The 57,392-nt window shown below is 54.1% G+C and carries 57 protein-coding genes (1 of these 57 only partly in view); 31 read left to right on the plus strand and 26 right to left on the minus strand.

Translation table 11 applies throughout. The features are described 5' to 3' along the window. The first annotated feature begins 99 nt into the window (after window positions 1-99). On the plus strand, window positions 100-720 hold the full coding sequence (locus tag VI01_RS17285) for a LysE family translocator (protein WP_045816044.1): 621 nt from the start codon (window positions 100-102) through the stop codon (window positions 718-720). A gap of 3 nt (window positions 721-723) precedes the next feature. Here the strand turns inward: VI01_RS17285 and cmoB are convergent, their stop codons facing one another. From cmoB to VI01_RS17300, 3 genes are all read right to left on the minus strand, one after another. Beyond that, window positions 724-1,692, minus strand: a complete 969-nt coding sequence (cmoB, locus tag VI01_RS17290) for a tRNA 5-methoxyuridine(34)/uridine 5-oxyacetic acid(34) synthase CmoB (protein WP_045816045.1) — start codon at window positions 1,690-1,692, stop codon at window positions 724-726. After that, window positions 1,689-2,417 (minus strand): carboxy-S-adenosyl-L-methionine synthase CmoA, encoded by a 729-nt coding sequence (gene cmoA, locus VI01_RS17295; protein ID WP_038646496.1) that lies wholly within the window; start codon window positions 2,415-2,417, stop codon window positions 1,689-1,691. Before cmoA ends, cmoB begins: the two co-directional genes overlap by 4 nt. Window positions 2,418-2,494: 77 nt before the next feature. Then, window positions 2,495-3,316, minus strand: a complete 822-nt coding sequence (locus VI01_RS17300) for a DUF72 domain-containing protein (protein WP_045816046.1) — start codon at window positions 3,314-3,316, stop codon at window positions 2,495-2,497. Window positions 3,317-3,549: 233 nt separating this feature from the next. Here VI01_RS17300 and aspS point away from each other — a divergent pair, with 233 nt between their 5' ends. From aspS to ruvB, 6 genes are all read left to right on the plus strand, one after another. Then, the gene (gene aspS / locus VI01_RS17305) at window positions 3,550-5,331 is read left to right on the plus strand and encodes an aspartate--tRNA ligase (RefSeq protein ID WP_045816047.1); all 1,782 of its coding nucleotides are present in this window, start codon (window positions 3,550-3,552) and stop codon (window positions 5,329-5,331) included. Continuing rightward, window positions 5,331-5,762: a dihydroneopterin triphosphate diphosphatase gene (gene nudB, locus VI01_RS17310; protein ID WP_045816048.1), complete on the plus strand. Its 432-nt coding sequence runs from the start codon at window positions 5,331-5,333 to the stop codon at window positions 5,760-5,762. The genes aspS and nudB overlap by 1 nt, the downstream gene beginning before the upstream one ends. A gap of 325 nt (window positions 5,763-6,087) precedes the next feature. Then, the gene (locus tag VI01_RS17315; RefSeq protein WP_038646507.1) at window positions 6,088-6,831 is read left to right on the plus strand and encodes a YebC/PmpR family DNA-binding transcriptional regulator; all 744 of its coding nucleotides are present in this window, start codon (window positions 6,088-6,090) and stop codon (window positions 6,829-6,831) included. 37 nt (window positions 6,832-6,868) lie between these two features. Beyond that, on the plus strand, window positions 6,869-7,396 hold the full coding sequence (ruvC, locus tag VI01_RS17320; RefSeq protein WP_038646509.1) for a crossover junction endodeoxyribonuclease RuvC: 528 nt from the start codon (window positions 6,869-6,871) through the stop codon (window positions 7,394-7,396). A 207-nt stretch (window positions 7,397-7,603) separates the two neighbouring features. Then, on the plus strand, window positions 7,604-8,218 hold the full coding sequence (gene ruvA / locus VI01_RS17325) for a Holliday junction branch migration protein RuvA (RefSeq protein WP_034828652.1): 615 nt from the start codon (window positions 7,604-7,606) through the stop codon (window positions 8,216-8,218). Window positions 8,219-8,226: 8 nt separating this feature from the next. Next, the gene (ruvB, locus tag VI01_RS17330; protein WP_045816049.1) at window positions 8,227-9,231 is read left to right on the plus strand and encodes a Holliday junction branch migration DNA helicase RuvB; all 1,005 of its coding nucleotides are present in this window, start codon (window positions 8,227-8,229) and stop codon (window positions 9,229-9,231) included. A 70-nt stretch (window positions 9,232-9,301) separates the two neighbouring features. Here the strand turns inward: ruvB and znuB are convergent, their stop codons facing one another. Further along, the gene (znuB, locus tag VI01_RS17335) at window positions 9,302-10,087 is read right to left on the minus strand and encodes a zinc ABC transporter permease subunit ZnuB (RefSeq protein WP_038646513.1); all 786 of its coding nucleotides are present in this window, start codon (window positions 10,085-10,087) and stop codon (window positions 9,302-9,304) included. Next, the gene (znuC, locus tag VI01_RS17340) at window positions 10,084-10,839 is read right to left on the minus strand and encodes a zinc ABC transporter ATP-binding protein ZnuC (RefSeq protein ID WP_038650045.1); all 756 of its coding nucleotides are present in this window, start codon (window positions 10,837-10,839) and stop codon (window positions 10,084-10,086) included. Before znuC ends, znuB begins: the two co-directional genes overlap by 4 nt. 77 nt (window positions 10,840-10,916) lie before the next feature. On the opposite strand from znuC, the gene znuA reads away from it, so the two are divergent. The 3 genes from znuA (at window position 10,917) to lpxM (ending at window position 14,336) form a co-directional block, all read left to right on the plus strand. Beyond that, window positions 10,917-11,888 carry a zinc ABC transporter substrate-binding protein ZnuA gene (gene znuA, locus VI01_RS17345; RefSeq protein ID WP_045816050.1) on the plus strand — a complete coding sequence of 324 codons (972 nt, stop codon included), beginning with the start codon at window positions 10,917-10,919 and terminating at the stop codon, window positions 11,886-11,888. A 14-nt stretch (window positions 11,889-11,902) separates the two neighbouring features. Then, entirely contained in the window at window positions 11,903-13,231 is a 1,329-nt protein-coding gene (mepM, locus tag VI01_RS17350) for a murein DD-endopeptidase MepM (RefSeq protein WP_045816051.1), read from the plus strand. 127 nt (window positions 13,232-13,358) lie between these two features. After that, window positions 13,359-14,336 carry a lauroyl-Kdo(2)-lipid IV(A) myristoyltransferase gene (gene lpxM, locus VI01_RS17355; RefSeq protein ID WP_038646521.1) on the plus strand — a complete coding sequence of 326 codons (978 nt, stop codon included), beginning with the start codon at window positions 13,359-13,361 and terminating at the stop codon, window positions 14,334-14,336. 25 nt (window positions 14,337-14,361) lie between these two features. Here the strand turns inward: lpxM and VI01_RS17360 are convergent, their stop codons facing one another. From VI01_RS17360 to VI01_RS17370, 3 genes are all read right to left on the minus strand, one after another. After that, window positions 14,362-15,597 (minus strand): MFS transporter, encoded by a 1,236-nt coding sequence (locus tag VI01_RS17360; RefSeq protein ID WP_045816052.1) that lies wholly within the window; start codon window positions 15,595-15,597, stop codon window positions 14,362-14,364. A gap of 92 nt (window positions 15,598-15,689) precedes the next feature. After that, complete coding sequence (pyk, locus tag VI01_RS17365; protein ID WP_038646525.1) at window positions 15,690-17,132, minus strand: pyruvate kinase; 1,443 nt, start codon at window positions 17,130-17,132, stop codon at window positions 15,690-15,692. 117 nt (window positions 17,133-17,249) lie between these two features. Continuing rightward, window positions 17,250-18,095 (minus strand): MurR/RpiR family transcriptional regulator, encoded by an 846-nt coding sequence (locus VI01_RS17370; protein ID WP_045816103.1) that lies wholly within the window; start codon window positions 18,093-18,095, stop codon window positions 17,250-17,252. A 373-nt stretch (window positions 18,096-18,468) separates the two neighbouring features. Between VI01_RS17370 and zwf the strand changes: the two genes are divergently transcribed. Next, a complete protein-coding gene (gene zwf, locus VI01_RS17375; protein ID WP_034828667.1) occupies window positions 18,469-19,944 on the plus strand; it encodes a glucose-6-phosphate dehydrogenase in 1,476 nt (491 codons plus the stop codon). Between the two features lie 185 nt (window positions 19,945-20,129). Next, on the plus strand, window positions 20,130-20,768 hold the full coding sequence (locus VI01_RS17380) for a bifunctional 4-hydroxy-2-oxoglutarate aldolase/2-dehydro-3-deoxy-phosphogluconate aldolase (protein WP_034828669.1): 639 nt from the start codon (window positions 20,130-20,132) through the stop codon (window positions 20,766-20,768). 102 nt (window positions 20,769-20,870) lie between these two features. Here the strand turns inward: VI01_RS17380 and purT are convergent, their stop codons facing one another. Then, on the minus strand, window positions 20,871-22,049 hold the full coding sequence (purT, locus tag VI01_RS17385) for a formate-dependent phosphoribosylglycinamide formyltransferase (RefSeq protein ID WP_038646529.1): 1,179 nt from the start codon (window positions 22,047-22,049) through the stop codon (window positions 20,871-20,873). Between the two features lie 161 nt (window positions 22,050-22,210). On the opposite strand from purT, the gene VI01_RS17390 reads away from it, so the two are divergent. Both VI01_RS17390 and VI01_RS17395 read left to right on the plus strand, forming a co-directional pair. Beyond that, window positions 22,211-22,852, plus strand: coding sequence for a tellurite resistance TerB family protein (locus VI01_RS17390; protein WP_034828672.1), 642 nt, complete (start codon window positions 22,211-22,213; stop codon window positions 22,850-22,852). Window positions 22,853-22,970: 118 nt separating this feature from the next. Further along, entirely contained in the window at window positions 22,971-25,034 is a 2,064-nt protein-coding gene (locus VI01_RS17395; RefSeq protein ID WP_038646531.1) for a prolyl oligopeptidase family serine peptidase, read from the plus strand. On the opposite strand, the gene exoX is transcribed toward VI01_RS17395, so the two are convergent. Continuing rightward, the gene (gene exoX, locus VI01_RS17400; protein WP_038646533.1) at window positions 25,028-25,696 is read right to left on the minus strand and encodes an exodeoxyribonuclease X; all 669 of its coding nucleotides are present in this window, start codon (window positions 25,694-25,696) and stop codon (window positions 25,028-25,030) included. The genes VI01_RS17395 and exoX overlap by 7 nt on opposite strands. Before the next feature lie 7 nt (window positions 25,697-25,703). Beyond that, the gene (locus tag VI01_RS17405; protein ID WP_034828680.1) at window positions 25,704-25,934 is read right to left on the minus strand and encodes a DNA polymerase III subunit theta; all 231 of its coding nucleotides are present in this window, start codon (window positions 25,932-25,934) and stop codon (window positions 25,704-25,706) included. Window positions 25,935-26,087: 153 nt separating this feature from the next. On the opposite strand from VI01_RS17405, the gene copC reads away from it, so the two are divergent. The 5 genes from copC to VI01_RS25620 all read left to right on the plus strand — a co-directional run bounded on the left by copC (window position 26,088) and on the right by VI01_RS25620 (window position 28,797). Further along, complete coding sequence (copC, locus tag VI01_RS17410) at window positions 26,088-26,465, plus strand: copper homeostasis periplasmic binding protein CopC (protein WP_038646537.1); 378 nt, start codon at window positions 26,088-26,090, stop codon at window positions 26,463-26,465. Between the two features lie 3 nt (window positions 26,466-26,468). Then, on the plus strand, window positions 26,469-27,350 hold the full coding sequence (copD, locus tag VI01_RS17415; protein ID WP_045816053.1) for a copper homeostasis membrane protein CopD: 882 nt from the start codon (window positions 26,469-26,471) through the stop codon (window positions 27,348-27,350). A gap of 28 nt (window positions 27,351-27,378) precedes the next feature. After that, the gene (locus tag VI01_RS17420) at window positions 27,379-27,726 is read left to right on the plus strand and encodes a YebY family protein (protein WP_034828876.1); all 348 of its coding nucleotides are present in this window, start codon (window positions 27,379-27,381) and stop codon (window positions 27,724-27,726) included. Between the two features lie 468 nt (window positions 27,727-28,194). Then, window positions 28,195-28,521, plus strand: coding sequence for a hypothetical protein (locus VI01_RS17425; RefSeq protein WP_045816054.1), 327 nt, complete (start codon window positions 28,195-28,197; stop codon window positions 28,519-28,521). 108 nt (window positions 28,522-28,629) lie between these two features. Then, entirely contained in the window at window positions 28,630-28,797 is a 168-nt protein-coding gene (locus VI01_RS25620) for a hypothetical protein (protein WP_167540447.1), read from the plus strand. 42 nt (window positions 28,798-28,839) lie between these two features. Here the strand turns inward: VI01_RS25620 and VI01_RS17430 are convergent, their stop codons facing one another. Further along, window positions 28,840-29,118, minus strand: a complete 279-nt coding sequence (locus VI01_RS17430; protein WP_045816055.1) for a hypothetical protein — start codon at window positions 29,116-29,118, stop codon at window positions 28,840-28,842. Window positions 29,119-29,180: 62 nt separating this feature from the next. After that, window positions 29,181-29,441 (minus strand): DUF3761 domain-containing protein, encoded by a 261-nt coding sequence (locus VI01_RS17435; RefSeq protein ID WP_052697013.1) that lies wholly within the window; start codon window positions 29,439-29,441, stop codon window positions 29,181-29,183. A gap of 466 nt (window positions 29,442-29,907) precedes the next feature. On the opposite strand from VI01_RS17435, the gene VI01_RS17440 reads away from it, so the two are divergent. After that, complete coding sequence (locus VI01_RS17440) at window positions 29,908-30,555, plus strand: metallophosphoesterase (RefSeq protein WP_034828689.1); 648 nt, start codon at window positions 29,908-29,910, stop codon at window positions 30,553-30,555. 2 nt (window positions 30,556-30,557) lie between these two features. On the opposite strand, the gene rsmF is transcribed toward VI01_RS17440, so the two are convergent. The 3 genes from rsmF to yebS form a co-directional block, all read right to left on the minus strand. After that, window positions 30,558-31,982 carry a 16S rRNA (cytosine(1407)-C(5))-methyltransferase RsmF gene (gene rsmF / locus VI01_RS17445; RefSeq protein ID WP_045816056.1) on the minus strand — a complete coding sequence of 475 codons (1,425 nt, stop codon included), beginning with the start codon at window positions 31,980-31,982 and terminating at the stop codon, window positions 30,558-30,560. 75 nt (window positions 31,983-32,057) lie between these two features. After that, a complete protein-coding gene (locus tag VI01_RS17450; protein ID WP_045816057.1) occupies window positions 32,058-34,691 on the minus strand; it encodes a PqiB family protein in 2,634 nt (877 codons plus the stop codon). Further along, entirely contained in the window at window positions 34,660-35,904 is a 1,245-nt protein-coding gene (gene yebS / locus VI01_RS17455; protein ID WP_045816058.1) for a membrane integrity lipid transport subunit YebS, read from the minus strand. Before yebS ends, VI01_RS17450 begins: the two co-directional genes overlap by 32 nt. A 217-nt stretch (window positions 35,905-36,121) precedes the next feature. On the opposite strand from yebS, the gene VI01_RS17460 reads away from it, so the two are divergent. From VI01_RS17460 to htpX, 4 genes are all read left to right on the plus strand, one after another. Beyond that, a complete protein-coding gene (locus tag VI01_RS17460; protein ID WP_038646557.1) occupies window positions 36,122-36,622 on the plus strand; it encodes a GAF domain-containing protein in 501 nt (166 codons plus the stop codon). A gap of 96 nt (window positions 36,623-36,718) precedes the next feature. Continuing rightward, on the plus strand, window positions 36,719-37,399 hold the full coding sequence (gene proQ, locus VI01_RS17465) for an RNA chaperone ProQ (protein ID WP_038646559.1): 681 nt from the start codon (window positions 36,719-36,721) through the stop codon (window positions 37,397-37,399). Between the two features lie 19 nt (window positions 37,400-37,418). Further along, window positions 37,419-39,458 carry a carboxy terminal-processing peptidase gene (gene prc, locus VI01_RS17470; protein ID WP_045816059.1) on the plus strand — a complete coding sequence of 680 codons (2,040 nt, stop codon included), beginning with the start codon at window positions 37,419-37,421 and terminating at the stop codon, window positions 39,456-39,458. 218 nt (window positions 39,459-39,676) lie between these two features. Further along, window positions 39,677-40,558, plus strand: a complete 882-nt coding sequence (htpX, locus tag VI01_RS17475) for a protease HtpX (RefSeq protein ID WP_038646563.1) — start codon at window positions 39,677-39,679, stop codon at window positions 40,556-40,558. A gap of 52 nt (window positions 40,559-40,610) precedes the next feature. Here the strand turns inward: htpX and VI01_RS17480 are convergent, their stop codons facing one another. After that, window positions 40,611-41,993, minus strand: coding sequence for an MFS transporter (locus VI01_RS17480; RefSeq protein WP_045816060.1), 1,383 nt, complete (start codon window positions 41,991-41,993; stop codon window positions 40,611-40,613). 193 nt (window positions 41,994-42,186) lie between these two features. Between VI01_RS17480 and kdgR the strand changes: the two genes are divergently transcribed. Continuing rightward, window positions 42,187-42,978 (plus strand): DNA-binding transcriptional regulator KdgR, encoded by a 792-nt coding sequence (kdgR, locus tag VI01_RS17485; RefSeq protein WP_045816061.1) that lies wholly within the window; start codon window positions 42,187-42,189, stop codon window positions 42,976-42,978. Window positions 42,979-43,014: 36 nt separating this feature from the next. On the opposite strand, the gene VI01_RS17490 is transcribed toward kdgR, so the two are convergent. Beyond that, window positions 43,015-43,251 carry a YobH family protein gene (locus VI01_RS17490; RefSeq protein WP_045816062.1) on the minus strand — a complete coding sequence of 79 codons (237 nt, stop codon included), beginning with the start codon at window positions 43,249-43,251 and terminating at the stop codon, window positions 43,015-43,017. 218 nt (window positions 43,252-43,469) lie between these two features. Between VI01_RS17490 and VI01_RS17495 the strand changes: the two genes are divergently transcribed. From VI01_RS17495 to rlmA, 5 genes are all read left to right on the plus strand, one after another. Further along, window positions 43,470-43,745 (plus strand): YebO family protein, encoded by a 276-nt coding sequence (locus tag VI01_RS17495; RefSeq protein WP_034828707.1) that lies wholly within the window; start codon window positions 43,470-43,472, stop codon window positions 43,743-43,745. Between the two features lie 18 nt (window positions 43,746-43,763). Further along, on the plus strand, window positions 43,764-44,774 hold the full coding sequence (locus tag VI01_RS17500; protein ID WP_045816063.1) for an MBL fold metallo-hydrolase: 1,011 nt from the start codon (window positions 43,764-43,766) through the stop codon (window positions 44,772-44,774). 527 nt (window positions 44,775-45,301) lie between these two features. Next, window positions 45,302-45,376: a DUF2627 domain-containing protein gene (locus tag VI01_RS25420; RefSeq protein ID WP_128599124.1), complete on the plus strand. Its 75-nt coding sequence runs from the start codon at window positions 45,302-45,304 to the stop codon at window positions 45,374-45,376. Window positions 45,377-45,459: 83 nt separating this feature from the next. Continuing rightward, window positions 45,460-45,669 (plus strand): transcription antiterminator/RNA stability regulator CspE, encoded by a 210-nt coding sequence (gene cspE / locus VI01_RS17505; RefSeq protein ID WP_034828712.1) that lies wholly within the window; start codon window positions 45,460-45,462, stop codon window positions 45,667-45,669. 139 nt (window positions 45,670-45,808) lie between these two features. Then, window positions 45,809-46,615, plus strand: coding sequence for a 23S rRNA (guanine(745)-N(1))-methyltransferase (gene rlmA / locus VI01_RS17510; protein ID WP_045816064.1), 807 nt, complete (start codon window positions 45,809-45,811; stop codon window positions 46,613-46,615). On the opposite strand, the gene VI01_RS17515 is transcribed toward rlmA, so the two are convergent. The 4 genes from VI01_RS17515 to manX all read right to left on the minus strand — a co-directional run bounded on the left by VI01_RS17515 (window position 46,612) and on the right by manX (window position 49,846). Then, entirely contained in the window at window positions 46,612-47,070 is a 459-nt protein-coding gene (locus VI01_RS17515; RefSeq protein ID WP_045816065.1) for a DUF986 family protein, read from the minus strand. The genes rlmA and VI01_RS17515 overlap by 4 nt on opposite strands. A gap of 92 nt (window positions 47,071-47,162) precedes the next feature. Then, on the minus strand, window positions 47,163-48,008 hold the full coding sequence (locus tag VI01_RS17520; RefSeq protein WP_038646579.1) for a PTS mannose transporter subunit IID: 846 nt from the start codon (window positions 48,006-48,008) through the stop codon (window positions 47,163-47,165). A 14-nt stretch (window positions 48,009-48,022) separates the two neighbouring features. Then, window positions 48,023-48,823 carry a PTS mannose/fructose/sorbose transporter subunit IIC gene (locus VI01_RS17525; RefSeq protein ID WP_034828717.1) on the minus strand — a complete coding sequence of 267 codons (801 nt, stop codon included), beginning with the start codon at window positions 48,821-48,823 and terminating at the stop codon, window positions 48,023-48,025. Window positions 48,824-48,880: 57 nt separating this feature from the next. Beyond that, a complete protein-coding gene (manX, locus tag VI01_RS17530) occupies window positions 48,881-49,846 on the minus strand; it encodes a PTS mannose transporter subunit IIAB (RefSeq protein WP_038646581.1) in 966 nt (321 codons plus the stop codon). A gap of 511 nt (window positions 49,847-50,357) precedes the next feature. On the opposite strand from manX, the gene VI01_RS17535 reads away from it, so the two are divergent. Beyond that, complete coding sequence (locus VI01_RS17535) at window positions 50,358-51,923, plus strand: TerC family protein (RefSeq protein WP_045816066.1); 1,566 nt, start codon at window positions 50,358-50,360, stop codon at window positions 51,921-51,923. Between the two features lie 389 nt (window positions 51,924-52,312). Here VI01_RS17535 and VI01_RS17540 read toward each other — a convergent pair whose 3' ends face one another. The 4 genes from VI01_RS17540 to pabB form a co-directional block, all read right to left on the minus strand. Next, window positions 52,313-53,875, minus strand: coding sequence for an EAL domain-containing protein (locus VI01_RS17540; protein WP_045816067.1), 1,563 nt, complete (start codon window positions 53,873-53,875; stop codon window positions 52,313-52,315). A gap of 219 nt (window positions 53,876-54,094) precedes the next feature. Continuing rightward, on the minus strand, window positions 54,095-55,459 hold the full coding sequence (locus tag VI01_RS17545; protein WP_045816068.1) for an L-serine ammonia-lyase: 1,365 nt from the start codon (window positions 55,457-55,459) through the stop codon (window positions 54,095-54,097). Window positions 55,460-55,650: 191 nt separating this feature from the next. Beyond that, window positions 55,651-56,220, minus strand: a complete 570-nt coding sequence (locus VI01_RS17550; RefSeq protein ID WP_045816069.1) for a CoA pyrophosphatase — start codon at window positions 56,218-56,220, stop codon at window positions 55,651-55,653. Beyond that, a protein-coding gene (pabB, locus tag VI01_RS17555) for an aminodeoxychorismate synthase component 1 (protein WP_045816105.1) crosses the window boundary here: on the minus strand, window positions 56,221-57,392 show its 3' portion. The gene runs 187 nt beyond the window's last position; only the last 1,172 of its 1,359 coding nucleotides appear in the window; the start codon falls outside the window, past its right edge; its stop codon occupies window positions 56,221-56,223.

The following is a 57,392-nucleotide window of genomic DNA, read 5'->3' on the forward strand; positions in this document are numbered from 1 at the left end:
TGGCAAGTTGAGAATTATTATCAATTGCTGACGGAAGGTAACTATCGTCAAGATGTTGCGGCAAGGTTAAGATAGCGGCCAACTGACAGGGAGCTCGCCATGACACTGATATTCTCATTTCTTTTTGCCATTACTATTCTGACGTTAACGCCAGGCTTTGATACCGCGCTGGTGCTGCGTTCCGCCGCCGCACAAGGCTGGAAACGGGCATCAGCCACCGCTTTGGGCGTCACCATGGGCTGTCTGGTGTGGGGCGTAGCGGTGGGGCTGGGTCTCGGCGCGCTGCTGCTGGCTTCCGAAATGGCGTATAACCTGCTGAAGTGGGTCGGCGCCGCCTATCTGCTCTATCTCGGCGTTAAACTGCTGCTGAATCCCCGCATCCAGGCGGAAGAGAGCCATAGTGTGCAGGGCAAAGAGCAAAGCTATTTCGCCTGCTTCTCGCGAGGATTATTCGGCAATCTGTTAAATCCGAAAGTCGGTGTGTTTTATGTCACATTCCTGCCACAGTTTATTCCGGCCGGTGCGTCAGTGGCGCTGTGGTGCACCCTGATGGCGTTAACGCATATGATGATTGGCCTGGTATGGAATGCGGTATTGATTGGCGGCAGTCAGTATTTTGCTGCGCATCTGCGCCGTCCAACCGTGCTGAAAGTGATGGATCGTTTGACGGGCTGTGTGTTTATCGGTTTCGCCGCGAAGCTGGCGCTGTCGCGGCGTTAAGCATTACGGCTTGCGTGCCACCAGTACCGCGCGTAGCGGTGCTGGATAACCTTCAATGGTTTTGCTGCTGTCGTTAGGATCAAAGAACTCGGCCAGTGATTCGCTGGTCATCCAGCTGGTGCGACGTTGCTCTTCCGTTGATGTCACCGCGTAATCCGCGATGCGCACATCGACAAATCCGCACTTCTCCAGCCAGCCTTTTAACGCGGCGGCAGACGGAATAAAGTAGACGTTACGCATTTGCGCATAACGTTCACCCGGCACCAGTACGGTGTTCTCATCGCCTTCCACCACCAGCGTTTCCAGCACCAATTCGCCATCACTCACCAACTGGTTTTTCAACTGCAGCAGATGATCAAGCGGCGAGCGGCGGTGATACAGCACGCCCATGGAAAACACGGTGTCGAAAGCCTGCAAGGCGGGCAGTTGTTCGATGCCAAGTGGCAGCAGATGGGCGCGACGATCGTCACCCAGCAGCTTGCGCACGGCTTCGAACTGACACAGGAACAGCTGCATCGGATCGATGCCGACCACCAGCTTCGCGCCTGCGCCAATCATGCGCCACATGTGATAGCCGCTGCCGCAGCCGACATCCAGCACCGTGCGATGCGTCAACGGCGAGATATGCGGCAGCACGCGATCCCATTTCCAGTCCGAGCGCCATTCGGTATCAATCTCGGTGCCGTAAAGGGAATAAGGACCTTTGCGCCAGGGCATCAGGTTGCGCAACAGGTTTTCAATACCGAGACGTTGGCGATCGGTGAGATCGTCAGCCGTGGCCGTGACGCTGTTGATCAGATCCAGCGTTTGCGGGTTCAGCAGCGGCAGGTAATCCACTGACTTTTCCCAGTCGCGGAATTTACCGTGCAGATTTTCACGCTGCCAGGCCGCTACTTGCGCGGGTAAGACTTCCAGCCAGCTCGCCAATGGGCCGGTGGCGATTTGCTGATAAAAACGGCCAAAATCAATCATTTCAACGCTACCAATGAACCAAAGTTAAAGCACTGGAACCACAATTCCGCGTGGGCAAAACCGGCGGTTTTCAGACGCGCTTTGTGCGCTTCTACACTGTCGGTGAGCATGACGTTTTCCAGCATGCTGCGTTTCTGGCTGATCTCGAGTTCGCTATAGCCGTTAGCACGTTTAAAATCGTGGTGCATGTTGAACAGCAGATCGCCCACTTCGCTATCTTCAAAGCTGAACTTCTCAGACAGCACCAGCGCGCCGCCAGGGTTCAAGCCGTTGGCGATTTTTTTCAGCAGTTCCAGACGTGCAGGAGGCTCAAGGAATTGCAGGGTAAAGTTCAGCACCACCATTGAAGCATTCTCAATATGGATATCCTGAATATCCGCTTCAATCACCTGCACCGGCGTGTCCGCGCGGAAGGCATCAATGTGACGGCGGCAACGTTCCACCATCGCGGGTGAGTTGTCCACTGCAATAATCTGGCAGCCCGGCACGTGAATGTTGCGGCGGACAGAGAGCGTGGCGGCACCCAGCGAGCAGCCGAGATCGTAAACCTGGCTATCAGGCTTCACGAAGCGTTCTGCCAGCATGCCAATCATCGAAATGATGTTGGAATAACCCGGCACCGAGCGCTGAATCATATCGGGAAAGACTTCAGCCACGCGCTCGTCAAAGGTCCAGTCACCCAGCTTATCGATGGGTGCGGAAAATAGCGTATCGCGGTCAGACATAATGAAAAGTCCGGAGAGAGGAATCGGAAAGGGCGCTATTCTGTCAGAAAGTCCCGCAGGCTGCACCCGCTTTGAGTTTAGAACAAGCTGCTTTGTTGCGGCCAGTCGGGCAGATTGCGCAGCGAAGGCTCAAGCTGCAACAGTTGAGGCCACAGCGCCTGCAGCAAGGGAAACACCTCGCCCATATCCGGCGTATGGATAAACAGCATCGGATCGCTTTCTGTCTGCCACTCCGCCAGTTTATGTTGCCACGGCTGGAACAGCGGCACGCTCTCATCCACGCTATCGCTGCCGATAAAGCGCACCATCGGTTGCGAACCGCTGCGCACAGCATGCGGTGGCACGCGCGGTTTTTTCGCCCGGGCGTCCACGGCGGCGGCGCTTTGCGAGGTGGACGCGTGCACCGGACGGCTATCGAGGATCACGCGATTCACGCCGCGTTCCAGCAGGCCACGGTTGAGCGCTCGCTCAGCCTCGCCTTTGGCAAAAAACTGCTCGTGGCGCACTTCCACGCCGTAACTAAATCCGCGCGGCAGGCTATCGAGGAACAGCCACAAGTCTTTCAATTGCGCAGGTGAAAAGGTTGCCGGCAGTTGCAGCCAATACTGCCCGATGCGCTGGCTTAACGGATCGAGCAAGCGGAAGAATTCGTTCAGCAGTTCATCGCAGTTCCGAAGCGCGGCTTTATGGCTGATGCTGTTGGGAAATTTAAAGCAGAAGCGAAAGTCATCGTGTGTCATATTGCGCCAGCGCATCACTGCTTCCGGAGAGGGCAGCGCATACAGCGTGGTGTTGCCCTCGACGCAGTCAAACAGCTGTGCGTAATCCGCCAGAGTTTCCAGGCCATACTGCTTCCAGCGGGGATGCTGCCATTGCGGTAATCCAATGCGAAGTGTCAAACGTGGCTCCTGAATCCTTTTGCGGGCGGGAATAGGCCAGGTAATGTACCCTGTTTTGGTGTTGGCAGGAAAATCCGTGCGATAAACCGCAATGTTTTGTCCGCTTTGATCTGGCTCTACTTATCCTGCCTGGGTTTTTCCATTATAATAGCCGCCTTTTTTGCGACAGCATCTCAGAAGGTTACGCGGCCTGATGCTGTCTGGCAGCAGCGGCGAAGTTAAAAGGATACGTTATGCGTACAGAATATTGCGGACAGCTCAATCTGTCTCACGTGGGTCAGCAAGTCACTCTCTGCGGTTGGGTTAACCGCCGTCGCGATCTGGGCAGCCTGATTTTTATCGATATGCGCGACCGTGAAGGTATCGCTCAGGTATTCTTCGACGCCGATCATCAGGACGCTTTCCAGCTGGCCTCTGAGCTGCGTAACGAATTCTGTATCCAGATCACCGGCACCGTGCGTGCGCGTGAAGAGAAAAACCGCAACAGCGATATGGCCACTGGCGATGTCGAAGTGTTTGCTCATGCGCTGAACATCATCAACCGCGCTGAACCGCTGCCGCTGGACTCTAACCAGACTAACAGCGAAGAAGCGCGTCTGACCTATCGCTATCTGGACCTGCGTCGTCCGGAAATGGCGCAGCGTCTGAAAACCCGTGCGAAAATCACCAGCTTCGTGCGTCGCTTTATGGATAACGAGGGCTTCCTCGATATCGAAACCCCGATGCTGACCAAAGCCACGCCAGAAGGTGCGCGTGACTATCTGGTGCCAAGCCGCGTGCATAAAGGCAAATTTTATGCGCTGCCGCAGTCCCCACAGCTGTTCAAACAGCTGCTGATGATGTCCGGTTTCGACCGCTACTATCAGATCGTTAAATGCTTCCGTGATGAAGACTTGCGTGCTGACCGTCAGCCAGAATTCACCCAGATCGACGTGGAAACCTCTTTCATGACCGCCGAGCAGGTGCGTGAAAAGATGGAGCGTCTGATTCGTGAGCTGTGGGTCGACGTGAAAGGCGTGGATCTCGGTGACTTCCCGCAAATGACCTTTGCCGAAGCCATGAACCGTTACGGTTCTGACAAACCCGATCTGCGTAACCCAATGGAGCTGGTGGACGTAGCTGACCTGCTGAAAAGCGTGGAATTCCAGGTGTTCGCTGGCCCGGCTAACGATCCGAAAGGTCGTGTTGCCGCGCTGCGTGTGCCGGGTGGCGCAGCGCTGACGCGTAAGCAGATTGATGAGTACACCAAGTTTGTTGAGATCTATGGCGCCAAAGGTCTGGCGTGGATGAAGATCAACGAGCGTGCAAAAGGCTTCGAGGGTGTACAGAGCCCGGTGGCGAAGTTCCTGACGCCAGAAATCGTGGAAGCGATTCTGAACCGCACCACTGCACAAGATGGCGATCTGATCTTCTTCGGCGCTGACCGTGCCAAAATTGTCACAGATGCTCTGGGTGCACTGCGTCTGAAAGTGGGCCGCGACCTGAAGATCACGGACGAAAGCATGTGGGCACCGCTGTGGGTCATCGACTTCCCAATGTTTGAAGCGGATGAAGAGGGCGGTCTGGCTGCGATGCACCACCCGTTCACCTCGCCGAAAGAACTGACGGCTGAACAGCTGGCGGTCGACCCGACGCAGGCCGTGGCGAACGCTTACGATATGGTGATCAATGGCTACGAAGTGGGCGGCGGTTCCGTGCGTATCCACAACGGTAAAATGCAGCAGACCGTGTTCAGCATTCTCGGTATTACCGAAGAAGAGCAGCGCGAGAAGTTTGGCTTCCTGCTGGATGCCCTGAAATACGGCACACCACCGCATGCGGGCCTGGCCTTTGGTCTGGACCGTCTGACCATGCTGCTGACCGGCACCGATAACATCCGTGATGTTATCGCGTTCCCGAAAACCACTGCAGCGGCGTGCCTGATGACCGAAGCGCCAAGCGAAGCCAACCCGGCAGCGCTGTTGGATCTCGGCATTCTTGTGGCGCCGAAGAAAGAAAAGTCAGAGAACAAGTAATGGGCTATAAACATCCGGTTTCAGTGCTGGTGGTGATTTTTGCGCGAGATACTGGCCGGGTGTTAATGCTGCAGCGACAGGATGATGAAAGTTTCTGGCAATCTGTGACGGGCAGCCTGGAAGCGGGTGAAAGTCCGCGCCAGGCGGCAGAACGCGAAGTGTCGGAAGAGCTGGGTATCGATGTCGCGGGCGAACAGCTGGTGCTGGATGATTGCCACAAACACATTGAGTTTGAAATCTTCCCGCACTATCGCCATCGCTACGCACCTGGCATCACGCACAACCGTGAACACTGGTTCCGGCTGGCACTTCCGCAAGAGCGCGATCTCCTTCTTACGGAGCATCTCGCCGCGCGCTGGCTCGATCCTGCCGCAGCCGCAGCCCTGACCAAGTCCTGGAGTAACCGCCAGGCAATCGAAGAATTTACCTGAATGCCCGCCGCCGCGCGTTTTTCCGGCGACGATTAAGGTAGATTCCAGAATTTCGACGAAGCTTATTTCCTTCGTACTAAAATCCGGTGCAAGACGTTTACCTTGCACCGCTAAAATTGAACAGATGGCGTAATCGGCACAGATTGTCAGTTCTACGCCGCCCTAATATTGAACAGTCGAGCGTAATCGGCGCAGCGAGGTCGGTTACCGCCAGCGCGCAGCAACCGGAGCGTACTTTTGTACGTGAGGATTGCGAGCACTGCCGGGAGCCGAGATCGCAAGTAAGATAGCTCGTGCGAAATAAAAGATCGGAGAAACAGTAAAGATGGCTGGACATAGTAAATGGGCGAATACCAAGCACCGCAAGGCGGCGCAGGACGCTAAGCGCGGTAAAATCTTCACCAAAATCATTCGTGAGCTGGTGACCGCAGCGAAACTGGGCGGCGGCGATGCCGGCTCGAACCCGCGTCTGCGCGCAGCAATGGACAAAGCCCTGTCCAACAACATGACCCGTGACACCATGAACCGTGCGATTGCACGCGGCGTGGGCGGCGAAGATGATTCCAACATGGAAACCATCATCTATGAAGGTTACGGTCCAGGCGGCTCAGCGGTGATGATCGAGTGTCTGAGTGACAACCGTAACCGTACCGTGGGCGAAGTGCGTCACGCCTTCACCAAAACCGGTGGCAACCTCGGCACCGACGGTTCCGTTTCTTACCTGTTCAGCAAAAAGGGTGTGATCTCCTTTGCGCCAGGCCAGGATGAAGATGCGGTCATGGAAGCGGCGCTGGAAGCCGGTGCGGAAGACGTGGTGAGCTACGACGACGGTGCGATTGATGTGTTTACCGCGTGGGAAGAACTGGGTGCAGTGCGTGATGCGCTGGAAGCCGGTGGCCTGAAAGCGGATACCGCTGAAGTCTCAATGATCCCTTCCACCAAAGCGGAAATGGATGCGGAAACAGCACCCAAACTGCTGCGTCTGATCGACATGCTGGAAGATTGCGACGATGTGCAGGAAGTTTATCATAATGGTGAAATTTCTGATGAGATCGCGGAAACGCTGTAATGGCGTTTCCCATTAACCGAACAGCCGGAGGCGCGTAGTGGCGATCATTCTCGGGATTGACCCCGGCTCGCGCGTCACCGGTTACGGTGTGATTCGTCAGGTTGGCCGCCAGCTCAGCTATCTGGGCAGCGGCTGTATCCGCACCAACGTTACCGATCTACCTTCTCGCCTCAAATTGATTTACGCCGGGGTGACGGAAATCATCACCCAATTCTCGCCAGACTATTTTGCTATCGAGCAGGTATTTATGGCGAAGAATGCAGACTCAGCGCTAAAGCTGGGCCAGGCGCGGGGCGCAGCGATTGTGGCGGCGGTGAATCTCGATTTGCCGGTGTTCGAGTATGCAGCGCGTCAGGTCAAGCAAACGGTAACTGGCACCGGTGGGGCAGAAAAAAGTCAGGTTCAGCACATGGTGCGCACCTTGCTGAAACTACCCGCTAACCCGCAAGCTGATGCTGCCGATGCGCTGGCAATTGCGATTACCCACTGTCATTTGAGCCAAAACACCACGCGACTGAGTGACGCTAAGCTGGTGATGACGCGTGGGCGATTGCGGTCCGGCTGACGAAAACCCAAACATTGAAGGCTGGATATTGATCCAGCCTTTTTTATGATATAAATACCCGTCATATTTCCACTGTCTGATGCGCGGGCTGCCCTTGTTCACCTGAATCACTGACCTCAGTGCGTTCATCGTGATGCGCTCGCTTGCCGCTTTAACATCAGCGGAAATCAATCAGGTATTTTTAGGATTACATAAGGAACTGCTCAGGTGATTGGTCGCTTACGAGGCAATATTCTGGAAAAACAGCCGCCGCTGGTGTTAATTGAGGCGCACGGTGTGGGTTATGAAGTGCACATGCCAATGACCTGCTTCTACGAGCTGCCGGAGATCAATCAGGAAGCGATTATCTTCACCCAGTTTGTGGTGCGTGAAGATGCGCAGCTGCTGTTCGGCTTCAATAACAAACAAGAGCGTGCGCTGTTCCGTGAACTGGTAAAAGTGAATGGCGTGGGGCCAAAGCTGGCACTGGCGATCCTTTCTGGCATGTCAGCTCAACAGTTTGTGACCGCCGTTGAGCGTGAAGAGATCGCGTCATTGATCAAGTTGCCTGGCGTCGGCAAGAAAACCGCCGAGCGTCTGGTGGTGGAGATGAAAGACCGCTTTAAAGGCATGCACGGCGATCTGTTTGGCAGTGACTCGACCTTCACATTGACCACGCCGTCTGAAGCGCCAGCAGCCAATGACGCTGAGGCCGAAGCGGTTGCTGCACTGGTGGCGCTTGGCTATAAACCGCAAGAAGCCAGCCGCATGATCAGTAAAGTCGGCAAACCTGATGCGGATTGCGAAACGCTGATCCGTGAAGCTCTGCGCGCAGCTATTTGAGGTAATGCATGATTGAAGCCGATCGCCTGGTCTCGGGCGGCTCTATAAATGAAGAAGAGAGCCTCGACCGAGCCATTCGCCCTAAGCTCCTGGCGGAATACGTGGGGCAACCGCAGGTGCGCGAGCAGATGGAGATCTTCATCAAAGCAGCGCAACTGCGTGGCGATGCGCTGGACCATCTGCTGATTTTCGGCCCGCCGGGATTAGGTAAAACCACGCTGGCTAACATTGTGGCGAATGAGATGGGCGTGAATTTACGTACCACCTCCGGTCCGGTGCTGGAAAAGGCAGGCGATCTGGCTGCGATGCTGACCAACCTCGAACCTCATGACGTGCTGTTTATCGATGAGATCCACCGCTTATCACCGGTGGTGGAAGAGGTGCTCTATCCGGCGATGGAAGACTATCAGCTGGATATTATGATTGGCGAAGGCCCAGCGGCGCGCTCGATTAAACTCGATTTGCCACCGTTCACCTTAATTGGTGCCACCACGCGCGCGGGCTCGCTGACATCACCGCTGCGCGATCGCTTTGGTATTGTGCAGCGTCTTGAGTTTTACAACGTACCGGACCTGCAACACATCGTCAGCCGCAGTGCAGCGTGCTTAGGATTGGCGTTGAGTGAAGAGGGCGCGTTAGAAGTGGCGCGCCGTGCCCGTGGTACACCACGTATCGCCAACCGTTTATTGCGTCGTGTACGCGATTACGCCGAAGTTCGTGCCAACGGTGTGATGAGTGGTGAAGTCTCTGCCAGCGCACTCGATATGCTCAACGTCGATAATCAGGGTTTCGATTACATGGACCGCAAGCTGTTGCTGGCTATCATCGACAAGTTCTCGGGTGGTCCGGTAGGGTTGGATAACCTGGCGGCGGCGATTGGTGAAGAACGGGAAACCATTGAAGATGTGATTGAACCCTTCCTGATTCAACAAGGATTCATTCAGCGCACGCCGCGCGGTCGTCTGGCCACGCAGCATGCCTATAAGCATTTCGGCATCAGCCGCGAAGAGTAAAGCCGGCCTTCGTCTGGCGGCGCGATTTCACGATCGAACATTCGCTGAGGGGCCATTAATGGCCCCTTTATTACGACGCTGGCTTTTTCGCCATGCTGATGATGAACAGCACAGCGGCGCAGAGTACGACGGAAGGGCCAGCGGGCGTGTCGTAAGTGGCGGAGAAGGTCAGTCCGCCGGTGACCGCCAGAATGCCAATTATCACCGCAAACCCGGCCATCTGTTCTGGTGAACGGGAAAAACGACGCGCTGTGGCGGCGGGAATAATCAGCAGTGAGGTGATAATCAGTGCACCGACAAACTTCATTGCCACACCAATGGTCAAGGCGGTAACCAGCATCAGCATCAGGCGCGTGCGTTGAATGTTGACGCCATCCACTTGCGCCAACTCCGGGCTGATGGTCATCGACAGCAGTGAGCGCCACTGCCATGCCATCACTGCCAGTACAATGGCCACGCCAGCGCCCATCATCCACAAATCATCCGGTGTGACCGCCAGCAAATCACCAAACAGATACGCCATTAAATCGACGCGTACACCCTGCATCAGGCTGACCACCACCAAACCCAGCGATAGCGCGCTGTGCGCCATAATGCCGAGTAGCGTATCAATGGCCAGATGCGGACGACGCTCCAGCCACACTAAGCCCAGAGCCAGAAAAACGGTCACCAGAATCACGGCATAATAGGGATTCACATTGAGCAGCAGGCCAAAGGCCACGCCGAGCAGCGAAGCGTGCGCAAGCGTATCGCCGAAATAAGACATGCGGCGCCAGACCACAAACGAGCCAAGCGGACCTGCCGCCAGCGCCAGCAGCACGCCACCGAGCCAGCCGGGTAATAACAGTTCAATCATGACGGACCATTTCCTTTACGCAGCACAATTCGTCCCTGTAAATCGTGACGGTGATTGTGATGATGGCGATAGATTGCCAGTTGCTGCGCGCCACGTGGGCCGAACATGGCGATAAATTCTGGATGCTGAGACACCGCTTCTGGCGTGCCGGAACAGCAGATGTGGTGGTTGAGACACAGCACTTCGTCAGTTTTTGCCATCACCAGATGCAGATCGTGCGAAACCATCAGTACGCCACAGTTGAGTTCCTGACGAAGCTGATCGATTAAATCGTAGAGCGCCACTTGCCCATTCACGTCAACGCCTTGCGTAGGTTCATCTAACACCAGCAACTGCGGTTGATTGAGCAGGGCACGCGCCAGCAGCACGCGCTGGGTTTCACCACCCGAAAGTTTTTGCAGAGGCGCATTGAGCAGATGTCCGGCCTGCACGCGTTTCAAAGCCGGGAGAATAGCATCACGCTTGCTGCCACGCGTCAGACGCATAAACCGTTCAACGGTGATCGGCAACGTCGGATCAATGTGCAACTTCTGTGGCACATAGCCGATGCGTAAACCGGGGGTGCGTTTGACGCTACCGCTTGTTGGCGTAAGAAGGCCGAGCACCGTCCGGACCAGCGTCGATTTGCCCGCGCCGTTCGGCCCAAGCAGCGTCAGTATTTTCCCCGGCTCCAGTGTCAGGCTGATACCTGCTAGCACAGGGCGCTGGGAAAACTTCACGGAGATGTTTTCAAGTGTAACAAGTGACGACATATTATTTACGGGTTGCATTGAATTTCGAATGTTATAATATCACATTCCATCAACAGGTCACGATGGAATGACGCATTATGTTACACATTAAGCAGCGCTTCGCTTTTACTCTTCCTGCTGCGGCACTCGCCGCCGCCTGCGCGATGCCCGCGCACTCAGCCGTAGTAGCTTCAATCAAACCGATCGGATTTATCGCAGCGGCCATTGCCGATGGCGTGACGCCAGTGGAAGTGCTGTTGCCAGATGGCGCTTCAGAGCATGATTATGCTTTACGTCCTTCTGATGTAAAACGTATTAAAAACGCGGACTTAGTGGTATGGGTTGGACCAGAAATGGAGGCGTTTCTGACCAAGTCTGCGGCAGAGTTACCTGAGGCTAAAAATCTCGAAATAGCGGCGATGTCAGGGGTGAAACCGCTGCTGATTCGTGGTGGTGAAGACGAGGACGAACATGAGCACGGTCACGATCATTACCATGACTCAGATAAGTCTGAAGACCAGGAGCCGTCTCATACACACCACCACCATGGTGAGTTTAATATGCACCTGTGGATGTCACCTGAGATTGCGCGACAATCTGCGGTTGCAATCCACGGAAAATTATTGGAACTTATGCCGCAAAGCAGAGCCAAACTTGACGCGAACCTGCAGCAGTTTGAAGCAGAATTAGCAGATGCGGATAAGCATATTGGCGCGCAGCTTGCCCCCGTTAAGAGTAAGGGTTATTTCGTTTTTCACGATGCATACAGCTACTTTGAAAAACACTACGGTTTGTCCCCTGCTGGACATTTCACCGTCAACCCTGAGATCCAACCGGGCGCCCAGCGTTTACATCAAATACGAACACAGTTGGTTGAGCAGAAAGCCGTATGCGTTTTTGCTGAACCACAATTCAGGCCGGCCGTCATCGATGCCGTGTCTCGCGGAACCAACGTGCGCAAAGGCACACTTGATCCGCTGGGCATGGGAATCAGCTTAACCAAAGACAGCTATGTGAAATTCCTCTCACAGTTGTCGAGCCAGTATGCGAGCTGCCTGAATGGAGCATAGAGGAATAAGTAAAAGTGCAGCAGATAGCCCGCTCTGTCGCCCTCGCATTTAATAATTTGCCGCGTCCCCACCGCGTTATGCTGGGTTCATTAACTGTTATCACGTTGGCCGTCGCTGTTTGGCGGCCTTACGTTTACCATCCCCATGATGTTGCCCCCATCGTGAAAGACATCACGCTGGACAAAAACGAACTGCGCACGCTGTTGCCCGAAGCTAGTGAGCCGATTGATCAGACCACGGTTGAACCGGAAGAAGAGATTCCGGCCGATGACATCGATAAAGATGTGCAGGACAACCCGAATCAACACGATTACACCGTTTCCTCTGGCGATACCCTGAGCAGCGCACTGAATCAGTATGGTATTGATCTCAGTGATATCAATGCGCTAGTCAGTAGCGATAAAGACTTCCGTAACCTGCGCGTCGGCCAGCAACTCAGCTGGACGCTGGATGCGGATGGTCAACTGCAAAACTTTACCTGGGAAGTGGATCGCCGCGAAACCCGCACTTACGAGCGTCAGCCGAATGGCAGCTTTAAGATGCAGCAGGAGATGCAAAAGGGTGAGTGGCAGAATAGTGTGCTGAAAGGTGAAGTGCGTGGCAGCTTTGGCGCCAGCGCCCAGCGTGCTGGCTTGACCAGTGCTGAAACCAGCAACGTCATTAAAGCCATGCAGTGGCAGATGGATTTCCGCAAACTGCGCGCCGGGGATGATTTCAGCGTGCTGATGTCTCGCGAGATGCTGGATGGCAAAAGTGCGCAGAGCCAGCTGCTCGGCGTGCGTCTGCGTACCGGTGGCAAAGATTACTACGCGTTCCGCGCTGAAGATGGCAAATTCTACGATCGCAACGGCTCAGGCCTTGCCCGTGGTTTTATGCGCTTCCCGACGGTGAAACAGTATCGCGTTTCCTCCAACTTTAATCCGCGCCGTCTTAACCCGGTAACGGGCCGCATCGCCCCGCATAAGGGTGTCGATTTCGCGCTGCCGATCGGTACACCGGTATTGGCCGTGGGTGATGGTGAAGTGGTGATGGTCAAAAATGGCGGGGCGGCGGGTAACTACGTGGCGATTCGTCACGGTCGTCAGTATATGACCCGCTATATGCACCTGAGTAAGGCGCTGGTGAAACCAGGACAGAAAGTGAAGCGCGGTGACCGTATTGCGCTGTCAGGCAACACCGGGCGTTCTACGGGGCCACATCTGCATTACGAAGTGTGGATCAACAATCAGGCCGTCAATCCACTTACGGCAAAACTGCCGCGTATGGAAGGGCTGACGGGTAAAGACCGCAGCAACTATCTGGCGGACGTGAAGAGTTATCTGCCACAGCTGGCACTGAAATAACCCATTTCTGTAGCCAATATTGAAAAAACCGACGAATTATTCGTCGGTTTTTTGCTATCTGACGCATGATGATTGCAAAATTAACCACCGTCACTATCATTGTCCCGTCATTGTCAGAGGCGAGTGCATGGAAACCCGAAAGAAAAATAACAGTGAATTTATTCCCGTTTTTCAACGTTCTTTTTTAAAACCGAAATACTGGGGCAACTGGCTGGCGATTGGTGCGCTGGCGGGCATGGCAATGCTGCCAGCCAAAGTGCGCGACCCGATTTTGGGTGGATTGGGGCGGTTTGCCGGTAAGCTGGCAAAAAGTGCGCGTCGTCGTGCGTTGATCAATCTCTATTATTGCCTGCCGGAGCTAAGCGAAGCACAGCGCGAAGAGATTGCTGATCGTATGTTTGCCACCGCGCCACAGGCGATGGTGATGATGGCTGAGTTGGGGATGCGCGATCCGGCTCGTGTGCGCCAACGCGTTGACTGGCACGGACGTGAAATTATCGAAGCCTTGCAGGCCAACAAAGAGAACGTGATTTTTCTGGTGCCGCACGGTTGGGCCGTGGATATCCCGGCGATGCTGCTGGCGTCAGAGGGCCAGATGATGGCGGCCATGTTCCATAATCAGAGCGATCCGCTGCTGGATTATGTGTGGAACACCGTACGCCGTCGCTTTGGTGGCCGCATGCATGCGCGTAATGACGGCATTAAGCCATTTATCGCCTCGGTGCGTCAGGGCTATTACGGTTACTATCTGCCGGACCAGGATCACGGCCCGGAGCACAGTGAGTTCGTGGATTTCTTTGCCACCTATAAAGCAACACTGCCCGCGGTCGGCCGATTGATGAAAGTATGTCGAGCGCGCGTGGTGCCACTGTTTCCGGTGTACAACAGCGAGACCCATCGTCTGGAAATCTATGTGCGTCCGCCGATGGACGATTTGCTGGATGCCGACGATAACACCCTGGCGCGGCGAATGAATGAGGAAGTTGAGATATTTGTGCGGCCGCATCCAGAGCAATACACCTGGATTTTAAAGCTGCTGAAAACGCGCAAAGAAGGGGATATTGAACCTTATGCGCGCAAGGAGCTTTATCCTCGCAAGAAATAACGAAGGGGCCGATTGGCCCCTTTGATTATTTTACCGATTCAACGTGGCTGCGTCGGATACGTTCACGCAGGAACAGCGTGACCAGGCCAAACCACAGCATACCCGCCGCAAAATTGATGCCGCTGAACCATGGCGTGCCCCCACTAAAGTAGCCTGCTTTCGCCAGTTCAATCCCGATGGCCAGCGTCAGAATACTGATCATACCTAGCATGGCTGCCACGCTGCCTTTACCTTCGCTGCTGGAATACAGCGTCAGACGATACAGACCGGCGTTGACCATGCCTGCGCCAAAGGCATACAGGCTCAATCCTGCGGTCAGCAGCAGGTAGGTATGGCTGTCGAGCAGGTTAGCCAGCAACGAGATGCTCAAGCCTATCAAAATCGGCCAGGCGGCGAATTTGACCGGCTGCTCGATGGGAACGCGACCCGCCAGTTTGCCCAGCGTCAGGTTGCCAGCGATCATGGCGAGGAACACTGGCAGTTGCAGCAGCGCATACTCCATGCGCGATAAGCCTTCGTCGTGCATCAGAATCACGGGCGACAGGGCAACCCAGGTCAGAATCGGAATAAACACCAGGCCAATAGCGAAAGATCCATATATCACCTGACGATCGCGTGCCAGACGGCCATAGGCGCGTGCCAGATTGGGCAGGGCAATGGAGTGACTGCGATCGCCAGCGGTTTCCGGCATGATGCGCCACAGCACCACAAAAGCCACCACGCTACAAATCGCAAACAGCCAGAACATGCTACGCCATTCACCCACGGTCAACCAGGCGGCACCTGCCAGCGGACCGGCCAGCGGGGCTAAGAGGGCCACGTTAGCCATTAACGCCATCATGCGCACCGCTAAAGCCTCATCAAACGCTTCCTGCACTGCGGCATAACTGACAGCACCGATAAAGCACAGGCTGATGCCCTGGATAAAGCGCAGGGTGACAAACTGTTCGATGTTCGTGACCCAAGTGGTCAGAATGCAGGCCGCAGCAAAGAACAGAATGCCGAACAGCAGGACTGGACGGCGACCATATTTGTCCGATAGCGGACCGAGCAGCCACTGCAGCACCACGCCGCCCATCAGATAAGCAGTAAGAGAAGTCGACACCCATTCCGGGCCGACGTTGAATTCAGAAGTGACCAGCAGCATGCCGGGCTGAATCATGTCATGGGCGATGTAAGTCGCGAACTCAAACAACACCAGCGCGAGCGGGAACAGCAGCACCCGTCCGGTGAGTTGGGTAATCGGTTGATAGCGGGCCATCTGGCCTCCTTGTCAGAAAAAATAAAAACGCGACTGCCAGGCAGTCGCGTTTATCCATGTTGTTACAGCCGCTGTTGGTGGAGCGTGCGCGTTTAGTCTACGCGCAGAACACGGCTGGTGTTGGTGGTGCCGGTGGTCGCCATCACGTCGCCCTGGGTGACAATCACCAAGTCGCCCGAGACGAGGAAACCTTTGTCGCGCAGCAGGTTCACTGCATCATGCGCGGCGGCTACACCATCATTATTGCTGTCGAAGTAAACCGGCGTCACGCCGCGATACAGCGCAGTCAGGTTCAATGTACGTTCGTGACGTGACATGGCGAAGATCGGCAGGCCAGAAGTGATACGTGAGGTCATCAGCGCGGTACGGCCCGATTCGGTCATGGTGATGATGGCAGAAACACCCTGCAGGTGGTTGGCTGCATACATCGCGGACATCGCAATCGCTTCTTCCACGTTGTCGAACTGCACTTCAAGACGGTGCTTAGACACGTTGACGCTTGGGATTTTTTCCGCACCGAGGCACACTTTCGCCATCGCAGACACGGTTTCCGCTGGATACTGGCCAGCAGCCGTTTCAGCTGACAACATCACAGCATCGGTACCATCCAGCACGGCGTTCGCCACGTCCATCACTTCAGCGCGGGTTGGCATCGGGTTGGTGATCATCGACTCCATCATCTGCGTGGCGGTGATGATGGTACGGTTCAGCTGACGCGCACGACGAATCAGCGCCTTCTGGATACCCACCAGTTCTGGATCACCAATCTCAACGCCGAGGTCGCCACGTGCGACCATCACTACGTCAGAGGCGAGGATGATATCATCCATCGCTTCCTGTGACGCAACGGCTTCAGCACGTTCGACTTTGGCCACCAGTTTGGCATCACAACCTGCATCGCGCGCCAGGCGGCGAGCGTAGTTCATGTCTTCCCCATTACGTGGGAAGGACACGGCAAGATAATCCACGCCGATTTTCGCGGCGGTGATGATATCGACTTTATCTTTCTCCGTCAGCGCTTCTGCAGACAGACCGCCACCGAGTTTATTGATGCCTTTATTGTTGGAAAGCGGGCCGCCGACAGTGACTTCGGTGAAGACTTTCACACCCTGAACTTCCAGCACCTTCAACTGCACGCGACCATCATCCAGCAGCAGGATGTCGCCTGGCACTACGTCTTCTGGCAGGCCTTTGTAGTCGATACCGACTTTCTCTTTATCGCCTTCGCCTTTGCCCATATCCGCATCCAGCAGGAAGCGATCGCCGACATTCAGGAAGACTTTGCCTTCTTTGAAGGTGGAAACACGAATTTTTGGACCTTGCAGGTCGCCCAGAATCGCCACGTGACGGCCAAGCTTAGCGGCAATCTCACGCACCTTGTTGGCGCGCATCTGGTGGTCTTCCGGGGTGCCGTGGGAGAAATTGAGTCGCACCACGTTCGCGCCCGCCGCGATGATTTTTTCGAGGTTATTGTCGCGATCGGTGGCTGGGCCGAGGGTAGTTACGATCTTGGTTCTTCTGAGACGTCTTGACATGAAGGACTCCGTTGACAAAGGTTCGTGTCACTCTCAAGGGGACACGGTGTAATCGCATATTCTATATGATCGATGGGCTGTGATTCGACTCACATTGTGAATGTGATGTTAATTATTTTACTGCACCCGCTTTTCCAGGCGCGAATCTTTGAGCGCTTCTTTCACCCGTTTCAGATTTTCGCGGAAAGCCGCGCCACGCTCAAGGGTAAAACCTGTCGCCAAAACATCAACCACGGTTAATTGCGCAAGGCGGGAAACCATCGGCAGGTAGATATCCGTATCTTCAGGTACATCGAGCGTCAGTGCGAGGGTTGCTTCTGCCGCAAGGGGTGAACCCGGAGAGGTGATAGCCAGTACTGTGGAAGCGTTTACACGCGCCAGGCGAGCCAGTTCTATCATATTTTTGGTTCGACCAGTATGTGATATGAGAACAAAAACGTCATTTGGCCCACTATTTATGCAACTCATGCGCTGGATCACAATATCCTCTGACCAGATGACCGGCAGATTAAAGCGCAGGAATTTATTGGTCGCGTCGTGCGCCACAACCGCTGAGGCACCAAGACCAAAGAAGGCGATTTTTCGGGCCTGAGTCAGAGCCAAAACGGCTTGATCAATGACCTGTAGATCCAACTGTTGGCGCACATGGCTTAAGCCGGCGAGGGCGGAATCAAAAATCTTGTGGCTGTAACTTTCAACGCTGTCATTTTCTTCCACATCGCGACTGACCCAGTTCGGTCCTTTCGCCAGACTCTGCGCCAGCCGTAACTTGAAGTCGGGGAAGCCGCGCGTGCCCATACGATGACAAAAGCGATTGACGGTCGGTTCGCTGACATCGGCGGCACGGGCCAGGGTGGCGATGCTGGAGTGCATCGCCTGCTGCGGAGCGGCAAGAATCTGTTCTGCCACTTTCCGTTCTGATTTGCTCAGCGCGTGAAGTTGCGCCTGAATATGTTCCAGCATGTCGTTAACCCGATGCGTCTCAATCACTTTCGTCGCGTTCATCACATGATAAAACGCTGCCAATTCACAACAATATACCGTGTAATACACCCTCGCACGCAGCAGCGGACAAATGTAAGCGCGTTTTTTTTGTCATACTTTGATCGTTGCCGGGTTTTATCCCGACAAACATCGAAACAGAAAAAGCGGCAAAAGCGCACACCACAACACACCTTTGTTCGCCATCATGTTCAAAGTAATGGCTAATGCCACACCGCGTCTGGGTTGTTCCGATGCGGGGAAAAAAGTACATTGTGCTGTAAGAAAATTACAATAAGGACCTGGGATGATGAGGACGCTCAAACCGGGTATATCCTGCAACGAGGAGAGGAAAATGGCGGTAACACAAACAGCCCAGGCATGCGATCTGGTTATTTTCGGTGCCAAAGGCGATCTTGCTCGCCGGAAACTGTTGCCTTCACTGTATCAGCTGGAGAAAGCCGGTCAGATTCACGACACCACACGCATCATCGGCGTGGGGCGCGCGGAGTGGGACAAAGACGCGTACACCAAAGTGGTCCGTGAAGCGCTGGAAACCTTCATGAAGGAGAAAATCGACGAAGCGCTGTGGGATAAACTCAGCAGCCGTCTCGATTTCTGCAACCTCGACGTTAACGACACCTCGCATTTCACCAAACTGGGCAAGATGCTTGACCAGAAAGATCGTGTCACCATCAACTACTTCGCCATGCCGCCGAGCACCTTTGGTGCAATTTGCGACGGTCTGGGCGCCGCCAAGTTGAATGCTAAACCGGCGCGCGTGGTGATGGAGAAGCCGCTCGGCACCTCGCTCGAGACCTCGCAAGAGATCAATGACAGCGTTGGCAAGTACTTCGAAGAGAGCCAGGTGTTCCGTATTGACCACTATCTCGGTAAAGAGACGGTACTGAACCTGCTGGCACTGCGTTTCGCCAACTCCATCTTCGTCAATAACTGGGATAACCGCACCATCGATCACGTGCAGATTACCGTGGCGGAAGAGGTGGGTATCGAAGGCCGTTGGGGTTACTTCGATAAAGCTGGCCAGATGCGTGACATGATCCAGAACCACCTGTTGCAGATCCTCACCATGATCGCCATGTCACCGCCATCCGATCTCAGTGCGGATGCCATCCGTGATGAGAAAGTGAAGGTACTGCGTTCGCTGCGTCGTATCGACCAAACCAACGTGCGTGAAAAAACCGTGCGTGGCCAATACACCGCCGGCTTCGTGCAGGGCAAAAAAGTGCCAGGCTACCTGGAAGAAGAGGGCGCGAACAAGCAGAGCGCCACCGAGAGCTTCGTGGCGATCCGTGTTGATATCGACAACTGGCGCTGGGCGGGCGTGCCGTTCTACCTGCGCACCGGTAAGCGCTTGCCGACCAAATGCTCTGAGGTTGTGGTGTACTTCAAGAACCCAGAGATGAACCTGTTCAAAGACTCCTACGCTGAACTGCCGCAGAACAAGCTGACTATTCGTCTGCAGCCAGATGAAGGTGTGGATATCGAGATCCTGAACAAAGTGCCGGGTCTGGACCACAAGCACAAACTGCAGACCACCAAGCTGGATCTGAGCTACTCCGAGACCTTCAACCAGTCGCATCTGGCGGATGCCTATGAGCGTCTGCTGCTGGAAACCATGCGTGGTATTCAGGCGCTGTTTGTACGCCGTGACGAAGTGGAAGCGGCGTGGGGCTGGGTGGATTCCATCATTGATGCCTGGAACGCCGATGCCGAAGCGCCTAAGCCATACCAGGCCGGCACCTGGGGCCCGGTGGCTTCCGTCGCGATGATTACGCGTGATGGCCGTTCGTGGAATGAGTTTGAATAAGCCTTGATATCTAAGCCCGCCATTAAGCGGGCTTTTTTGTGCCCAAAATTCATTTTTCTTAAAACTGAACCAGAGTTTCAAAAAATTTTGATATCCGATAGACGCCGCTCCAGCCAATCTTGTATGGTAGAGCCCAAACATTGACAGCCGGATGTGAGTCGGGCTGATGCAACTAAGGAAACGTGATGAAGAACTGGAAAACCACTGCTGAACAGATCATGACGACGGGCCCGGTTGTGCCGGTGATCGTGGTGAATAAACTGGAACACGCCGTGCCGATGGCCAAAGCTCTGGTGGCCGGTGGTGTGCGCGTACTGGAAGTGACGCTGCGAACGCCGGTCGCGATGGACGCGCTGCGTGCGATGATCAAAGAAGTGCCAGAAGCGATTGTCGGCGCGGGCACAGTGATCAACACCCAGCAGCTGAAAGAGGTGACTGACGCCGGTGCGCAGTTCGTGATCAGCCCAGGCTTGACGGAGCCGTTGCTGAAAGCCGCAGTTGAAGGTCCGGTACCACTGATTCCGGGCATCAGCACCGTTTCTGAACTGATGTTGGGTATGGATTATGGCCTGCGTGAGTTTAAGTTCTTCCCGGCTGAGGCAAATGGGGGTGTTAAAGCGCTGTCAGCGATTGGCGGTCCGTTCCCGCAGGTGCGTTTCTGCCCAACCGGCGGTATTTCACCCGCCAACTATCGTGACTACCTGGCGCTGAAAAGCGTGCTCTGTATTGGTGGTTCGTGGTTGGTGCCGAATGATGCGCTGGAAAGCGGCGATTGGGATCGCATTACGCGTCTGGCTCGCGAAGCCGTTGAAGGCGCGAAATAACGCATTTGCAGATTTAATTGAGCATGCATTATTGGAACTGAAAGGGCGGCCTGGTGGCCGCCCTTTCACGCTGTCTTAATAGACGAATAGCAGCCGAGGGTATTAGCCCTCAACTTTCACGGCTGCGGCGCTTGCTACGGCACGCGCAATCGCCTCGTCGGTATTGTCACCGGTAGCCAGTGCTACGCCGAGGCGACGCTGACCGGCAATTTCCGGCTTGCCGAACAGGCGCAGTTGCAGACCGGCACCCAATGCCGCTTCGATGTTCACGAACTGCACATTGTTGCTGTCCAGCTGTGGCAGGATCACCGCCGAAGCCGCCGGGCCATACTGGCGAATACCACCGATTGGCAAGCCGAGGAACGCGCGCACATGCAGAGCAAACTCGGACAGATCCTGAGAGATCAGCGTTACCATGCCGGTATCGTGTGGGCGTGGCGACACTTCGCTAAACACTACCTCATCACCGCAGACAAACAGCTCAACGCCAAACAGACCGTATCCACCTAATGCTTTCACCACGTTGGCTGCAATATCCTGAGCGCGTTGCAGCGCCAGGTCGGTCATCTGCTGTGGCTGCCAGGATTCACGGTAATCGCCATCTTCCTGACGATGGCCAATCGGCGCGCAGAAATGGATGCCATCTACTGCGCTGATGGTTAGCAGGGTGATTTCGAAATCAAATTTCACCACGCCTTCAACGATCACGCGACCGGCACCGGCACGACCGCCTTGCTGCGCGTAATCCCAGGCTTTATCCAGCTGGCTCGCTTCGCGGATGAAGCTCTGACCTTTGCCCGATGAACTCATCACCGGTTTAACGATGCACGGGAAGCCAATTTCATTGGCGGCCGCTACGAAATTCTCTTTGCTGTCAGCGAACTGATAGGTTGAAGTCGGTAACGACAACTCTTCTGCCGCCAGACGGCGAATACCTTCGCGGTTCATGGTCAGGCGCGCAGCACGCGCGGTAGGCACCACTTTCTGGCCTTGTGCTTCCAGTTCCAGCAGTTTCTCAGTGGCAATAGCTTCAATTTCTGGCACCACAAAGTGCGGCTTTTCCTGCGCGATTAACGCAGCCAGCGCATCACCGTCCAGCATATTGATCACGTGGCTACGGTGCGCAACGTGCATTGCAGGTGCATCGGCATAACGATCCACGGCAATCACTTCCACACCCAGACGCTGACACTCCAGCGCCACTTCTTTGCCCAATTCGCCTGAACCTAACAGCATCACACGCGTTGCGGCAGGGCGCAGCGCGGTTCCGAGAGTCGTCATAATTTCACCTTAGCAGTCAAAATGCGCGCGCAGTATATACGAAAACGTTTGCGTACTCACGCATTCACCTTCATCAGGTTTGCCATACTTTTCCCGCTCTGACGTTACCTGACACAAGCTGCGGCAGCATGGAACGCGGAAACTTAAACGGGAGTTAAACGATGAGCAATTGGTTGCAGCAAATCCAGTCGGTGCTGGCGAAGAAGGGCGGCGACGGCAAAGCCGGTGGTTTGAGCGATATGCTGGCCCCCGGCGCGCTGGGTGGGTTAGCGGGATTGCTGGTGGCGAGCAAGTCTACACGAAGCCTGTTGACCAAATATGGCGGCAAAGCCTTGCTGGTCGGTGGCGGTGCGGCAGCGGGTGCCGTGCTGTGGAATAAATACAAACAGCGTGTGCGTGAAACGCATCAGGATGAGCCGGGATTTGGTCAGTTGCAGACGCCCGTTGATCAGCGCGCTGAACGTCTGGTGACGGCGTTAGTATTCGCCGCCAAAAGTGATGGTCATATTGACGATCGTGAACGCGCCGCCATTGAGCAGAATATACATCAGGCGGGTTATGGTTCACAGGCGGAAACGCTGATACAGCAAGCGATGAACCGTCCGCTCGATCCACAGTGGCTGGCAGCAGATGTGAAAAACGAAGAAGAGGCGCTAGAGCTCTATTTCCTGAGTTGCGCCGCTATCGATGTGGATCACTTTATGGAGCGCAGCTATCTCTCTGCACTGGGAGATGCCCTGAAGATCCCGCAGGATGTGCGCGACGGTATTCAGCGCGATATTCAGGCGGAGAAAGCCGCATAATTGAACGGAGGGCCTGGTCATGGGGCCCTTCACTGTACTTCCTGTGCGCTGCTGCTTGGCTTCCCGCGTGATAAGTGCCACGCTTGCTGAATGTTGTCTTTCAGGGAAAGGAGCCAGAATGAACCAGCCGCAAGCGAAGAAAATCCCCCACGTCATGAACCTGCACGGCGAATCGCGTACCGATAACTATTATTGGCTGCGCGATGACGAGCGTGAAAACCCAGAGATTCTGGCACATCTGCACGCCGAGAATGCTTACGGTAAAGCGATGATGGCGTCACAGGACCCACTGCAGGAGCGGGTATTAAAAGAGATTGTCGACCGCATCCCGCCGCAGGACCACTCCGTCCCCTACGTAAAAAACGGCTATCGCTATCAAAGCCGCTACGAGGTGGGCAACGAATATCCGCTCTATTTTCGTCAGTCGGTGAACGCACCAGCGGATGAACCCTGGCAACTGCTGATCGACGGCAACCAGCGTGCCTCCCACAGCGATTTCTACACCATGGGCGCACTGGCCATTTCTCCTGATAACCAGGTGATGGCGCTGGCGGAAGATTTTCTGTCGCGTCGTCAGTATGGCATCCGTTTCCGTAACCTCGAGAGTGGTAGCTGGTATCCGGAAGTACTGAGCAATGCCTCTTCCAGCGTGGCGTGGGCCAATGATTCGCGCACGCTGTACTACGTGCGCAAGCACCCGAAAACGCTACTCGCGTACCAGGTGTGGCGCCATGAGTTGGGCCATCCGCAATCGGACGATCAGCTGGTGTATGAAGAGCAGGATGAGAGCTTCCACCTCAGCGTGCATAAAACCACCTCCGAGCACTTCATCCTGATTGCGATGTACAGCACCACCACCAGCGAGATCCAGCTGATTGATGCCGAGTACCCGGATGCGCAGCCGCAGGTGTTCTGCCCGCGTCGTCGCGATCACGAGTACAGCATCGATCACTACAATCATCAGTTCTACATCCGCTCGAATCGCGACGGCAAAAACTTTGGCCTGTACCGCAGCGCGTGGCTGGCAGAGAACCGCTGGCAGGCGTTGATTCCGGCACGCGATAACGTGGTGCTGGAGGATTTCCAGCTGTTCCGGCATTGGCTGGTGGTAGAAGAGCGCCAGCGCGGTGTCAACACGCTGCGCCAGATCAACTGGGAAAGCGGAGAAAGCATCGGGATCGCCTTTGACGATCCGGCTTATGTCACCTGGCTGGCCTACAATCCAACCCCGGAAAGTGACACGCTGCGTTATGGCTACTCATCCATGACCACGCCGACCACGCTGTTTGAACTGAATATGGAGACGGGCGATCGCCGTGTGTTGAAACAGACGCCCGTGCCGGGCTTCCACTCAGAGGACTACAAAAGCGAACATCACTGGATCACGGTGCGTGATGGCACCGAAGTGCCGGTATCGCTGGTCTATCACCGCAAGCATTTCAAACCGGGCAGTAATCCCCTGCTGGCATACGGCTATGGCGCTTACGGCAGTAGCATGGATGCCAGTTTTGGCACCAGCCGCATCAGCCTGCTGGAGCGCGGCTTTGTCTACGCGATTATCCATGTGCGCGGCGGTGGCGAGTTGGGGCAGCAGTGGTATGACGATGGTCGCCTGAAGAATAAGATGAATAGCTTCACCGACTTCATTGATGTGACGCAGGCGCTGGTGGCGAAAGGCTACGGCAATCCGCAGCAGCTGTATGCGATGGGTGGCAGCGCGGGCGGCTTGTTGATGGGCGGTGTGATTAACCTTGCCCCCGAACTGTTCCACGGTGTCGTGGCGCAAGTGCCGTTTGTCGATGTGGTGACGACGATGCTGGACCCATCGATCCCGCTGACCACCGGCGAATATGACGAGTGGGGCAACCCGGAGCAGGAAGAGTTTTACCACATCATTCGCCAGTACAGCCCGTATGACAACATCGAAGCGAAAGCCTATCCGCATCTGTTAGTGACGACAGGATTGCACGATTCCCAGGTGCAGTATTGGGAACCGGCGAAGTGGGTAGCAAAACTGCGTGAGCTGAAAACCAACGATACGTTACTGCTGCTGTGTACCGAGATGGATTCCGGTCACGGCGGTAAATCGGGGCGTTTTAAAGCGTATGAAGGCGTCGCGCAGGAGTTTACCTTCCTGATCGGTCTGGCGCAGGGCAGCTTGCCAGACCGCGTCGATTATTGATCGACCTTCACGTACTTGCGCAGCGCCTGCCGTAACGGTGGGCGCAAATCGCGCACATTTTCCAGCACCCAGCGCAAGTAGCCGGGATCTTTACGCGCAATGCTGCCAATGCTTTGCCCACGATATTTACCAAACGGGAACACATCACCGCTGACTTCTGCGGGCTGACAGCGGCCGACCATATCACTGACGCTCCAGCCGGAGGTCTCCATGATGCGGATCAGCAGCGCAGCGGTGACATAGCAGTCATACAACGCACGGTGCGCATGCAGTTCAGCAGGTGGCGTGACGTCCAGCTTCAGGCTGTGACGCAGTGCCTGATTACCGTATTTAATGCCCGGCCACAGCTGGCGTGCCAGCGTCATGGTGCAAATCCATTCACCGGGCATGATGGGCAGCATGCGACGATCGAAACTGGCATTGTGCGCCACGTAATGTGGGCTGCCATGATAGCGACCAATCGCTTCTTCAATGGTCGGCTTATCGGCGACCATCGCTTCCGTAATACGATGCACCGCCATGGCCTGACGGCTGATAGGGCGGTCCGGGCAAATCAAATCGCTCATCGGATTGACGATCTGTCCGTCGATCACATCCACCGACGCGACTTCGACCACGCCGCCTTGCAAGCCACAGGTTTCGGTATCAATAACGCGTAACATAGGTTAATTACTTCTGTTTGGGTTCGTAGGGCAGGCGAGAGAGGCTGAGCGATGCCTGGCGATAGCTCATCAAACGCTGGCGGAACCACTCGCGCAGGGCTTCCGGTTGCTCGCGCTCAACCATTTCCGCGATCACGGGCATATTGTAGCGCTCTTTAAAGGCCACACCTGCGGCGGCCAGATCGACATTCACTTTGTCTTTCTCTTCCTGCGACAACAGGGCAAGGTTTTGGCTCATGCATTTCTCCTGATAAACAGGGGCAAAAGTAATGGTTTCCCCTTTACGGATCAAGGAAATTGGATCGCACCGCAAGTCTCGACACGTCTTTGCCAGCGGCGTATCCTGCTGCCACGTTTGCGGCAGAGCGCCGCATGGCAAAGGGAAGAAGTGATGAAGAAAACTGCGTTAAACCCGATTATGGCGCTGTTGCTGGCGTCATCCACGTTGGTCTTCAGTCAGTTTGCACTGGCACATGCTCACCTGAAAACGCCGGTTCCCGCCGATAAAGCGGTGATCGACAGCTCGCCACAAAATCTTACGTTGACCTTCACTGAAGATGTTGAGCCTGCCTTCAGTGGTGTTGAGGTGCTCAATGCCCAGAATCAGCCAATGGCCGTGGAAAAAGCCAAACTCAACGACAAGCAGCATGATCAGTTGATCGTACCGATCAGCAAACCGCTGCCGTCAGGTCACTATCAGGTGAACTGGCATGTGTTGTCCGTTGATGGTCACAAAACCAAGGGAAGTTACGCGTTCAGCGTGAAGTAATCGATGAGCCTGAGCACGTTGTGGATTGGTCTGCGCGCCCTGCATTTTATTGCGGTGTTATTGCTGGCTGGCAGCGCGTTCTATACGGCTCTGCTGGCGCCACGGCGTTATCGCCCGGTGCTGGCGCAACGTCTGCACTCAATTTTAGTGACGACAGCGCTATTGAGTTTGCTCAGCGCGGTATTGATGCTGGCCACGCAAACCGGTTTGATGAGCGGCGACTGGCGCAATGTCGGTGACGTGGAAACCTGGCAAGCGGTATTAGCCACGCGTTTCGGCGCGGTGTGGCGTTGGGAGCTGGGGTTCGCACTGCTCAGCACGCTGGCTTTACTGCTGCGTGGCACACTGCGCCAGCAGCTTTTGCTGATCAGTGGTCTGTTGCAGCTGGTGGCGCTGGCAGGCGTCGGGCATGCCGCGATGCGCGATGGTTTACCAGGCTTATTGCAGCAGAGCAATTACGCGCTGCATTTGATTGCTGCTTCGTTCTGGACCGGCGGCTTACTGCCTCTGTTAATGCTGATGCGTGAAGCCCGTCAGATTACGTATCGCACCGATGCGATTCGCTGCATGATGCGTTTTTCGCGTTATGGGCATCTGGCTGTCGCACTGGCGTTGCTCACCGGGATGATCAACAGCCTGATGATTGGCGGCACGCCGCTCAATTGGGGTGCCACGCTGTGGGGTGCGATGCTGGTGGTTAAAGTGATGCTGGTGATGATGATGGTGGGCATTGCGCTGATCAATCGCTATATTCTGGTGCCACGTTTTCGCGTCGCGGGCAGCCACGCGCCGCAGCAGTTTATTCGCCTGACGCAGCTTGAGCTGCTGCTGGCCATTGTTGTTGTCGGATTGGTTAGCGTGTTTGCCACGCTGTCACCGGCCTGAATTGTAATAAATGAAAAATGAGGTCGATATTTTGCTGAAGAAATTGATTCCAGCCTGCATTCTGATGGCGCTGTGCAGCCAGGCGATGGCCGCACAGATTATTACCGTCAGCCGCTTTGAGATTGGCAAGGACAAATGGCCCTTCACCCGCGAAGAGGTGATGCTGACCTGTGAGAAAGACGGCGCGCTGTTTGCCATCAATCCGAGCACCTTGTTGCAGTATCCGCTGAATGATAAAGCCCAAGCACGCGCTGATGCCGGCAAGGGCACACTGCAATCCATCGATACCATCGTGGCGGAAGACAAAGCGCATCCTGGCCAGAAAATGAGCCTGCAACCGATCGTTGATCGCGCGCAGCAGTTGTGCGGTAAGTAATCCCTGCAAAATTCGGGCGTAGCGCACAGTTTTGCCGCTACGCTTGCTTTTCCGATGTGTCAGCACGATCACAGAGTTGGCAGCTTCCTGACCGCATCGTGACGGTTGGCTGGAAAATAACCACCCTTGGACTACCTTTAAATGGCAAGGCGAACTCGCCTTCAAAAATGCCAACTTTTAGCGCACGGCTCTCAAAGAGCCATTTCCCTGGACCCGATACAGGAATCGTATTGGGTCTTTTTTTATTTTATTGATTTTTATGATTAAAATTTTATTTTCACCCAGATTTCCCGAAATTTGTCCGAAATCTTTATATCCGAATCAAATTCCAACCCCGCATTCCTTACCCAGCCTTTGCACAAAATAACCACAAATCGCCCAGCTAATCCGCCAATCGCGCCACGCTTCACGTGCTACATTTCCTCTCAGCCACACGCCAACCCTGCCGGCCAAAACGAGAGTCTTGCGATGTTAAAACCTGCTGTGCTGTTTACCGCGATGCTGCTGCTCAGTGGCTGCGCACTGAAGCAATACCCGCAATCACCCAAAGTCAGTGATGAAGAAGCGCAAACCTACAACTGCGCGGCACTGGATCAGGAGATCGCTAAATCCCACAGCGTCCAGCAGCAAATCGACAAAACCGACGAGTTTGATGCGCTCACGGTGATTGGTTTTATCGGTGATTTTGGTATCGGCAACGGTATCGCCAAGGCCAGCGCTAACAAGCATGCGACTGCGCGGTTGAATCAGCTGGAACAATTAAAAACGGTGCGTTGCGGGCATCCAACGGCGTAATAGATCCATGCCAGCACGAAAGATGCGGACATTTAACAGCAGCCAGATAGCGTGAAAAATGGTATAAGAGTGCGCACTGTTTGTATTGCCGATTAATAAGGATCCTTCATGGCAAATGCGCAATATCTTCTCTGGGTAATGATTGGTACCTTAACGCTGCTGAGTCTCTTTATTGGTGTTGTCGTCGGAAGGACGAAAACCCCGCGTGTAGGCTTTGCGACCTTCGCCGGATTGTGGGTATTCTTCTTGCTGGCGATATTCTTCCTCTCGCGCTAGAGAGCACCGTTTGCCACACGGCTTGTGTGGCAAATCAGTTGGTTAAGCGGTGTGGTGTAGAGCGGCACGATGCTGAGCAATTAGCGTGTCAGCCAGGTAACGATCTTCTTCATGTTGCGACACGTAATATTCATAAGGGTCGCGCACGCCAAGGCTATCAATATAATCCAGGTGAGCTTGTTTAACTTCCCGATTAATATATTGCACCACCTCTAATCCCAATTCATCCGCATAGACTGGCGCTTTGCTTTTAATGTCGCGAATCAAGTCCGCGTTATTTTGCATGAAAAGCTCCAGATCGATTTTGTAATAGTCTTTCATTGCTCACTCCTTAAGAAAATACTGTCCCTTAAGTCTGGCACACGCTGTTAATTGCGTGTGGCTTAAGATGCCAGCCACGCCGCAACGCCGCCGTGACGCGAGCAGGTGCCACGATGATGGGTGCTAAAACTGTATGAACCATCGCGGCAACGGGCCGTTGCGCCTTCGGGGACGTCATTATTTTGCGTATGCGCGGGACGATGGATCGACTGTCCTTCGCTGTTGATGTAACTGCCTTGCTCGATCAGTTCAAGGTGCCTTTTGGCGTGTGTGGGCATGCTGACCAGCAACAGCATCAGTGTGATTGCAGAAAGCCTCTTCATGATCTCTTTGCGGTGGAAAGGGGGATAGGACGTTATCGGCAGCAAGGATAAAAGCTTAAATCACCATCATTAATGTAAGCGAAGCGTAAAAATCAATGATGAGAATGATAGTTAATATCATTTAACTTGTTCGGAATTCTCTGGATTGATAGAGTAGCCGCCGTCCCGCACAGAGCTAACGCCTTTAATGAGCGCCGGAGATAAGCGCCGGACGGGACTTTCATCAGGGCTGCAGGACGCAGCCGCTGTTGAAACTTCTGAGATGACCAAATCCTTCAGCCCACAAACAGCAGATGCACCAATCGCGCCAGCGATTCCAGCAGCAACAGGCTGCCGAGAAATATAAACACCAGTACACCGATAAATTGTTTACGGCTGCTCACGCTGCTCCCTCCCCTGGCTTCATCTCACCGGACTATACTTTATGCCGGGTTCACTAAACTTCCAGTCAACCGGGGAAGATTACATGTTTTACCAGACGGTGAGTGCCAAAACGTGGCGTAACATTTGGGTGGTGGGTGATTTGCATGGTTGCCGCGCTCAGCTGGATTCGCAACTGATTCTGCATGACTTCGATAAAGAGCGAGACCTGCTGCTGTCAGTGGGGGATTTAATCGATCGCGGGCCCGACAGCCCCGGCTGCTTGCAACTGTTGCAGGAGCCATGGTTTCGCTGCGTGCGTGGTAATCACGAACAGATGGCATTGTCGGCACTGGAAGGCCAGGATCCGATGCTGTGGATGATGAACGGCGGTGACTGGTTCTGGCAGTTAAAAGGCGCGGATTTAATTGCGGCACGCCATGCGCTGAAACGCTGTGCAGATCTCCCACTGATTTTGCATCTTGAGTTAGCCGATCGCGTGGTGGTGATCGCCCATGCCGACTATCCCGCCAGCCATTATGAATTGGGTCAGGACGTGGACTGGCATCAGGTGGTGTGGAGCCGCGATCGTCTCGGCCGCCATCATCGTGGCGCTTCCGCCAGTATTGACGGTGCGAGCGATTTCTATTTCGGCCACACGCCGCTGGAACAGCCGCTTAATGTGGCGAACCAGCATTACATCGATACCGGAGCAGTATTCGGTAATCGCTTAACGCTGGTTCAGCTGCAGTAGAATTAACGGAATAAACGCCCGTCGCGCACCAGTTCGCGTGGATAGCTGTTTTTGATGCGGTTACTGACTTTTTTGGCTAAACCCAATGGCTGTTGCTGATAGGTGACGATCACTTCATCGCGAGCCGGAGCGGTTTCAGGGTGAATATCCTGACCGCGATACCAGCTTTCTGCTTCGGCTTCCGTCAATTCGAAATCCAGTGCATTGCCAGGTTTTGTCAGGGCAACCACGGCTTCATGCTGCCAGCGATAACCTTTCGGGAAAGTCTCTGCCAGCTTGAGGCCAATACGTGAGAACCGCACTCTGCCGAGCCAGTTTTGCAGCGCAGCCGGGAACAGCCACAGTTCTTTATCACGCTGCCACAGCGAGTGATGCTCATCCCACTCGATACCCACCTTAGCTGCCGCCTGTTGCACTTCAGCAACCAGCTTGCGGCTGGCCGGCGAGAAGGGCAATTTACCCACTTTATAGGTGGGCGCGGGCAGCGCCGGGATGCTGGCGGTTTTGCGCAGGCGTGCGACAAAGAAGCCTTCACTGTCGAAGATCTGTGGGAAGACATGCAGGAAGCCTTCCGGCGTCAATGCACGCTCGGCACCGACAAACAGGTCGCCCAGAGGCACGATTTCAACCGCATCGGGATAGTGCTGCTGCAACCAGGCGATGACCTGTTGGTTCTCAATCTGGTTCAGCGTGCAGGTGGAGTAGATCAACGTGCCGCCAGGTTGTAATGCATGGAATGCACTGTCGATCAGGTCACGCTGGGTTGCGGCAATCTCTTCAATGCTGGCCAGCGTCCAATTGCGCAGGGCGTCGGCATCTTTGCGCACTACGCCTTCGCCGGAGCAGGGTGCATCCAGCAGGATGGCATCAAACTGTTCAGGAAGGGCGGCGCCAAACACGCGGCCATCAAAGTGCGTTAATGCCACGTTACTGACGCCACAGCGGCTGATATTGGCATGCAGCACTTTTACTCGACTGGCAGAATATTCATTGGCGAGGATCGCACCTTCGTTGCGCATCAACGCTGCCATTTGCGTGGTTTTGGAACCGGGTGCCGCAGCGACATCCATCACCTTACGTGCTTCCGGCTCGGCATCAAATAACGCGGTGACCGGCAGCATTGAACTGGCTTCCTGAATGTAGAACAAACCACTCAGGTGCTCAGCCACACTGCCCAGCGGCAATGTCTCATCTTCCCGCTCGATCCAGAATCCTTCGGCGCACCAGGGAACCGGCGTTAAGCGCCAGCCATAGTGCGCGGTGCGCGCTAAAAAAGCCTCCACGCTGATTTTCAACGTATTGACGCGCAGGCTACGGCGCAGCGGCTGTTGGCTAATCGCCAGGAAACGCTGCAGTTCATTTTCGTCAGCCAGGCTGGTGCGCATCAGCGCAAGGAAATCTTCAGGAAAGCGATCGGACACGGACATTTACCGGGGTATCAAATTTAGCGCGAAGTGTAACACGTGCAAATAAAACGGGCAGCCCGCAGGCTGCCCGATTGCTTAATTGGGATCCGGAATCGCCGTTCCCCAACTGCGCCACTCTTTCGGCGCTTCATCCTGCAGCAGGAAGTGTTTATCAGCACCGGCCTGTGGCGCCAGCGGCACCGTCGGCGGTGTGGCAAATTGAATGCCGCCACGAATGAACTGCTGGAAGGTGCCGGTTTTCACTACGCCACCAATCAGACCGAAGTCGAGGTTATAGCCAGACGCCAGCCAGAACACGGAGTTATTACGCACCAGATGCTGATACTTCTTGCTGATGCGCAGCGCGATCTGTACGCGATCCGCCATGTTGCCCAGCGAGGTACCGGTTACCGTACCCACTTCCACCCCACGGAACAGCACCGGGGTACCCAACGACAGCGAACCGGCTTCGGTAGCATCAACATAAATGTTGAGTCCGTTGAGGTAACGCGAATCGGTGATGGTACTCTCCTGCAACTCAAAGGTACGTGCCTGAGCCCCTTTGCCGGGATCGACATTGAGGTAAGGCTGCAGCAAGGTCTCCAGATGATTAACACCCGCTGGCGAAATTTCCGGTGAGACCACTGAGAAGCGACTGCCGATACGCGCAAAGTCCTGCACATACTCGGGATAAAGCACCGCTTTCGCCACCACCTGATTGTTGTCTTTACTCAATGCCAGTGATTCGACCTGGCCGACATTAATGCCGAGGTAACGAATCGGCATGCCCGCGGCCAGCTTGCTGGCATCAAAGGTATGCAAGGTGATCTGGCTGCCGACTGCACGCGCAGCCGTTTCAGAGGCATACAGTACGCGTTTCATGCCTTTCGCTGCTTGCGCGCCAGTGAGGTTATCGAAGCTGATCGCGCCTTTCAGCGCACGGTTAAGCGGCGAAGCCTGCACGGTTAAACCGCTGCCGTTGAGTTGTACTTTCGCACCACCTTCGGCCCAGAATACGCTCTCGCTGGTCAGCAGCTTGCGGTATTGCGGCTCAATGTGGATGGAGATCTCAAAGGCATCGGCGCGCGGCACTACATCCACCACTTCACCCACCTGGAATTTACGATACAGCACCACTGAACCGGCCTGCACATCTGGCAAGCTGTTGGCGGTCAGTTTCAGTGTGGTTGGCGGCTGGTCACCAATAATCCCTTCCTGCGCACGCTCAGCATCGGCATATAAAGGATAACGGGCGGAAGGATCGCCTTTCGCACCCGGCACCAGACGTATGCCACCGTCTACCCATTCACGGGCACTGGCACCCAGCACCTGTATTCCGTCGAGACCAAACTTCACGTCGAGACGGCTATTCACGATGAATTTGCTGTCCGCGTGCACCAGATGGCGATATTCCGGATTGATGGCTACCGCAAAGCTAATGCCATTCTCATCCAGTTGGCGCGAAATGACCTGCCCAATCTTCATGCCGTACAGCATCACCGGCTGGCCGCCATCAATACCGTAGGTTTCCGGCGCGCTGAGTTTTACCGTCAGGACATCCGGTTTTTGCAGCAGGGTTTCGCTGGCAGGCAGCACGGTAAAGTGATCCTGCGCGGGACCTTCACCCGGTACCAGTTCGAAGGTGTTACCGGTCAGCAAGCTGCTGAGATTGGTGTTGGTCAGGCTCAGCTTTGGCGCACGCATTTCAATGCGGGTACCGCTGCGCATCAGGCTGGTTACCGAAGGATCCACGGTGAGTTCGCCGGTGACTTTGCCGCCCGGCAACAGATTGAGTTTGGTCAAGGTACCGACTTCCAGACCCTGATACATCAGCGGCGTGCTATTCGCTTTGAGGTTATCGCCGCTCGGTAAATCCAGACTGATCTGCACACCACGCTGGCTGCGTGCCAGATCAGGGTAGAGCTGATAGTTTTCGTCGCTGTTGGCCTGCTGGCCTTCTTCTGGAGAATCAAAGGCAATCGCGCCATTTACCAGCGCGGCCAGGCTCTCCAGCTTGACTTTGGCACCGCTCAGACTGACGTCAGCGTCTACTCCGGACACGTTCCAGAAGCGGCTCTGCTTTTTCACCAGATTGACGAAACGACGCTCTATCAAAACGTCGACCGTGACGCCATCAGTATTACCGTTGATGCTGTAGTCATAGACGCGTCCCACCGGGATTTTGCGGTAGTAGACCAGCGAACCGGTGTTCAGCGAACCCAAATCGGGAGAGTGCAGGTGGATCAGCAACTCGCCGGTGTTGACGCGATATTTGGGTTGCGTGTCGAGCGCGGTAAAGTGCTCACGCGGATTGCCGCCGCCGGGCATCATGCCAATATAGTTACCGCCCACCAGCGCATCCAATCCTGAAACGCCCGCCAGCGAGGCTTTCGGCGTCACCAGCCAGAACTGTGTATTGTCCTTCAGCGCATCGCGCATATCGCTCTTGATACTGGCCTTGATCTGGATGCTGTGATAATCATCGCTCAGCACAATACCTTGCACGGTACCCACTTCCACGCCCTGATAGCGAATCGGCGTACGGCCCGGCACGATGCCATCTGCGGTCTGGAAATTGATGGTGATAGTGGTACCGCGTTCCTGATAGTTGGTCCATAGCAGCCAGCCAGCAATCAGCAGGGCGATAATGGGCAATAACCAGAACGGCGAAACCTTGCGTTTGTTACGCAGGTTGGCGCTAGTCGGTGTAGTCGGCGTTTCCTGTTGCATGTGCATCCCAGATCAGGCGGCTATCAAGCCACTCTACAGCCATAATGGTCAGGATGACTGCCGCACCGAAATAGAAAGCGGCAGGTCCCATGGTAAAAGCCAGCAGTTGATCGCGATTCACCAATGACATGGTGACCGCAATCACGAACAGATCCAGCATTGACCAGCGTCCCACCCAGGTGATGGCACGCAGCAGTCGAATGCGGGTTTTTAAGCCCTGTTCACACTTAAAATGGATGCTGACTAGCAAAGTCAGCATCACTAACACTTTGGTAAACGGCACCAGAATACTGGCGATAAACACTACCGCCGCTACCGGGATGTTACCGGAAGCCAGGCCCAGAATACCGGAGAAGATCGTATCTTCACGGCGCGCGCCATTGACGTAAACCACTGAAATCGGCAGCAGGTTAGCGGGGATCAACAGCACAATCGAAGCGATCAGCGCGGCCCAGGATTTCTGCAAACTGTGGCGACGACGGAAGTCGAGCGGGGTGTGACAACGTGTACAACGTCCGCGTTCGTCCGGCACACCGGTTTGATGGCAGTTCAGACACACCTGCCACTGTTCAGGAGGGGACGTCGGCAAAGCCTGCGGATAATAGTGTTCCCACAGCTCTTCCACGTTAAGGTGAATCAGCGTCAGCAGACTCAGCACCGTCAGCGCGATGTAGGCCACCAGACCGTAGCCCACTTCCAGCGCGGCATAATCCTGCACCTTAATAGAGGCGACCGCCACACCGACCAGATAGATATCCAGCATCACCCACTCTTTGAGCTTCTCCAGCATCAGCAACACCGGACGCAGGTTCATCCCGATGGCGTTGCCAATCCATAAATAGCAGATGCCAGCGACTAAGGTTACCGGTGCACCAATGGTACAAAACGCCACCATTGAGGCCGTCAGCACGTTGCCCTGCTGCGCCATCTGGATGACGCCTTCCACCAGGCTGGCGTTGATGCGCATGCCAAGCAGGCGAATATCCACCAAAGGCAGGCTGAAGGCGAAGGGCATCAACACGATCATGGTCACGGCCATCACGGTGAGTCGCGTCATTGACCAATCGCGGCCGCTTTGAATTTTTGCATGACAGCGCGGGCAATGCGCCGACTGATGCGATTTCACATCCGGTAAGGAAAAAAGGGTATCGCATTGCGGACAACGCTGATAACGTGCGTGGGGCAACGTCTGGCTGATAGCGTGAATTTTCATAGGTGACGCAAGTGGCCCATCGTTCGTTACGTTTACCGGCATGCTGTTCAGAGCATTCTGACTGCAATAGGGAGTGGTACAAGAATAGTCTTAACCACCGACTGCTAAGGGTATAGTAACTAACATAATGATTCACCTGATGGGGCTGGATTATTAGTGCTTATTTTAACAACTGAGTGACAACAAGCTCACGACAGTGACGAGTTATGGTTAAACAATGAACAAAAAAGCCTTTTACGAGGATTTAAATCGCGATGTCCGTGCACTGTTAGCGGGCGAAACCTCTTTCCTGGCAGCACTGGGTAATTGCAGTGCGCTGTTGTTTGAACGCCTGGAAGGCGTGAACTGGGCAGGATTCTACTTGCTCACCGAGCCGAATACGCTGGTGCTGGGCCCGTTCCAGGGAAAAATTGCCTGCGTACGCATTCCGGTGGGCAAAGGGGTTTGTGGCACAGCGATTGCAGAAGATAAAGTACAGCTCGTTGAGGATGTGCATGCGTTCCCTGGCCATATCGCGTGCGATGCGGCCAGCAACGCTGAAATCGTGATTCCTCTGAAAGTGAATGGCACCGTTGTCGGTGTGCTAGACATTGATAGTACGGTTTATTCTCGCTTTGATAGTGAGGATGAAGCGGGGCTGGTGGCCCTTACCGACGGGCTTTGTGAAGTGCTGGCGGGCAGTGACATCGAAAAATTTATTCAACTGTCACGCAGCTAATCGACTGGATCACATAGCATTTGGCGATGTTGTCATTATAATGTCGCCTGTTCATGCCTGCTCTGGTCGGCAAACCCGTAGTAATCAGGAAATTTCATGGAAAATCAACCTAAGTTGAATAGCAGTAAAGAAGTGATCGCCTTTTTGGCGGAACGTTTTCCGCAATGTTTTAGCGCCGAAGGTGAAGCGCGTCCGCTTAAAATCGGTATCTTCCAGGATCTGGTTGAGCGCGTTCAGGGTGAAAACAGCCTGAGCAAGACGCAACTGCGTTCAGCCTTGCGCCTTTATACCTCAAGCTGGCGTTACCTGTACGGCATTAAAGCGGGTGCAATCCGTGTTGATCTCGATGGCAACGCCTGTGGCGTGCTGGACGAACAACACGTTGAACATGCGCGCAAGCAGCTGGAAGAAGCCAAAGCGCGCGTTCAGGCGCAGCGCGATCAGCAAAAAGCGAAGAAACGCGAAGCCGGTGAAGAGACCGCTGAACGTCGTCCTCGTAAACCTGCTCCTCGCAAAGCGGCTGAAGGCGAAGCACCACGCAAGCCTCGTCCACAGGCACCGCGTGCCGCATCAGCAGAACGTACTGCTGCACCGCGCCCACCGCGAGCTAAACCTGTCACTGATACCTCAACTTTGCAACCCGGCCAGAACATCAAAGTTAAAGCAGGCAAAAGTGCAATGGACGCCACCATTCTTGAAATCACCAAGGATGGCGTTCGGGTGCAGCTCGCTTCCGGCATGGCAATGATTGTGCGCGCAGAACACTTGCAGTTCTGAAACGGAGGCTGACCTCGGCATGAACAACATTTTAAAGATCGGTATGATCGCGGGCCTGCTGTTAGCAGGCCCCACCTTTGGCGCAGATAACATTACCCGCGCCGACCAGATTCCACAGTTACATGAAGACCCGCAGCATCCTACCGTCAGTGAACGCGTCACTTCGCGTTTCACCCGTTCTCACTATCGCCAGTTCGATCTGAATCAGGATTTCTCTGCGAAAATTTTTGATCGCTACCTGAATCTGCTCGACTACAACCATAACGTGTTGTTGGCTTCAGACATCGCGCAATACGCCGATAAGAAAACCACGTTGGGTGATGAACTGCGCAGCGGTAAGCTGGATGTGTTCTACGATCTCTACAATCTGGCGCAGAAACGCCGCTTCGAGCGCTATCAATATGCGCTGAGCGTGCTGAATCGCCCGATGAATTTCACCGGCAATGACACCATTGACATTGACCGTGCAAAATCACCTTGGCCGAAAAACAGCGATGAGCTGAACGCGCTGTGGGATGCCAAAGTCAAATATGACGAGCTGAGCCTGAAACTGGCCGGCAAAGATGACAAAGAGATTCGTGAAACGCTGACTAAGCGTTACAACTTTGCCATTCGTCGCCTGGCGCAGAGCAACAGTGAAGATGTGTTCCAGCTGGCGATGACCGCCTTCGCGCATGAAATCGACCCGCACACTAACTATCTGTCGCCACGCAATACCGAACAGTTCAATACCGAAATGAGCCTGTCTCTTGAAGGTATTGGTGCCGTGCTGCAGATGGACGATGATTACACGGTCATTAACTCCATGGTGGCCGGTGGACCGGCCGCGAAGAGCAAATCCATCAGCGTGGGCGACCGTATTGTCGGCGTTGCTCAGCCAGGCAAGCCAATGGAAGATGTGATTGGTTGGCGTCTGGATGATGTGGTGTCCAAAATCAAAGGACCGAAAGGCAGTAAAGTACGCCTGGAAATCCTGCCTGCTGGCAAAGGCACCAAAACCCGCACCGTGACACTGACGCGTGAAAAGATCCGTCTGGAAGATCGCGCAGTGAAAGGCACCGTACATAACGTCGGTAAAGAGAAAGTTGGCGTACTGGATATTCCAGGCTTCTACGTTGGCCTGACTGACGATGTAAAAGTGCAGCTGCAAAAACTGCAGAAGCAGAACGTCGACAGTATTGTGATCGACCTGCGTACCAACGGCGGCGGTGCTCTCACCGAAGCGGTATCACTGTCTGGTCTGTTTATTCCAAGTGGCCCAGTGGTGCAGGTCCGTGACAATAATGGTCGCGTGCGCCAGGACAGTGATAACGACGGTATCGTTTATTACAAAGGTCCGCTGGTGGTGCTGGTCGATCGTTTCAGTGCTTCCGCATCTGAAATCTTTGCCGCTGCGATGCAGGATTACGGCCGTGCGCTGATTGTTGGTGAACCGACCTTTGGTAAAGGCACCGTGCAGCAGTACCGTTCGCTGAACCGCATCTATGATCAGATGCTGCGTCCTGAATGGCCGGCGCTGGGCTCAGTGCAATACACCATCCAGAAGTTCTATCGCATCAACGGTGGCAGTACTCAGCGTAAAGGCGTGACGCCAGATCTGCTGATGCCAACTGGCGTAGAAGCGGCGGAAACGGGTGAGAAATTCGAGGATAATGCGCTGCCATGGGATAGCGTGAATGCCGCGACTTACACCAAAACCGGTGACATCACCGCGCTGGTACCGCAGCTGACCAAAGAGCACGCCGATCGTATCGCTAAAGACCGCGAGTTCCAGTACATCATGAAAGATATTGCGCGCTTTGACGCGATGAAAGACAAACGCAATATCGTGTCGCTCAATCTTGCTCAACGTGAGAAAGAGAACCACGAAGATGATGCACTGCGTCTGGAACGCATTAACGCGCGCTATCAGGCGGAAGGCAAAGCCCCGCTGAAGAGCATTGAAGATTTGCCGAAAGACTACAAAGAGCCAGACCCGTATCTGGACGAAACCGTGAAAATTGCCAATGACATGGCGCAGCTGGAGAAAACCCAGCCTGCTGCCGAAAGCGCGAAGTAAATTTTCGCTGAATAAAAGCACCGCTCCGGCGGTGTTTTTTTTTGCACCAAAGGTATTGTTCATTGTGGCTAATGGGCAGATTTGCGCACATCATTACCAAATGTAAAGTTATGTCTTTTTAGACACTTAAAGATTAAGGTTGCTTGAAAACCTGCGCAATGGACATAGGATGTATATCCGCGCATGAGCGCGAGCACAACTGAGGAAGATTAACGTTTATGATGCGTATTGCGCTTTTCCTGGTCACCAACCTGGCGGTGATGTTGGTATTCGGACTGATTCTGAGTCTGACAGGAATTCAGTCAAGCAGTGTTCAGGGTCTGATGATTATGGCAGGTCTGTTTGGCTTTGGCGGTGCGTTTGTTTCACTGCTGATGTCTAAATGGATGGCGTTGCGCTCCGTCGGCGGTGAAGTGATTCAACAACCCCGTAACGAGACAGAACGCTGGCTGATGGATACCGTCAGTCGCCAGGCTCAACAGTCCGGCATTGCGATGCCGCAAGTGGCGATCTATCACGCGCCAGATATTAACGCCTTTGCGACCGGTGCACGTCGTGACGCCTCACTGGTTGCGGTCTCAACCGGCTTGCTGCAGAACATGAGCCGTGATGAAGCGGAAGCGGTACTGGCGCACGAAATCGCCCACATCGCTAACGGTGACATGATCACCATGACGCTGATTCAGGGTGTGGTGAACACCTTCGTGATCTTCATTTCGCGTATTATCGCGCAGGTGGCATCGGGCTTCCTGTCGGGTAACCGTGACGGTGAAGAGAGCAGCAACGGTAACCCGCTGGTCTATTTTGCGGTCGCGACCGTGCTGGAACTGGTGTTCGGCATTCTCGCCAGCATCATCACCATGTGGTTCTCACGTCACCGTGAATTCCACGCGGATGCAGGTTCAGCCAAACTGGTGGGCCGCGAGAAGATGATTGCCGCTCTGCAGCGTTTGAAAACCAGCTACGAGCCGCAGGAGCCAAGCAGCATGATGGCATTCTGCATTAACGGCAAAAGCAAATCGTTGAGCGAATTGTTTATGTCGCATCCGCCGCTCGATAAGCGTATCGAAGCGCTGCGTAACGGTGACTATCTGAAATAATGGTTTGGCTGTTGCAATAAACAAAGGTGCCCAATTGGGCACCTTTGTTGTTTTATGACTTCACCGTCTGACTCGATTGCGTCATCCGCGACATACTGACGAAGGCTGCCACCGTGGCGAAGCTCCCCGCTAAAACCAGTGATGCATGTGTTCCGCTGTCGTTAAACAGATTGAACATCAAGGCAACCAGTGCGGCACCGCTGCTCTGACCGACCAAACGCGCCGTCCCTAACATACCGCTGGCGCCACCGCTACGATGGCGCGGGGCAGAGGAGATAATCGTGTGATTATTCGGCGACTGGAACAGGCCAAAGCCCGCACCGCACAGCATCATTCGCCAGATAATATCAATATCAGTGGGTTGTGTAGGCAGCAGTGCCAGTAAGAACAGACCCGCCGCAAACATCGCCAGCCCCAGGCCACCCAATAATCCCGCATGGACTTTCTCAATCAACCGGCCGGCAATCGGTGCCAGCACCATGGTGGCCAGCGGCCAGGGTGTGAGCAGCAATCCGGTCGCTACTTCATCCCGTCCCAGCACGTTTTGCAGGAAGAACGGCAGTGAAACCATTGCCAGCATCTGCGCGCAGAACGAGCAAATAGAAGTGCACATCGACAACGAAAAAATGGGGATACGCAGCAAATCCACCGGCAACAGCGGAACAGGCATCGCCAACTGGCGACGAACGAACACCACGCCCACCAACACCAGTGCTACGACTTCCGCCAGAATGAGCCAGTGATCCTGCCCCTGTGAGAATCCGCTGAGGGCCGATATGAGCAGGCCAAAGAACAGGGCGTTCATGATGGCGCTGGGAATATCAAACTTCTGCTGTTTGGCTTTCTGCGTGTTATCCGGCAGAAAACGCAGCGCTAGCCACAATGCCACAATGCCCAGCGGCACGTTGATCAGGAATAACCATTTCCAGCTGGCGATGGAGAGAATCGCGGCAGCCACCGTTGGGCCCGCAGCGCTCGATACCGCGACGATAAGCGAGTTAATCGCCATACCGCGGCCGAGAAAACGCTGCGGATAGATAATACGAATCAGCGCTGTGTTCACACTCATCAGTGCCGCGCCGCCAAAACCCTGCAGGATACGCGCCACGGTAAGCATATTGAGTGAAGGGGAGAGGGCGCAGAACAATGAAGTGGCGATAAACAACGCCAGCCCTACCTGATAAACACGGCGATAACCCAGCATATCGCCGAGAAAGGAGAGCGACAGTAACGAGATAACAATGGCGATTTGGTAGGCGTTAACAATCCAGATTGATTCCGCCGGACTGGCATTCAGTTCGCGCGCAATGGTGGGTAACGCGACGTTAGCAATAGCTCCATCCAGCACTGCCATCATGATGCCTAACGCAATAGTGATAATCGCGCCGTACCGCTGCGGAACAGGTAATCCATCCTGAGAGACTGTAGGGGACATAAATGAAATAAATGAAGGAAGTGAATATCATCATGCTAATCAATTTTGTGACGGAAAGCACCGCATTCATTGACAAAAAATTACGAAGGAATGTGTCGCTGAGTGCCAGTCGTTGCCGCCGTTGGGCTGAAACGCATATACTGGCGCTTCTGTTCCGTTTTTTTTGAAACACCGTCAAAAAAGGATACGCGCAATGGCGAGCAGTGATAACGATAAACAGCCAGACTCCGTCTCTTCGGTAATGAAAGTGTTCGGCATTTTGCAGGCGTTAGGCGAAGATCGTGATCATGGTATCACCGAACTGTCGCAACGCGTGATGATGTCAAAAAGCACGGTTTACCGCTTTCTGCAAACCATGAAATCATTGGGTTACGTGGCGCAGGAAGGGGAAAGTGAAAAATATTCGCTGACGCTCAAGCTGTTTGAATTGGGTGCCAAGGCACTACAAAACGTCGATCTGATTCGTAGTGCCGATGTCGAAATGCGAGAACTGTCGCGTTTGACCAAAGAAACCATCCATCTGGGTGCACTGGAAGAAGACAGCATTGTCTATATCCATAAAATCGATTCACTGTATAACCTGCGCATGTACTCGCGCATCGGGCGTCGTAACCCGTTGCACACCACCGCCATCGGTAAAGTATTGCTGGCGTGGCGCGATCGCACTGAAGTTCAGGAGCTCCTGAGCGAAGTTGAATTTCGTCGCAGCACCGCAAACACCATCGTCAGTGCAGAAGCGTTGCTTGAGGTATTAGATCAAGTAAAAGTGCAGGGCTTCGGTGAAGATAACGAAGAGCAGGAAGAGGGCTTACGCTGTATTGCCGTGCCGGTTTTCGACCGCTTCGGCGTGGTGATTGCTGGATTGAGCATCTCTTTCCCGACAATCCGATTCTCCGAAGAAGCAAAAAACGAATATGTGGCGATGCTGCATCGTGCTGCGCGCAATATTTCTGATCAGTTGGGTTATCACAACTACCCATTCTGAATAGCAGAACGGGCTGTCGCCAGCCCGTTTGAATCACTAATTATCTACCACTTCGCCACTTTTCTTCAGCAGTGGACAATCGGTAACACCCACGATACCGCTGTCGGTATGCAGATATTGCGCGGTGATCATGCCGCGTGCAGTGAGATAGCTACACTGTAAGCCCAGTCCTGCGGCGTTTTTGTTGCTTCCGGTGAGTACGCCATAGCCGGTGAACAGCATCCCTAACCAGACCACTGCCACCACGAATATCGCCCGAATGAATAGTTTCATTTTATCTCCTTGTGATACACAACGCAGCTATCCTGAAGTCGCTGCGATTTCTATAGTAGCAGCATGACGCGTCCTGCTCATGAAATCGATCAGAGATAACTGAAAGCCATCAAGATGCGGGATAATCTGCTTTCCACCGGCAACCATTATCTTTTCCGCACACAACGAGTAGAATCAGCGGCGGTGTAAGTGTTTTATGTTTGACAATAGAGGCAGTTATGAACGAGTTAGCCGCAAATACCAGTCCGCTGTTCAGTTATGGTGTACTGGCCATCATTATTGTTGTGGCCTTGATAGCCTGGTTCTTCGTTAACCGGGCCAGCATGCGCGCCAGTGAACAGATTCGTTTGCTGGAAGCACTGCTGGAAGAGCAGAAAAAACAGAATGCATTGTTGCGCCGCCTGGCGGATGCTCAACCTGCCACAGCAAAACAGCAGGAGGAAGAAGACGCCGTAGAACAGCGCGACTTCATCCGTATGATTCCAGAACGTTAAACACATGATGGAGCAGTAATGGCCTGGCAAAATCCCTGGTACGACGCAGCGCTGGCGCATCACACGCCAGAAGGTTTCCGCAACCCGGAACCGAAATTGCGCCAGCCAGGGGATTTGCAGCGTTGGCGGCGGGAGCGCAAAGCGGACCATTTGCCGCTGCCGCCTCAAGCCGGTTATCCGGCATTTATTGCCCGCTGGTATCAGGAAAGCGATCTGGGTGGTGATGACGATCGCATCTGGTGGTTAGGTCATGCCGCCGTGTTGATGCGGCTCAATCGCCGCTATATTCTCATCGACCCGGCGCTCTCTGCGCGTGCTTCACCGCTGCCGTTTGCTGGACCACAGCGTAAAACGCCCGCTCCGCTCCATATTGCACAGTTGCCACATCTCGACGTGGTACTGATTTCGCACAATCACTACGACCATCTTGATCGGCCTACGGTAAAGCGCATTGCACGTCACTTCCCGGATGCGCAATTTGTTGTGCCGCTGGGGATAGGAACCTGGTGCCGCAAACGTGGCGTGCGTCATGTCACCGAGCGCGACTGGTGGCAATCCATTGATATCGCAGGAGTGACGTTGACTGCCGTACCCGCGCGACACTGGAGCATGCGAACTTTCTGGGATCGCAATCGCTCATTGTGGTGTGGCTGGGTGGTGCGAAACCAGAATGTGAATTTTTGGTTTTCAGGTGACAGTGGCTATAGCGAAAACCTGTTAGAAATTGCAGAACGTCTCGGGCCCTTTAATCTTGCCGCGTTGCCCATTGGCGCTTATGCACCAAAATGGTTCATGCGCGGTCAACATATGGATCCCGATCAGGCGGTGCGTTTATGGCAGGCGATAGGGCGTCCGTTAACGCTGCCGATCCACTGGGGTGTGTTTGAACTGGCGGATGATCCCTTAGATGAACCCCCTGCCGCTTTGGCGCAAGCAATGCAATCCGCGGGAGAATTGGACTCACGCTTTATGCCATGGAGAATAGGCACCAGCCGAAGCCTGCAGAATAGGGATTCAGATGTGTCCTAAGCCCGATTTGTTAAATCAAGTGTCACAGTGCGTTTTTTTAACATTTAATTGTAGCGTCGTTAGTTAAAAATAAGATAACCGCCAAAACGAGCGTGCATATATTTGGGGCAAGAGCGCTTATATTTTCCTGATTTTGGTGCAAAACAATTAATGACTTGTACTTAATAAATCTGACTGTACAAGTTTTGTACAGTGCACGAATGTTGCATTCCACGTTAATTTTTTGGCGAAATATTTTATCAATGCCATATTAATGCAATACTTTTTGCGTAGCCTTGACTGCTTTAATTGTGCTGATTTAAGTTGCGTCGCTACGCTTGACTAATGTAAGTACTGGCGCTAACTACTCTGACATATAACAATTTTTTGTGCAGTTATTCCGTCATCTGTCAATATGCTAATGGCAGAAGAGTGCAGAGCAACGGCCAATTATGTGCGTTATGTCGATCACCGTTTAAAAATGGCTTGCCATTAATTTGCGGATATGTGATAACGACTCTTGGGTCAAACGAGGTACAGTTCTGTTTATGTATGGCATCTTCAGTAAAGAAGTTACGAGTAAAGACGTTGACGTTGAATTCCGCTTCCTTGCCGAACCTTAAATTAGTGCCTCATTCAGTAACGTCTCTGGTTTATCTGTAAGACTGCCTTCGGGCAATATAAACAATCAAAGGAATTTGCAAAAATGGCAAAGATTAAAGGTCAGGTTAAGTGGTTCAACGAGTCTAAAGGTTTTGGTTTCATTACTCCTGCTGACGGCAGCAAAGACGTGTTCGTACACTTCTCTGCAATCCAGGGTAACGGCTTCAAAACTCTGGCTGAAGGCCAGGCTGTTGAGTTCGAAATTCAGGACGGCCAGAAAGGTCCAGCTGCAGTAAACGTAACTGCTATCTGATTTCGTTTTCAGACTCGGTGCCATGCGCCGCTGACACGAATTGTAAAGCCCTGGTCTCTGACCGGGGCTTTTCTTTTATCCTTTCTGTTGCCAGACGATCAGGGTAAACTGCGCGCGAATCGTGAACCCGGAGTTGTCTATGTCTTTGATTTGCCCACTTTGCCAGCAACATTTGCACCAGCAAGCTAACAGCTTCCGCTGCGATGCCGGTCACCAATTCGATCAGGCGAAAGAAGGGTACGTCAATTTGTTGCCGGTGCAGCATAAAGGCTCAAAGGAACCGGGTGACAGTGCGGAAATGCTGCTGGCACGCCGTGTGTTTCTTGATGCTGGACACTATCAACCCTTGCGCGATTCGGTGGCGCAACATCTGGCGCAGCGTCTGAATGGCAAGGCTGCTCAGGTATTGGATATTGGCTGTGGTGAAGGGTATTACACTGCAACAATGGCGCAAGCGCTTCCACAAGCACAGTTGTTTGGCCTTGATGTGGCGAAAGCGGCGATTCGCATGGCGGCTAAACGCTATCGTGCGGTGAAATTCTGTGTCGCCTCCAGTCAGCGTTTACCCTTCGCCGACGCATCGCTGGATGGCATTGTGCGCATTTACGCTCCTTGCAACGAAGCGGAATTGAGTCGCGTCGTCAAAGCGGGCGGCTATCTACTGACGGTGACTCCGGGCCCACATCATCTGCAGCAGTTCAAAGCGCTGATTTATCGTGAAGTGCAGCTGCACGCGGCAGAAGAAAAGGCTTACGAAGGTTTTAGGCAGGTCGAGCAACACAACCTGCGTTATGAGATGGCGTTAAATGGGGCCGAAGCGGTGAGCTTGCTGCAGATGACGCCTTTTGCCTGGCGTGCGCGCGAAGAAGTCTGGCAGACACTGACGGCAGCCGATACCTTTAGCTGCGACGCCGACTTTATGCTGACGCTATGGCAGCGCGTTTAACGCGCTTCCACCAGCGTATTGTAGATACGTTCCAGATCGTCGAGCTGTTGCACTGCAATCAGCAGGCGACGCTGTTCCAGCTGCATGACTAAAATGCCATCCTCAGACAAGTTCATACTTTGAATGCGACGATAGTCGATCCACACGCTGCCGAAGAACAGTCCCTCGGTCTTCATCAATAATTTCGGCGTGCGTAGCCAGAATAGCCAGATCGCCATAAAGCACAACACCATCAGCAGCGTGGTGGTGAGTTGCGGGCCATGGTTGCTGACGTTATTCCACAGCAGAATCAGCAGTAACACGATAAAAATGCCGCTGTCGATTTTATGGCGACGACGCAGCGCGACACGCAGTTTGGTCGGCCCCTTGCGCCGCGGCAGGATAGCGTCATCGTAAATCGCGAACAGGGCGAAGGCGAAGATCAGCAGGGCAATCAGAGCGTCAGTCAGTGACATTACATTTTCTTCCTCAACCGAATTTACCTCAACGTTGGCGCTCAGGTAACCTCGCTTAAAACGGCCGGGAGCCAAAGCCCCCGGCGAGATGATTACAGACCGAGCAGGCCGATCCAGTAACCAAAGATACCCAGGGCAAAGAAGCCCACGATAATCCACAGTGCGTTAACTTTACGGCGCAGCAGCCACATACAGCCGAAGGTCAGCAGCAGCGGGATTAAGCCCGGCATCAGCTGATCGAGGATCGATTGAACGGTCGTCACGGTGGTTTTGCCGGTGTGATCGGTAATGCGCGACACCACAAGCGGCACGTTCACGTGTGTCCACTTGTTGACCAGCGCCCCCATGACAAACAGGCCGAGAATCGACGCCCCCTCCGTAAGCTTTTGCAGGAAGCCGCCACCCATATCGCTGACGATATCCACGCCTTTGCGATAACCATACGCCACACCGTAATAACGCGTCAGCATACGCACGGCGTTAAACAGAATGAAGAACAGCAGGGGACCGAGCAGGCTGCCGCTCATCGCGATACCGGCACCGAGTGCAGCAAACACCGGGCGAACGGTACCCCAGAAGATTGGGTCACCAACCCCCGCCAGCGGTCCCATCAGGCCGACTTTAATACCGTTAATTGCGGCATCATCAATCGCCGCGCCGTTAGCACGCTGCTCTTCCATCGCCATGGTAACGCCCAGCACAGGTGCAGCCACGTATGGATGGGTGTTGAAGAACTCCAGGTGACGCTTAATGGCCTGTTTACGATCGTCGTTGTTTTCAGGATAGAGGCGACGAATCACCGGTACCATCGAGAAGCAGAAGCCCAGCGCCTGCATACGTTCAAAGTTCCATGAACCCTGAAACAGGTTAGAGCGGATGAACACACCACGGACGTCGCTCGGGGTGAGTTTCTTTTGCGTGTTAGTTGTATCAACCATGATTTCACCTGTTCCTAGTCGAGTTCGTTGTCGAGGTCATTGTGTGCAGGACCGGCAGCGGCCGCGCCTGCTGTACGGTTATATTTCGGCGCCAGCTGGATATACAGCACCGCCATGACCACACCAATCACGCCCAGAGCAACCAGGTTGAAGTTGGTGAAGGCCGCCGTCACAAAGCCCAGATAGAAGAACGGCATCAGGTAGCCTGCGCGCATCATGTTGATGACCATCGCGTAACCCACGACGACGATCATGCCACCGGCGATGTTCAGACCGTTGGTGACCACTTCTGGAATGGAGCTCAACAGTTCCTGTACCACGCTGGTACCCACTGAAATCGCCACGATCAGGGCTGGAATGGCAATACGCATCGCCTGCAATACCAGTGCAGAGACGTGAATCCAGCTGATGGCGCTCAGATTGCCTTTCTCGGCGGCCTTATCGGCAGCGTGCTGGAAGGCAACAGTGATGGTACGGACGATGATGGTCAGCACCTGACCGGCTGCCGCCAGTGGAATCGCCAGTGCGATACCCGCACCAACGCTTTGGCCACCTGCGATAACCAGAATGGTCGAAATGATGGAGGCCAGTGCCGCATCAGGTGCAACCGCCGCACCGATGTTCATCCAGCCCAGCGCGATCATTTCCAGGGTACCACCGATGATGATACCGGTTTTCATGTCACCCAGAACCGCACCAATCAAGGTACAGGCCACCAGTGGACGGTGGAACTGGAACTCATCAAGAATCGATCCCATCCCGGCAATACAAGCCACAATAAATATCAGGATGATTTGTAGCGTGGTTATTTCCATTGCTTTTCTCCTCAGCAAGGTCTCAAGTATTCGCCCGCCAGCGCAGGCAAAAGCGAACTACTGATTGACCTTGGCAATCAGGTCCATCATTTTCAGTCTTGGGTCGTTTGAAACTTTACGCACTTCCAACTCGATACCGCGTTCATTCAGTTTACGGAAGGCTTCAATGTCCTTCTGATCGACCGAAACAGCGTTGTTGACCTGGGTTTTACCCTGTTTGAATGCCATGCCGCCGATGTTGACCGACTTGATATCCACGCCTTGTTCAACAATCCGTTCTACATCAGTAGGATTGGTAAACAGCAGCATCACGCGGTCACGACCGTATTTCGGGTTGTTCCACACGCGGATCATTTTGGCGATGTCTACCACGTGGGCGGTTACGCCCGGCGGTGCCACCTGGGTCAGCAGCGTTTTACGCACATGATCGTTGGCGACTTCATCGCTAACGACAATGATGCGCGTGACGTTGGTCTCTTTGGTCCAGCGGGTTGCCACCTGGCCGTGAATTAAACGGTCATCGATACGGGCCAGACCGATCTTCATGTGCTCGCCTGGCGCCAAAGGCTTTTGCGGTTGCGCCGGGGCTTTTGCGGCAACCGGTGCTGCAGCTTCCGGGGTAGGGGTTTCGGTCTTCAGGGCTTTAACGCCTTCGCGACCGGCTTCCACGGCAATGTGAATCAATTCCTCAAAGGATGGGTTGTCATCGCGCCCCATCAGGGTTTCCACCAGCATCGGGATATTCACCCCGGCGATGACATCATAATCCGGCTTATCCACCACAATGCGGCTGGCCGCGTTGAATGGACTGCCGCCCCAGGTATCCACCAGGAACAGCACGCCTTTCGACGTGTCGAGTTCTGCCAGTCTCGCCTGATACTTTTCGATTAGCGTTTCTGCATTTTCGCCGGGCACGAAATCAATCCATCCGACATTTTCCTGCTCACCCAACAACATTTCTGCTGTTTTAAGCAACTGTTCTGCCGCCCAGCCATGTGTACCAATTACAATAGCAATGGTCACTTGCTACCTCCGTTCGCATGAGAGATTCTCTGGCATTGCCGGGAATCATTGAGAATTACCGTTGTTGATTCAGGTGGATCGTTTGGGTCTAAGATGAAGAGTCGCATCAATAAATATTCCGAAACTGTCCGCTGCACAGCAGTAAGGTCGCGATTTATTTTAGTGTGCGAAAAAATAATTTATGTGATGTTTGTCAGCTATTTCGAGCGTAACGCTGCAAAATTGCATTTATGTTCACTATTCCTGAGTTTGTGCAGTTGTTTGTAAATGTAATAAAATTTTTTGACGTTGTTGATGTAACTGATACATTAGCGTTCTGTTTAATATTCAGGAGTATCGGGCTTCAGCTCACCTATATGGACCGTCACCGACGTCGCTCAACATGTTCTCAGCGCTTTCTGGCGCACACTACAACGCTCTTCAGCGTGACCTCATTTGCTAACGATCTCTCGTCTCGCTTCACAGCGCAGGCTCACTCTCGTTCGCCCCTCTGTGTTGTAAGGAGTCATTGATGGAATTTCTCTTCGACCCCTCAATTTGGGCGGGTTTGCTAACGCTGATCGTGCTGGAGATCGTTCTCGGCATCGATAACCTGGTGTTCATCGCTATCCTTGCCGACAAGTTGCCACCGAAACAGCGTGATAAAGCGCGTCTGATTGGTTTATCCCTTGCCCTGGTGATGCGATTAGGCCTGCTGTCGCTGATTTCCTGGATCGTGACATTGACGCGACCCCTATTCAGCGTAGGCGATTTCAGTTTTTCCGGGCGAGATTTAATTCTGTTGTTCGGTGGTTTGTTCCTGTTATTCAAAGGAACCATGGAACTGCATGAGCGGCTGGAAAACCGCGGCATGGAACATCAGGGCAACAAAGGTTATGCCAGCTTCTGGGCCGTGGTGATCCAGATTGTGGTGCTGGACGCGGTATTCTCGCTGGATGCGGTGATTACTGCGGTGGGCATGGTGAACCATCTGCCGGTTATGATGACGGCCGTGGTGATCGCCATGGGTGTGATGCTGTTGGCTTCGAAGCCGTTGACCAATTTCGTCAATGCCCATCCGACGGTCGTGGTGCTTTGCTTAAGCTTCCTGCTGATGATTGGTTTGTCATTGGTGGCGGAAGGCTTTGGTTTCCACATTCCGAAAGGCTATCTGTACGCCGCAATTGGCTTCTCGATTGTTATTGAGCTGTTCAACCAAATTGCGCGCCGTAACTTTATTCGCCACCAGGAACATCGGCCGATGCGTGAACGCACCGCCGAAGCGATTTTGCGCCTGATGGGTGGTCGCCAGCGTCATCAGCCGGTGACCACAGAAGAAGCTTCGCTGACGCAGGCGATGCCACAGGAAGCATTTAAAGACGAAGAGCGTTATATGATCAACGGCGTGTTGACGCTGTCACAGCGCTCAATTCGCAGCATCATGACGCCACGCGGAAACATTTCATGGGTGGATGCCGAACGTCCAGTGGATGAAATTCGTATTCAGCTGCTCGACACGCCGCACAGTTTGTTCCCGGTGTGCCGAGGTGAGTTGGATGAGATCATCGGTGTGGTACGTGCCAAAGAACTGCTGGTGGCGCTTGAGCATGGTATGGACGTGGCGACGTTTGCTGCTACCACTCCGGCCATCGTGGTGCCTGAAACGCTGGATCCGATCAACCTGCTGGGCGTACTGCGCCGCGCTAAAGGCAGCTTTGTCATCGTCACCAACGAATTTGGTGTGGTGCAAGGTTTGATTACCCCACTGGATGTGCTGGAAGCGATTGCCGGTGAGTTCCCGGATGAAGATGAAACGCCTGATATTATCGCGGATGGTGATGGCTGGTTAGTGAAGGGTGGTACCGATCTGCATTCACTGCAGCAGTTGCTTGACCACCATGAACTGGTTGACAGGGAAGAGGATCATGCCTCGCTGGCGGGTCTGTTGATTGCCCAGAAAGGCCAACTGCCGCAGCCTGGTGAGATCATCGACCTGCCGCCGCTGCACTTCCAAATCATTGAGGCTACCGATTATCGTATCGACCTGGTGCGCGTCACCAAAGATAAGCCGCATGAAGATGAAGAGCATGAGTCGTAAGCGCTAAGTTAATTGTCATCGAAAAGGCCGACATCCATGATGTCGGCCTTTTTTATTCATATGTTTCGCACTGAATGACGCTGACACCTTTCACACTCACACTGAGGAGTAGGTAATGGACGAGTATGTTAAACGCATAACGCGATTGATCCATTCCAGGTTCAACATTGTGCAGACCGCAAAAATGCCACATGAAGCCGGTAAAGGGGGATGAGGAGTAAAGCGTACGCCGCAGGGATGCGGCGTCCGAGGCTACAGGGATGTATTCACGCCGTCTTTACGGAACTTCCCCCTTTACCGGCTGGAACGCACCCTCAGACACAGCCATCGAACGCACCCTTCAGACGCAGTAATCGAACTCACATCAGACACTACAATCCAACCCAACGTCAGGCCCTAAGATGCGCCTGATGCTGCTCCAGCCACACAGGGAAATCTTCGATTGGCATTGGACGGGCGTAATAATAGCCCTGTAAATGATCCACGCCGCGCTCACGCAGATAGTGTGCCTGCTCAGCGGTTTCCACGCCTTCAGCCACTAAGGCAATGTTCAAACGCTGCGCCAGCGAAATCACCATATCGGTTACCGTGGCGTTAATCGCATCGGTGCCGATGGCCGCAGTGAAAATCTTGTCAATTTTCAGCACGTCTGGCTTCAGGTCTTTCAGGTAGGCGAGGGAGCTGTGACCAGTGCCGAAATCGTCGATCGCCAGACGTACGCCGATCTCATGAAGCTGCGATACCACAGATTGATCGATCACCGGCAAGGCATCACGCTCAGTCAACTCGACCACCAGCTTTGGCAGCGGGTTAGCGGGCCACCAGATACTTTGCAGATCCTCGACAATCGCACGATCGCGGAAATGGCTGGCGGCAACGTTAATCGCAATATGGAAAGAGGAACATTGTGGCAGGTTGGGCAACTCATTAACCACTTTGGCTAACACAAAGCGAGTCAGTGGTGCTATCAGGTTCTGACGCTCAGCTAGCGGGATAAACACATCCGGCGCAATCCAGCCCTGACGCGCATTATGCCATCGCAGCAGCAACTCCATGCCATCGCACTCACCACTTTTGGCATTAATCAGCGGCTGACAGTACACCATAAATTCATTCGCGGTAATGCCATAACTGATTTGCCAACTGAGGCTCATGCGGTTCGCGGTGGCTAACCAAACGATATAACCCATCAGCAAGCTCAGCAACACCGCGAGCGGCAATTGGGAAGGAAGCGTATGCAAAGCCAGACGTGCCGGAGAAGGGCCATACAAGGTAATGCTGTAGGGGTAACGCAGTGAAGCCTGATCGAAAGCCACTTCATCTTCCGATGGCTCTGTCTCTTCAATCAGCGGATTACCATATTCCAGACTCTGTCCGCCGACATTAAAAATGGCCCGTTCGACCCAGGGTAACTGCGGCTCCAGCAAATAATTCGTCATCAATTCCACATTGATAACCTGTAGCAGCCCATCGCGATTATCCAGCGATTTGGGCGTCCACAGCAGCAAGACCGGTGAACCTTTCAGCAGGTAGTTATCCGTGGTCAGCATCATGCGCTGATTGTTAATTGCCAGTTCCGGATAGGTCTGACTAAACGAAATATTGCGCGGACCGTAAATGCTGGAGCAGTAAATACTGTCGTCCTGCACCAGTAGAATGGTGCGCACGGTCTGCAATGAAGAAATCTTTTCGATCAACGGATAGCGAACTTGTGCGCAAGGTACGCCAACCAGCCCAAGCGTGTTGTTGGCGGACACATCCAGCGGGGAGAACATACGGTCAAAGCGCTCAATGGCGCGGCTGGAAAAATTCAGTGACTGCTGCTCAATACGCGATTTCTCTTCGATATAACGAAAAGTCAGCGTGAGAATCAGAACCAGCGCCGCGATCACCAACGCAATAAGCAAACGCTTACGGCGAAATTGACCAACAAATTGCTGGGGAATGAGCATCAGTAACCACCTTGCAAAACAAAAATTGAAGCCAAATTAACGTGTAGGTTATCGGCATGGAGGCGGCCAGGTTTAGCGCAGCGCAGAGAAAAAAAGCGGCACTAAAAAACAGCGCGGCCACTAAGGGCCGCGCGCAAATTAATGTATCTGGTTTACTCACCAGGAGGTAGCGTGAGATGCAGAAAATAATTCAATTGATTACTTTTTCAGCATGTCTCGTTAATCACATTGCACTTTGATCGCCAGACCACCGCGAGAGGTTTCACGGTATTTGGCATTCATATCTTTACCGGTTTCGTACATGGTTTCGATCACCTTATCCAGCGAAACTCGCGGCTCACTGGTACGGCGCAACGCCATGCGCGCGGCATTGATGGCTTTGACTGAGGCGATGGCATTACGTTCGATGCACGGCACCTGCACCTGGCCTGCCACCGGATCACAGGTCAATCCCAGATTATGTTCCATGCCGATTTCAGCGGCGACACACACCTGCTCCGGGCTGGCGCCAAGCAATTCCGCCAGGCCAGCGGCAGCCATCGAACAAGCCACACCGACTTCGCCCTGGCAGCCCACTTCGGCACCGGAAATCGAGGCGTTCATTTTATACAGCACGCCAATGGCACCCGAAGCCAGGAAGTAACGGATGAAGATGTCTGGCGTCACGGTCTCAATAAAGTGATCGTAGTAGGCCAGCACTGCAGGCACGATACCGCAGGCGCCATTGGTTGGCGCGGTCACCACACGTCCACCGGCGGCATTTTCTTCATTCACCGCCAGGGCAAACATGTTAATCCAATCAATCACGTTCATCGGATCGTTGGAGTGTTTGGAGGAGGAGACCAGCAAACGACGCAACGAGGCTGCACGGCGCGGCACCCGCAGTGGACCAGGCAATACGCCTTCCGTATTTAAGCCGCGATCGATACAGGCCTGCATGGTTTGCCACACGTTGCCGAAATAGGCATAAATGTCTTCACGACTGTGCAACGCCAGTTCATTCTTCATCACCAAACCGGAAAGTGACAAACCGCTTTCATGGCAGTGGCTCAACAACTCTTTGGCAGAGTTGAACGCATACGGCACGGATACCTCATCCAACACGGATTGGCCGAAATGCTCTTCATCAACGATAAAACCACCGCCGATGGAGTAGTAAGTCTTGGTCAGGATCAACAGATCGCCGGCGAAGGCGAAAACCGTCATGCCGTTTTCATGCAACGACAGATTTTCACTGCGGAACACCATGCCGCCTTCGCGTGGGAAATCGACTTCACGCGCACCATTAGCCAGCAGCAGGCGCTCGCGCTGTTCTACATCTTTAATAAAGGCGGGAATGCTGTCGATATCTACCGTGGCAGGCTCAAACCCAGCCAGCCCCATAATGATGGCGATATCGGTATGGTGACCTTTACCTGTGAGCGACAGCGAGCCATAAACGTCGACGGCAATACGCGTCACGTCCTGCAGCTTGCCCTGTTCGGCCAGCAGATCAACAAACTGCTTGCCCGCTTTCATCGGACCTACAGTATGTGAACTGGATGGGCCAATGCCCACTTTGAACATGTCAAAAACACTAATCACCGGTGACACTCCTCACAAATCTTATTCTGCACGGCTGAGGCCGTTTATGCGGCTAATAGTAATCGCCCGCGTGACTGAGCGAGCAGCTTTTCGCATGAAATAAACTAATTATAATCCACAGAAATAGTTATCCCATTCAGCTGTTGTGAAGTGGATCGAGTTTATGGCGGAAGTAACACGCAGTGTGGAACTCAGGGAAGGGCGATCTGCTGACTGAGTGCGCGAATAATACCGGCGGTCATGCCCCAGATAAAATAATCCTCATACCACGACAACCACACCTGATGCTGACGATGACCTCGGCGCAAGGTGAGTCCACTGTAGCGGCTGAGACGCAGGGCTTCTGCCAGTGGCATCGCAAAGGTGCTTTCCACTTCGTCAGGATTAATATCAAGGGACAGGCCAGCGGGAATGATGCCGACCACCGGCGTGACGGTAAAACCGGTGCTGCTGGTGACCGGCGGTAACACACCCACAACGTTGACCATGGCGGGTTGAATGCCGACTTCTTCCTCGGCTTCACGCAGTGCGGTATGAATGAGTGAATTATCCGTTGCATCCTGCATCCCGCCCGGGAACGCTACCTGACCGGCATGCTTGCGTAAATGTGATGAGCGACGCGTCAACAGTAACCCGGGTTCAACCCCGTCTATTACGGGCACCAGCACCGCCGCCCGCCGACCGCTGATAACGCTTTTGGGCGTACTTACAGGGGGTTGCATGACAAAGCGGTTCAGGAACTGGTCAAGCGTCAGGCTCATTCAAACCTCGCCGCTCAGGCTGGGCAAAATACGATTGACCTTGTGGAAGGTCTCCTGATATTCCAGCTCCACATCGCTATCCGCCACCAGGCCACCACCTGCCGCACAATAAAGATGCTGATTTTCAGCGATTAACGTGCGGATGGTGATGCTGGTATCCATGCGACCACACAAGCTGATGTAACCGATGCTGCCGCACCAGGCGTTGCGGCGCTGCGGTTCCAGTTCCTCAATAATCTCCATAGCGCGTATTTTCGGTGCACCGGTAATGGAGCCGCCGGGGAAACAGGCGCGCAGGAGATCGGTTGCGCCGAGATCTTGAGGTAGTCGCGCGCGCACGGTGCTCACCAGATGATGCACCGCCGGGAAAGGTTCCACCACAAACAGCTCAGGGACGCTGACGCTGCCGGGTTCAGCCACGCGACCAATGTCATTGCGCAGCAAATCGACAATCATCAGGTTCTCGGCGCGATCTTTTTCCGCATGGGCCAGTTTCTCTGCCTGTGCGCGATCGGCTTCTGGATCGGCTAAGCGTGGCAAAGTGCCTTTGATCGGGCGGGTCTCAATCTCCTGCTGCTGTAGCGAGAGAAAACGTTCCGGCGACAGGCTAAGAATGACGCTCTTAGGCAAGCGAATAAACGCACTGAAGGGCGCACGGTTGTCGCGGTTGAGTCGTAAAAAGGCCAGCCACTCGTCGCCGTGATAGCGAGCCTGAAAGCGTTGAGCCAGGTTTACCTGATAACAATCACCGGCTTGAATGTAGTGCTGAACCTGGGCAAAACGCGCAGCGTACTCATCAAAACTGAGGTTTGACTGCCAGTCGCTGGTCAGTGAAAACCCTTTAGGCTGTGGAATCGCCTGCGCCTGCAGCCACTGCCAGCGTTGCCCGGCATCGGTGAGTGAAATCAGGGTGAGTTTTTGCTGATGATGATCCGCGATCAAAGCCCAATCGTAGATGCCGACTGCCATATCCGGCGTCGCCAAATCCTGCTCCGCGCGCTGCGGTAAGGTTTCAAAGCGGCGTCCCAGATCGTAGCCAAACAAACCCAGCGCGCCGCCCTGGAAAGGCAGATCAGCATCAAACAGGGGAGTCGCGCCCAGCATCTCGCACTGTTGCTGTACCAGGTGCAGTGGATCGTCGGCGGAGAGTATCACCTTGCCATTACAGTCGA

This window comes from Pantoea sp. SM3 (genome assembly GCF_000963995.1).
Classification (GTDB): Bacteria; Pseudomonadota; Gammaproteobacteria; order Enterobacterales; family Enterobacteriaceae; genus Pantoea; species Pantoea rwandensis_B.

Bases quoted from the DNA above. Each gene is read 5' to 3' on its own strand.
- cmoA (WP_038646496.1), bottom strand. From the start codon at position 2,417: ATGTCTGACCGCGATACGCTATTTTCCGCACCCATCGATAAGCTGGGT.
- yebS (WP_045816058.1), bottom strand. From the start codon at position 35,904: ATGAAAATTCACGCTATCAGCCAGACGTTGCCCCACGCACGTTATCAG.
- VI01_RS17380 (WP_034828669.1), top strand. From the start codon at position 20,130: ATGAAGAACTGGAAAACCACTGCTGAACAGATCATGACGACGGGCCCG.
- prc (WP_045816059.1), top strand. From the start codon at position 37,419: ATGAACAACATTTTAAAGATCGGTATGATCGCGGGCCTGCTGTTAGCA.
- VI01_RS17285 (WP_045816044.1), top strand. From the start codon at position 100: ATGACACTGATATTCTCATTTCTTTTTGCCATTACTATTCTGACGTTA.
- VI01_RS17405 (WP_034828680.1), bottom strand. From the start codon at position 25,934: ATGAGCCAAAACCTTGCCCTGTTGTCGCAGGAAGAGAAAGACAAAGTG.
- lpxM (WP_038646521.1), top strand. From the start codon at position 13,359: ATGGAAACCCGAAAGAAAAATAACAGTGAATTTATTCCCGTTTTTCAA.
- VI01_RS17435 (WP_052697013.1), bottom strand. From the start codon at position 29,441: ATGAAGAGGCTTTCTGCAATCACACTGATGCTGTTGCTGGTCAGCATG.
- purT (WP_038646529.1), bottom strand. From the start codon at position 22,049: ATGACGACTCTCGGAACCGCGCTGCGCCCTGCCGCAACGCGTGTGATG.
- VI01_RS17425 (WP_045816054.1), top strand. From the start codon at position 28,195: ATGTTAAAACCTGCTGTGCTGTTTACCGCGATGCTGCTGCTCAGTGGC.
- VI01_RS17450 (WP_045816057.1), bottom strand. From the start codon at position 34,691: ATGCAACAGGAAACGCCGACTACACCGACTAGCGCCAACCTGCGTAAC.
- VI01_RS17495 (WP_034828707.1), top strand. From the start codon at position 43,470: ATGAACGAGTTAGCCGCAAATACCAGTCCGCTGTTCAGTTATGGTGTA.
- VI01_RS17525 (WP_034828717.1), bottom strand. From the start codon at position 48,823: ATGGAAATAACCACGCTACAAATCATCCTGATATTTATTGTGGCTTGT.
- cspE (WP_034828712.1), top strand. From the start codon at position 45,460: ATGGCAAAGATTAAAGGTCAGGTTAAGTGGTTCAACGAGTCTAAAGGT.
- VI01_RS17390 (WP_034828672.1), top strand. From the start codon at position 22,211: ATGAGCAATTGGTTGCAGCAAATCCAGTCGGTGCTGGCGAAGAAGGGC.
- VI01_RS17550 (WP_045816069.1), bottom strand. From the start codon at position 56,220: ATGAGCCTGACGCTTGACCAGTTCCTGAACCGCTTTGTCATGCAACCC.
- rsmF (WP_045816056.1), bottom strand. From the start codon at position 31,982: ATGTCCGTGTCCGATCGCTTTCCTGAAGATTTCCTTGCGCTGATGCGC.
- VI01_RS17430 (WP_045816055.1), bottom strand. From the start codon at position 29,118: ATGAAAGACTATTACAAAATCGATCTGGAGCTTTTCATGCAAAATAAC.
- VI01_RS17540 (WP_045816067.1), bottom strand. From the start codon at position 53,875: ATGCTCATTCCCCAGCAATTTGTTGGTCAATTTCGCCGTAAGCGTTTG.
- rlmA (WP_045816064.1), top strand. From the start codon at position 45,809: ATGTCTTTGATTTGCCCACTTTGCCAGCAACATTTGCACCAGCAAGCT.
- htpX (WP_038646563.1), top strand. From the start codon at position 39,677: ATGATGCGTATTGCGCTTTTCCTGGTCACCAACCTGGCGGTGATGTTG.
- VI01_RS17490 (WP_045816062.1), bottom strand. From the start codon at position 43,251: ATGAAACTATTCATTCGGGCGATATTCGTGGTGGCAGTGGTCTGGTTA.
- VI01_RS17460 (WP_038646557.1), top strand. From the start codon at position 36,122: ATGAACAAAAAAGCCTTTTACGAGGATTTAAATCGCGATGTCCGTGCA.
- VI01_RS17370 (WP_045816103.1), bottom strand. From the start codon at position 18,095: ATGCTGGAACATATTCAGGCGCAACTTCACGCGCTGAGCAAATCAGAA.
- znuC (WP_038650045.1), bottom strand. From the start codon at position 10,839: ATGTCGTCACTTGTTACACTTGAAAACATCTCCGTGAAGTTTTCCCAG.
- zwf (WP_034828667.1), top strand. From the start codon at position 18,469: ATGGCGGTAACACAAACAGCCCAGGCATGCGATCTGGTTATTTTCGGT.
- VI01_RS17500 (WP_045816063.1), top strand. From the start codon at position 43,764: ATGGCCTGGCAAAATCCCTGGTACGACGCAGCGCTGGCGCATCACACG.
- VI01_RS17480 (WP_045816060.1), bottom strand. From the start codon at position 41,993: ATGTCCCCTACAGTCTCTCAGGATGGATTACCTGTTCCGCAGCGGTAC.
- VI01_RS17360 (WP_045816052.1), bottom strand. From the start codon at position 15,597: ATGGCCCGCTATCAACCGATTACCCAACTCACCGGACGGGTGCTGCTG.
- nudB (WP_045816048.1), top strand. From the start codon at position 5,331: ATGGGCTATAAACATCCGGTTTCAGTGCTGGTGGTGATTTTTGCGCGA.
- VI01_RS17315 (WP_038646507.1), top strand. From the start codon at position 6,088: ATGGCTGGACATAGTAAATGGGCGAATACCAAGCACCGCAAGGCGGCG.
- copD (WP_045816053.1), top strand. From the start codon at position 26,469: ATGAGCCTGAGCACGTTGTGGATTGGTCTGCGCGCCCTGCATTTTATT.
- ruvB (WP_045816049.1), top strand. From the start codon at position 8,227: ATGATTGAAGCCGATCGCCTGGTCTCGGGCGGCTCTATAAATGAAGAA.
- exoX (WP_038646533.1), bottom strand. From the start codon at position 25,696: ATGTTACGCGTTATTGATACCGAAACCTGTGGCTTGCAAGGCGGCGTG.
- VI01_RS25620 (WP_167540447.1), top strand. From the start codon at position 28,630: ATGGCAAATGCGCAATATCTTCTCTGGGTAATGATTGGTACCTTAACG.
- kdgR (WP_045816061.1), top strand. From the start codon at position 42,187: ATGGCGAGCAGTGATAACGATAAACAGCCAGACTCCGTCTCTTCGGTA.
- copC (WP_038646537.1), top strand. From the start codon at position 26,088: ATGAAGAAAACTGCGTTAAACCCGATTATGGCGCTGTTGCTGGCGTCA.
- aspS (WP_045816047.1), top strand. From the start codon at position 3,550: ATGCGTACAGAATATTGCGGACAGCTCAATCTGTCTCACGTGGGTCAG.
- znuB (WP_038646513.1), bottom strand. From the start codon at position 10,087: ATGATTGAACTGTTATTACCCGGCTGGCTCGGTGGCGTGCTGCTGGCG.
- proQ (WP_038646559.1), top strand. From the start codon at position 36,719: ATGGAAAATCAACCTAAGTTGAATAGCAGTAAAGAAGTGATCGCCTTT.
- pyk (WP_038646525.1), bottom strand. From the start codon at position 17,132: ATGTCAAGACGTCTCAGAAGAACCAAGATCGTAACTACCCTCGGCCCA.
- VI01_RS17535 (WP_045816066.1), top strand. From the start codon at position 50,358: ATGGAATTTCTCTTCGACCCCTCAATTTGGGCGGGTTTGCTAACGCTG.
- VI01_RS17515 (WP_045816065.1), bottom strand. From the start codon at position 47,070: ATGTCACTGACTGACGCTCTGATTGCCCTGCTGATCTTCGCCTTCGCC.
- VI01_RS17395 (WP_038646531.1), top strand. From the start codon at position 22,971: ATGAACCAGCCGCAAGCGAAGAAAATCCCCCACGTCATGAACCTGCAC.
- cmoB (WP_045816045.1), bottom strand. From the start codon at position 1,692: ATGATTGATTTTGGCCGTTTTTATCAGCAAATCGCCACCGGCCCATTG.
- VI01_RS17440 (WP_034828689.1), top strand. From the start codon at position 29,908: ATGTTTTACCAGACGGTGAGTGCCAAAACGTGGCGTAACATTTGGGTG.
- znuA (WP_045816050.1), top strand. From the start codon at position 10,917: ATGTTACACATTAAGCAGCGCTTCGCTTTTACTCTTCCTGCTGCGGCA.
- VI01_RS17520 (WP_038646579.1), bottom strand. From the start codon at position 48,008: ATGGTTGATACAACTAACACGCAAAAGAAACTCACCCCGAGCGACGTC.